The sequence below is a fragment of the Tautonia marina genome, from assembly GCF_009177065.1.
Classification (GTDB): Bacteria; Planctomycetota; Planctomycetia; order Isosphaerales; family Isosphaeraceae; genus Tautonia; species Tautonia marina.
Genome location: NZ_WEZF01000002.1, coordinates 345,395 through 403,065, shown reverse-complemented (window position 1 = coordinate 403,065; position 57,671 = coordinate 345,395). Strand labels below are relative to the sequence as shown.

At 63.0% G+C, this 57,671-nt stretch carries 44 protein-coding genes (2 of these 44 running past the window's edge); 19 read left to right on the top strand and 25 right to left on the bottom strand.

Going from position 1 to position 57,671, the window contains the following annotated elements; genetic code table 11:
• Together GA615_RS04165 and GA615_RS04160 are read left to right on the top strand one after the other, a co-directional pair.
• Positions 1–103: the 3' end of a mechanosensitive ion channel domain-containing protein gene (locus tag GA615_RS04165; protein ID WP_152049993.1), read on the top strand. 2,018 nt of this gene lie to the left of the window's left edge; the window shows 103 of its 2,121 coding nt (coding positions 2,019–2,121); the start codon falls outside the window, past its left edge; its stop codon occupies positions 101–103.
• 136 nt (positions 104–239) lie between these two features.
• Positions 240–800, top strand: coding sequence for a hypothetical protein (locus GA615_RS04160; protein ID WP_152049992.1), 561 nt, complete (start codon positions 240–242; stop codon positions 798–800).
• Between the two features lie 388 nt (positions 801–1,188).
• On the opposite strand, the gene GA615_RS04150 is transcribed toward GA615_RS04160, so the two are convergent.
• Both GA615_RS04150 and GA615_RS04145 read right to left on the bottom strand, forming a co-directional pair.
• Positions 1,189–3,267: a glycosyltransferase family 39 protein gene (locus GA615_RS04150; protein ID WP_161602162.1), complete on the bottom strand. Its 2,079-nt coding sequence runs from the start codon at positions 3,265–3,267 to the stop codon at positions 1,189–1,191.
• A 33-nt stretch (positions 3,268–3,300) separates the two neighbouring features.
• Positions 3,301–4,260: a Gfo/Idh/MocA family oxidoreductase gene (locus GA615_RS04145; RefSeq protein WP_161602161.1), complete on the bottom strand. Its 960-nt coding sequence runs from the start codon at positions 4,258–4,260 to the stop codon at positions 3,301–3,303.
• Between the two features lie 413 nt (positions 4,261–4,673).
• Between GA615_RS04145 and GA615_RS04140 the strand changes: the two genes are divergently transcribed.
• The 3 genes from GA615_RS04140 (at position 4,674) to GA615_RS04130 (ending at position 11,664) form a co-directional block, all read left to right on the top strand.
• Positions 4,674–7,109, top strand: a complete 2,436-nt coding sequence (locus GA615_RS04140) for a cytochrome c biogenesis protein ResB (RefSeq protein ID WP_161602160.1) — start codon at positions 4,674–4,676, stop codon at positions 7,107–7,109.
• A 143-nt stretch (positions 7,110–7,252) separates the two neighbouring features.
• Entirely contained in the window at positions 7,253–10,114 is a 2,862-nt protein-coding gene (locus GA615_RS28565; protein WP_161602159.1) for a cytochrome c biogenesis protein, read from the top strand.
• Between the two features lie 146 nt (positions 10,115–10,260).
• Positions 10,261–11,664 (top strand): alkaline phosphatase family protein, encoded by a 1,404-nt coding sequence (locus GA615_RS04130; protein ID WP_152049986.1) that lies wholly within the window; start codon positions 10,261–10,263, stop codon positions 11,662–11,664.
• A gap of 16 nt (positions 11,665–11,680) precedes the next feature.
• Here GA615_RS04130 and GA615_RS04125 read toward each other — a convergent pair whose 3' ends face one another.
• The 5 genes from GA615_RS04125 to gatC all read right to left on the bottom strand — a co-directional run bounded on the left by GA615_RS04125 (position 11,681) and on the right by gatC (position 17,075).
• A complete protein-coding gene (locus tag GA615_RS04125; RefSeq protein ID WP_152049985.1) occupies positions 11,681–12,709 on the bottom strand; it encodes a phosphotriesterase family protein in 1,029 nt (342 codons plus the stop codon).
• 22 nt (positions 12,710–12,731) lie between these two features.
• Positions 12,732–13,637: a sugar phosphate isomerase/epimerase family protein gene (locus GA615_RS04120; RefSeq protein WP_152049984.1), complete on the bottom strand. Its 906-nt coding sequence runs from the start codon at positions 13,635–13,637 to the stop codon at positions 12,732–12,734.
• A 63-nt stretch (positions 13,638–13,700) separates the two neighbouring features.
• On the bottom strand, positions 13,701–15,200 hold the full coding sequence (gatB, locus tag GA615_RS04115; RefSeq protein ID WP_235905068.1) for an Asp-tRNA(Asn)/Glu-tRNA(Gln) amidotransferase subunit GatB: 1,500 nt from the start codon (positions 15,198–15,200) through the stop codon (positions 13,701–13,703).
• Positions 15,201–15,206: 6 nt separating this feature from the next.
• Complete coding sequence (gene gatA, locus GA615_RS04110; protein WP_152049982.1) at positions 15,207–16,703, bottom strand: Asp-tRNA(Asn)/Glu-tRNA(Gln) amidotransferase subunit GatA; 1,497 nt, start codon at positions 16,701–16,703, stop codon at positions 15,207–15,209.
• A gap of 84 nt (positions 16,704–16,787) precedes the next feature.
• Complete coding sequence (gene gatC / locus GA615_RS04105) at positions 16,788–17,075, bottom strand: Asp-tRNA(Asn)/Glu-tRNA(Gln) amidotransferase subunit GatC (protein ID WP_152049981.1); 288 nt, start codon at positions 17,073–17,075, stop codon at positions 16,788–16,790.
• A gap of 268 nt (positions 17,076–17,343) precedes the next feature.
• Here gatC and GA615_RS04100 point away from each other — a divergent pair, with 268 nt between their 5' ends.
• Together GA615_RS04100 and GA615_RS04095 are read left to right on the top strand one after the other, a co-directional pair.
• A complete protein-coding gene (locus GA615_RS04100) occupies positions 17,344–18,648 on the top strand; it encodes a bifunctional UDP-N-acetylglucosamine diphosphorylase/glucosamine-1-phosphate N-acetyltransferase GlmU (protein ID WP_152049980.1) in 1,305 nt (434 codons plus the stop codon).
• A 107-nt stretch (positions 18,649–18,755) separates the two neighbouring features.
• Positions 18,756–19,259: a pyridoxamine 5'-phosphate oxidase family protein gene (locus GA615_RS04095; protein WP_152049979.1), complete on the top strand. Its 504-nt coding sequence runs from the start codon at positions 18,756–18,758 to the stop codon at positions 19,257–19,259.
• A 55-nt stretch (positions 19,260–19,314) separates the two neighbouring features.
• Here GA615_RS04095 and prmC read toward each other — a convergent pair whose 3' ends face one another.
• From prmC to GA615_RS04065, 6 genes are all read right to left on the bottom strand, one after another.
• A complete protein-coding gene (gene prmC / locus GA615_RS04090) occupies positions 19,315–20,193 on the bottom strand; it encodes a peptide chain release factor N(5)-glutamine methyltransferase (RefSeq protein ID WP_235905067.1) in 879 nt (292 codons plus the stop codon).
• A gap of 4 nt (positions 20,194–20,197) precedes the next feature.
• The gene (gene prfA / locus GA615_RS04085; protein ID WP_152049978.1) at positions 20,198–21,265 is read right to left on the bottom strand and encodes a peptide chain release factor 1; all 1,068 of its coding nucleotides are present in this window, start codon (positions 21,263–21,265) and stop codon (positions 20,198–20,200) included.
• 148 nt (positions 21,266–21,413) lie between these two features.
• A complete protein-coding gene (locus GA615_RS04080; RefSeq protein WP_152049977.1) occupies positions 21,414–21,713 on the bottom strand; it encodes a type B 50S ribosomal protein L31 in 300 nt (99 codons plus the stop codon).
• Between the two features lie 167 nt (positions 21,714–21,880).
• The gene (locus tag GA615_RS04075) at positions 21,881–22,663 is read right to left on the bottom strand and encodes a TlpA family protein disulfide reductase (RefSeq protein WP_152049976.1); all 783 of its coding nucleotides are present in this window, start codon (positions 22,661–22,663) and stop codon (positions 21,881–21,883) included.
• A gap of 211 nt (positions 22,664–22,874) precedes the next feature.
• Complete coding sequence (locus GA615_RS04070; protein WP_161602158.1) at positions 22,875–23,480, bottom strand: redoxin domain-containing protein; 606 nt, start codon at positions 23,478–23,480, stop codon at positions 22,875–22,877.
• Between the two features lie 424 nt (positions 23,481–23,904).
• Entirely contained in the window at positions 23,905–25,224 is a 1,320-nt protein-coding gene (locus tag GA615_RS04065; RefSeq protein ID WP_152049974.1) for a sensor histidine kinase, read from the bottom strand.
• 223 nt (positions 25,225–25,447) lie between these two features.
• On the opposite strand from GA615_RS04065, the gene GA615_RS04060 reads away from it, so the two are divergent.
• The 4 genes from GA615_RS04060 to GA615_RS04040 all read left to right on the top strand — a co-directional run bounded on the left by GA615_RS04060 (position 25,448) and on the right by GA615_RS04040 (position 30,370).
• Positions 25,448–25,972: a hypothetical protein gene (locus tag GA615_RS04060; RefSeq protein ID WP_152049973.1), complete on the top strand. Its 525-nt coding sequence runs from the start codon at positions 25,448–25,450 to the stop codon at positions 25,970–25,972.
• A 207-nt stretch (positions 25,973–26,179) separates the two neighbouring features.
• The gene (ribA, locus tag GA615_RS04055) at positions 26,180–27,427 is read left to right on the top strand and encodes a GTP cyclohydrolase II (RefSeq protein WP_152049972.1); all 1,248 of its coding nucleotides are present in this window, start codon (positions 26,180–26,182) and stop codon (positions 27,425–27,427) included.
• Between the two features lie 144 nt (positions 27,428–27,571).
• Positions 27,572–28,936, top strand: a complete 1,365-nt coding sequence (locus GA615_RS04050; RefSeq protein ID WP_161602157.1) for a redoxin domain-containing protein — start codon at positions 27,572–27,574, stop codon at positions 28,934–28,936.
• Positions 28,937–29,059: 123 nt separating this feature from the next.
• Positions 29,060–30,370 (top strand): TlpA family protein disulfide reductase, encoded by a 1,311-nt coding sequence (locus GA615_RS04040; protein ID WP_161602156.1) that lies wholly within the window; start codon positions 29,060–29,062, stop codon positions 30,368–30,370.
• Positions 30,371–30,400: 30 nt separating this feature from the next.
• Here GA615_RS04040 and GA615_RS04035 read toward each other — a convergent pair whose 3' ends face one another.
• The 6 genes from GA615_RS04035 to GA615_RS04010 form a co-directional block, all read right to left on the bottom strand.
• On the bottom strand, positions 30,401–33,283 hold the full coding sequence (locus GA615_RS04035; protein WP_152049968.1) for a RecQ family ATP-dependent DNA helicase: 2,883 nt from the start codon (positions 33,281–33,283) through the stop codon (positions 30,401–30,403).
• Entirely contained in the window at positions 33,280–33,831 is a 552-nt protein-coding gene (locus GA615_RS04030; RefSeq protein ID WP_152049967.1) for a hypothetical protein, read from the bottom strand. Before GA615_RS04030 ends, GA615_RS04035 begins: the two co-directional genes overlap by 4 nt.
• Before the next feature lie 243 nt (positions 33,832–34,074).
• Positions 34,075–36,039 (bottom strand): hypothetical protein, encoded by a 1,965-nt coding sequence (locus GA615_RS04025; protein WP_152049966.1) that lies wholly within the window; start codon positions 36,037–36,039, stop codon positions 34,075–34,077.
• Between the two features lie 379 nt (positions 36,040–36,418).
• Positions 36,419–37,438, bottom strand: coding sequence for a hypothetical protein (locus GA615_RS04020; protein WP_152049965.1), 1,020 nt, complete (start codon positions 37,436–37,438; stop codon positions 36,419–36,421).
• A gap of 12 nt (positions 37,439–37,450) precedes the next feature.
• Positions 37,451–38,914, bottom strand: coding sequence for an RtcB family protein (locus GA615_RS04015; protein ID WP_152049964.1), 1,464 nt, complete (start codon positions 38,912–38,914; stop codon positions 37,451–37,453).
• Positions 38,915–39,041: 127 nt separating this feature from the next.
• A complete protein-coding gene (locus GA615_RS04010; RefSeq protein WP_152049963.1) occupies positions 39,042–40,940 on the bottom strand; it encodes a polysaccharide deacetylase family protein in 1,899 nt (632 codons plus the stop codon).
• A gap of 215 nt (positions 40,941–41,155) precedes the next feature.
• Here GA615_RS04010 and GA615_RS04005 point away from each other — a divergent pair, with 215 nt between their 5' ends.
• Positions 41,156–41,773, top strand: coding sequence for a HEAT repeat domain-containing protein (locus tag GA615_RS04005; protein ID WP_152049962.1), 618 nt, complete (start codon positions 41,156–41,158; stop codon positions 41,771–41,773).
• On the top strand, positions 41,773–42,951 hold the full coding sequence (locus GA615_RS04000; RefSeq protein ID WP_152049961.1) for an ABC transporter ATP-binding protein: 1,179 nt from the start codon (positions 41,773–41,775) through the stop codon (positions 42,949–42,951). Before GA615_RS04005 ends, GA615_RS04000 begins: the two co-directional genes overlap by 1 nt.
• Positions 42,952–42,980: 29 nt before the next feature.
• Here GA615_RS04000 and GA615_RS03995 read toward each other — a convergent pair whose 3' ends face one another.
• A complete protein-coding gene (locus tag GA615_RS03995) occupies positions 42,981–43,523 on the bottom strand; it encodes a DUF3568 family protein (RefSeq protein WP_152049960.1) in 543 nt (180 codons plus the stop codon).
• Between the two features lie 403 nt (positions 43,524–43,926).
• Between GA615_RS03995 and GA615_RS03990 the strand changes: the two genes are divergently transcribed.
• The 3 genes from GA615_RS03990 to GA615_RS03980 all read left to right on the top strand — a co-directional run bounded on the left by GA615_RS03990 (position 43,927) and on the right by GA615_RS03980 (position 47,114).
• Entirely contained in the window at positions 43,927–44,187 is a 261-nt protein-coding gene (locus GA615_RS03990; RefSeq protein ID WP_235905066.1) for a hypothetical protein, read from the top strand.
• Between the two features lie 140 nt (positions 44,188–44,327).
• A complete protein-coding gene (gene ahcY, locus GA615_RS03985; RefSeq protein WP_235905065.1) occupies positions 44,328–45,671 on the top strand; it encodes an adenosylhomocysteinase in 1,344 nt (447 codons plus the stop codon).
• 147 nt (positions 45,672–45,818) lie between these two features.
• Positions 45,819–47,114: a DUF1015 domain-containing protein gene (locus tag GA615_RS03980; protein WP_152049957.1), complete on the top strand. Its 1,296-nt coding sequence runs from the start codon at positions 45,819–45,821 to the stop codon at positions 47,112–47,114.
• 141 nt (positions 47,115–47,255) lie between these two features.
• Here GA615_RS03980 and GA615_RS03975 read toward each other — a convergent pair whose 3' ends face one another.
• Positions 47,256–48,077, bottom strand: coding sequence for an SDR family NAD(P)-dependent oxidoreductase (locus tag GA615_RS03975; RefSeq protein ID WP_152049956.1), 822 nt, complete (start codon positions 48,075–48,077; stop codon positions 47,256–47,258).
• A gap of 12 nt (positions 48,078–48,089) precedes the next feature.
• Positions 48,090–48,704 carry a Uma2 family endonuclease gene (locus GA615_RS03970; protein ID WP_235905064.1) on the bottom strand — a complete coding sequence of 205 codons (615 nt, stop codon included), beginning with the start codon at positions 48,702–48,704 and terminating at the stop codon, positions 48,090–48,092.
• Between the two features lie 331 nt (positions 48,705–49,035).
• On the opposite strand from GA615_RS03970, the gene ilvB reads away from it, so the two are divergent.
• Entirely contained in the window at positions 49,036–50,760 is a 1,725-nt protein-coding gene (gene ilvB, locus GA615_RS03965; RefSeq protein ID WP_390622215.1) for a biosynthetic-type acetolactate synthase large subunit, read from the top strand.
• A 261-nt stretch (positions 50,761–51,021) separates the two neighbouring features.
• On the opposite strand, the gene GA615_RS03960 is transcribed toward ilvB, so the two are convergent.
• Both GA615_RS03960 and GA615_RS03955 read right to left on the bottom strand, forming a co-directional pair.
• Positions 51,022–52,524, bottom strand: coding sequence for a sigma-54-dependent transcriptional regulator (locus tag GA615_RS03960; protein ID WP_152049953.1), 1,503 nt, complete (start codon positions 52,522–52,524; stop codon positions 51,022–51,024).
• A gap of 245 nt (positions 52,525–52,769) precedes the next feature.
• The gene (locus GA615_RS03955) at positions 52,770–53,660 is read right to left on the bottom strand and encodes a tyrosine recombinase XerC (RefSeq protein ID WP_235905063.1); all 891 of its coding nucleotides are present in this window, start codon (positions 53,658–53,660) and stop codon (positions 52,770–52,772) included.
• Positions 53,661–54,230: 570 nt separating this feature from the next.
• Between GA615_RS03955 and GA615_RS03950 the strand changes: the two genes are divergently transcribed.
• Positions 54,231–54,713: an acyl-CoA hydrolase gene (locus tag GA615_RS03950; protein ID WP_235905061.1), complete on the top strand. Its 483-nt coding sequence runs from the start codon at positions 54,231–54,233 to the stop codon at positions 54,711–54,713.
• 42 nt (positions 54,714–54,755) lie between these two features.
• Here GA615_RS03950 and GA615_RS03945 read toward each other — a convergent pair whose 3' ends face one another.
• Positions 54,756–56,465, bottom strand: a complete 1,710-nt coding sequence (locus tag GA615_RS03945) for an ATP-binding protein (protein WP_152049952.1) — start codon at positions 56,463–56,465, stop codon at positions 54,756–54,758.
• Positions 56,466–56,809: 344 nt separating this feature from the next.
• On the opposite strand from GA615_RS03945, the gene GA615_RS03940 reads away from it, so the two are divergent.
• Positions 56,810–57,671 carry the beginning of a glycoside hydrolase family 15 protein gene (locus GA615_RS03940; protein WP_201750100.1) on the top strand. 1,040 nt of this gene lie beyond the right edge of the window, so only the first 862 of its 1,902 coding nucleotides appear in the window; the start codon lies at positions 56,810–56,812; its stop codon lies beyond the right edge, outside the window.

Sequence of the window (57,671 nt, the reverse complement as noted above, 5' to 3'; positions counted from 1 at the left end):
CGATGAGGGCCACTCCCACCTGGCTCACGAGCCTCATCTGAGTGGAGGCGACGAGATCATCGTCGCCGGGCGAGCCATGCCGGACGCAGCGGGAGGGCGCTAGCAAGTGGGGGCCCCCGGTGGAGTCCGGGGCGGTCGTTTGCGTACAATACGGCTCGGGAGCCGGGTCGGTCGCTCAAGACCGACCCGCATCCATGTCTCTCGTGTTCCGCACCGATCGCTCTCAGGGAGTCCGCACCGTGAATCGCTTGATCCTAGGGACCATCGCCTCGATGGGACTGACGCTCGCCTTCGTTCCGGCCTTGCAGGCCCAGGACGCCAACACAGACGAAACGCAGACGGTCAAGGCCGGTGGTCTCTCGTTCGAGGTTCCTGCCTCCTGGAAGGTCAATCAGCCCCGGAGCCAGATGCGCCTGCTGGAGATCGCCGTACCGCCGGTGGACGGAGACGAGAAGCCGGGTGAACTCGTCCTCTTTGCCTTTCCCGGTGGTGCCGGCACGGTGCAGATGAACGTCCAGCGCTGGCAGCAGCAGTTCTCCACCGAAGACGGCTCTCCCCCCGACATCAAGACCGAGACCATCAAGGTTGGCGATGCCGAGATTACCCTGGTCGAGGCTGCCGGACGCTACCGGACCCAGATCCCGACGCCGGTCGATGAACCGAACTTCCGCCTGATCGGCGGGATCTACCCCACGGCCCGCACCGGATATTTCTTCAAGCTCGTCGGCCCCGACAAGACGATTCAGGAGGCCGGCCCTGCGTTTCGGGCAATGCTGAAATCCATGAAGATGTCTCGTTGATATCATTCAATTTGGTGATTCGGCGTTGCGTCGGAGCCTGGTCACGGTCTGATCGGGGTGGCCCGATCGGACCGTGTTCCTGCGCCGACCGGGACGCCGAGGGGTGGCGATCGCCGACCTGAGGGGGCTATCCTGAAAGGTGTCGGTCCCGCGCCCTTGGCCTGGCAAGGGGCGCAACCTTTCGGAGCGCCCTCCCATGTCGTTCACCACGATTTATTGCGCCCGGTGTACCTCCGAGAATCACGCCTCGGCTCGGTTCTGCGAGAGTTGCGGTCTGCCGCTGGGCACGGTCGAGCCCGACGCCGAAGCGGCGCAGGAAGCGCTCGGCCCGTACGAGGTGCCTGATCCGGCCGATCCGGATACCTCTCGGGTGATCCAGGACTTCGCCTCACGGAGTGGGTATGAGGTCCACCCGGCTGGGCACGGCTATCGCCTGGTCGTGCCGATGGCTTCGGATCGTCGGCAGGCGGTCTACGTCGGCTATGTCGGGTCGGATCGCGACGGGAGGCCGATCATCGCTTTGGTTTCGGTCTGCGGCCCGGCCAACCATCGAGACAGCCCGACCTTGCTGAAGCTCAACGCCGTGACGGTTGAAGGGCACTTTGCGATCAAGGTGCTTCGAGGAGAAGAATACTACGTCGTCATCCGAAACCTCACCCCCGAGATGGCGTACGAGACCGATGCCGCGAGTGTCGTCAGGCACATCGCTGAACTCGCCGATGGGTTGGAGGATCGTCTGACCCGTGGTCGCGACCTGTTCTGAGCGGGATTGGCCCGGTTCGGTGGAGATCGCATCGAGGCGATAGATGGCAATTGTCCCGTCGTCGGTTAAGCGATCGGGGGTGATTCCGTCGAGGACCCGAAAGTAATGGTCCGGTCCCCACGGACCGTGTTGCAGCGACGCGGAGACGGCGACGAACCGGGTGGTTGGCGCGAACTGATCGGGCAAGTCGGGCTGAATCGCTCCGGCGTCGATGACGTGTCGCGTGCCGATGACGCCGTAGTGTGCCGGGTCGGTATCCCCGAAGTAGTACGTCGTGAGGTCTTCATACGCAGGGTCATCGCGCTGAATCCGAGCCAGCAATCGGGCCCCTTGTCCCCAGTCAAGGTTCGAGTCGGCCAGGATGTGCCGGCCGCCGATCGGCCCCCCAGCCAGGACGTTGAAATACGACAACTCGTAGGGGTGAATGCTCGCGACCGCGATCAGCTGGCCGATCAGGCCGATGGCCGCGAGCCTGCGCCACGGCCAGGCGCCTTCGGCGAGTTTTGAGACCCAGACGATCGCCAGCGGAGCCAGCGGAAACAGATACCTCAAGCCGTAATTGCGCTTCGATCCAAGGGCTGTGAGGATGAGCATGGTCACGAGGGTCACGCCGATGACCACCTCGTCGCTCGTCGGCTTTCGCCAGCCGAGGCGAAGCTGTTTGAGCCCGTCCGCCGCCCGACCGCCGGCCAGGAGCCAGAAGCCGAGCGGAACCTTTACGCTCATGGCAATCAGGTAATAATACCACCATCCTTGCATGCGTCGTTCCCCGAGCAGGTAGCTGACCCCTCCCGAGCGTTGGTGGACCATCTGGATAGCCAGGGCGACGTAATCCTGGGGCCATTTTCGCTCGACGAGCCAGACCAGCCAGGCATCGACCCCTGGACCGAAACGGCCGTCGAGTGCCGGGTGCGAGGACCCGACGCGGGCCGAGGGGCTCATGGTGGCGAAGCCGGTGATGGTCAGGTCGGTGGCAATCAGGACGAGACCGAAGACGAGCATCCCTCCCGCGACCCGCGTCAGCAGGCGAACCGGCCGCCGATCTCCTGAGAGGATGCGATCGGTCACCCAGGCCAGGGCCAGGATCGGCGGCAGAAGGATGGTCGTGAACTTGCACGAGAAGGCGATTCCGGCGGCCAGCGCCGAGCCTAGGAACATGCGTCGATCTCCTGTTTCCAGAAACCGAGCGAACAGGACGCTGGCCACGACCCAGAACAGGAGCAAAGGGAATTCCATGGTGATCAAGGCGCCGTGGGCGAGCAGGTTCGGGCTCATCGCGAACAGCAGGGCGGCCATTGCGGCGGCCCTCGGGCCGTAAACACGGCGGGCCCAGAAGCTGGTCAGCAGCAAGGCGGCGAGCCAGATCCAGAGGGCACCGAGCCGGACCACTGGCAGCATGGCCGCTTGGTGGGTAATCGGGTCGTCGATCCAGTGCCCTCGGCCGATCTGGTCGAGGAGCCAGAGCGTCGGGGCTTGCTGGAGCTTGAGAAAGGTCATCGGCGATCCCATCCGGCCGATCGTTTCCAGATCGCCGGTGCGCCACCACTGCGCGGCCAACTCCAGGTAAGCGACCTCGTCGTAGGTGGCCGAGGAGCGTCCGAGGGAGTGGATCAGGAGTCCCAGGCCCAGGGCCGCCGCCAGCAAGGTGACGGCGATCCAGGCTTGGTCCTGAACGATTGAACGGAATCGCTGAGGTGTTATCACGTTGGGCATCCTGCCTGCGCCGCGGCCGAATCCTCACCACTCGAAGACGCGGCTTGATCGTTCCAGATCGCGTAACTCGTCAAGGTCTGGGGCCAGCGACTGCTCTCCTCGGACCCGACGCAAGACGTGGTCGATCATCAAGGAGGTGGCCGAACCGCCGGAGATCGGCTCGCGGATCAGGTCCGCTCCAAGAGACCAGGCCAACCGTCCCGATCGGTCGATCCGAGCCCGACCGCGCTCGGTTTCGACGAGCATCTTGACCCCTTCACCGGCCTCTTCTGGCTCGGGAGTGGTTGAGCCACAGACGAGGCTGAGCCGCGCGGTTGCCCCCTGGGAGAAGTCGATCGAGACGACCCGGACCTGGCGGCCCGGCCGGTCGGATTTCCGGACGAGCCTCGCGTTGAGGGGATTGGCCTGGACCAGGGCCCGGCAGCGGTCGATGAGGCCGATGGCGGCATCGGCAGGGGAGGAGCGGTCGGGCTCGAGCGTCGCTGGGCTTGATCCGGCCGCCGCGAGCCCCTTGACCAGAACCCGGCGGGCCGGACCGAGCTCGGTGGCCAGCAACTCGCGCAGGCGGAGCATCTCCGGCGCGAATCGGCTGGTCAACTCGGTCATGACGAGCGGGGGAGGGTCGGAGGGGACCTGGTTCAGCCGACTCAGTTCGTCGAGCGTGGCGCGATGGCCGGCCGAGGTGAAGACCGGTTTTCGCCGTTCGATCGCGACTCGAAGCGGCCAGAGCCCGAACCAGAGGGGATCGAGCAGGAAGACAATCTCGACATCGGGTCGTTCGATCAGGTGGGTCAGGCCCTCGACCGTGTCGCAGCCGATGCGGTCGGCCTCGGCCTCGGCCCGGTGGGCGACCGCATCGCAGACAGCCACGACCCGCGCCCGGCCTCCGGGCCGGATCAGGGCGGCTCGGTAGCGCTCGGTCCACTGACGGCCAAGGCCGATGACTCCGATCCGGACTTCGTTCGACGCGCCCAACTGACTCAACGCTCCTGCTCCTTGTCGCCCAGACCTCCTGGATCGGCCGATTATTGCCGGGAATGGCGGATTCGCCTAGTCGGACTCGGAACGAGGGCATTCAATCGTTGTTGGAAGAATTCGGATCGACTCGTGGGATCGTATTTGCTGGCCGTGGAAGAATTCCGTAAGATTGGGAAGTGATCCGACAATCCTTGTTGCCTGGCGAACGTTCAGTCCGTTCGATTCGTACTCGAGAAATTGGGTGCGGGTCTGGAATGCTCGACGATCCCGTGTGGCGAGGATACACTCACGAGACGATACTCCCCCTCGCTTCGTGCCCGCCCGCCCCGCGTTCCCCCCTTAATTGGTTTGCTCGTTCCGCCGACCATCGAGCGCCCCCCGCCAGGCACCGAGAGCCAGGTGACGAGATTATGGCAACCGTGTCCAAGAAGCCGTCCTCCCCATCGCCGAAGCCCCGAGGCCAGAAGACGGACGGGTCGGATCGCAGCGGCGAAGGCCCGATCCTCCGCGCCTTCAATGCGATTTATCGCTTCCTCGCCTCGTTGAAACTGGCGATTTTCAGCCTCTCGACGCTGGTCGTCGTCTTGACGATTGGCATGTTTTACGAGCGAAGCTACGGCAACGCCGCCCTGCAGCAATACTTCTACCGGACCTGGTGGTTTGGTCTGCTGCTGGCCATGCTCGGGATCAACATTCTGTGCGCCGCCACCATTCGGTTCCCGTGGAAGAAGCGGCAGACCGGGTTCGTCGTGACCCATGCGGGGTTGCTGGTGGTCCTGGTGGGGTCCTGGTTCAGCTTCCAAACCGGCGATGAAGGCCAGGTGGCGATGTCGGAGGGAGATTCCTCGACCGCCCTGGTTCGAGTCAATGACTACGCCTTGCGGGTTCAAACGGTCGACGAGGCGTCACAACGCAGCGTCCAATCGTTGCTTCGGGACATTTTCACGGAAATCTCCCAGGATCACGAGCATAGCGAGGGAGCCGAGGACGAAGGGTTCCACGATCTCCAAGATCAGATCGCTCGCTTGAGCCGCGATCCGGCCCCGAATCCGGCGGCGTTGCGCGACTTGGCCCGGATGGCGGCCATGCCCGCCTCGTATCGGGAGGATCTGGAGACCCTGGCGTCTCGGATCGAGGGGAAGTCGTACGCGTTTCGGTTCTTCCCCGGCCCGAGGCAGTGGGAGGACGGGCGATCGGAAGTCATCACACGCCCGGGTGATCCGTTCCAGCTGGAGGTGACGTCGTTCCTTCCATCGGCCATTGGCAAGCGCATTGCCGAGCCTGCGGCTCGTGGCGTGCCGATGATCAAGGTTCGGATGGAAATGACGCCGCCGAACATGCTCAGCCCGATGGACCCCTTCGCCGATCAGTTCGTCATCGACGAAAATCGCTGGATCGCCGCCAACGACCTGTTCAAGCGAACGGTCCAGTCGCTTCCCCCGGCGGCCCGCCTGGTCTTCCAGCACGTCAAAGGGGGAATCGAGGGGCGCGAGGCGGTGAACGACTTCCTCGAACTGCCGGAAAACGGCACGGTCGAGGCAGCCCGATTGCACTACGAGGACAATACGGGCCGCACCCAGACCGCCACGTTCTTCCCGGCGACAGAAATCTGGGCCTTGCCCGATGGCACCGAGGCCAAGGGCCGCACCGTGACCCTGCCCAACAGCGAATTGAGGGTCACGTACAATCTTTCCGGGTCGCTCAATGATGAGAGCATACGGCCACGCCTCCTCTCGGCCCGCTTCGACGTCAGGCCGAGCGGCCGGGATGCGCCGTCCCGGCCGATCTCCCTCGGCAGCTTCCTGCTGGCGATCGTCGAGTACACGAAGGATGATCAGATGCCCCTGGCCGAGTTTGCCGTGTCGAAGGGAGAGGGGCCGGAGATCATCCACTGGGCCGTGCCGATTCCTTCGTCCGCCCTGCCGCCGATGAGCTTCGAGGCGTCCGATCAGCCGAACCTCTATCAGCCGGCGTCTCCGCTGGTCCGGATCGGCTACTACAAGCCGTTGCAGTTCGCGGAAGGGATGCAGGGGCTGAAGGGGTCGATCGAGGTCCTCGCTGTCGGCGAGAATGGCCTCTTCTTCCGCGCGCTCAATGCGGAAGGGATTCAGAACAAAGGAGAGCTCACTCCCGGCGAGATGACCGATACCTTTGGCGGTGAGAATCGGGCGATGCAAGCCTCGTTCGCGGTCGATGAGTTCCACGACTCGGCGATGCCCCGTTTCACGTACGTCTATCGGGAACTACCGGTTTCTCAGGCGGGCCAGGGGGTTCCGGCCGCCCGGGTGAAGCTGACCCATCGGGGTGAAAGTGACGATCGCTGGGTCTTGCTCTCAAGCACGCCGTCGTTGAAGCCAAACCCCGGGGCGGTCGAGACATTCAACTTCGATCAGGCGACCTATAACGTCTCCTTCGATATGGACCGCGGCGAGTTGCCATTTACCCTGCGCCTGGTCGACTTCCGTCGTCGGTTCGATCCCGGGACGCGGCAGCCGAGCCACTACGAAAGCGATGTGTTGCTCTACGACCAGGAGCAAGGGATCGACGGCGAATTGGTCACCATCTCGATGAACGAGCCCCTGTCGCACCGAGGGTATACGTTCTATCAGTCGAGTTTCAACCCGCCGACCAATTCGAGCGGCGAATTCGTTTCGATTTTCCAGGTGCGTTACGACCCGACCTGGCAGATTATTTACATTGGCTGCTTGATGGTGGTGCTGGGAACGTTCTTGCAGTTCTACATGCGTGCCGGAATCTTCACGGATGGCGGCAAGCGAGAACGGGAACGAGCCATCAAGCGCGGGCAAGATCCGGGGGAAGCTCCCCCCAAGCCCCGCGACGACGACCTTTTGTAAGACGTGCGACCTGAGAGGCCCCGGCCGCGCCCGACCCTCCCCCCGATCCGGGATTGCCGCTCCGACGCGGCTCCCGGCCTGCCTTCGAGGCGACGGACCCGCTCTCCCCACTTCTCCCAAGAAAGGCGACCGGACCCATGAGCATGCTCCGTAGTCCTGCCAGGACCTGGATCGGCCTGGCGATGGCCCTCGCAACGCTGGCCGCCCCGAGCGTCTCGAGGGCACAGTCTGAGGGCTCCTCCTCCCAGACCTCACCCGACGAATCGGCCTACCGGGCGCTCGGTCGCCTGGTCTTGATGCACGAAGGCCGGCGCAAGCCGCTCGACACCGTCGCCCGGCAAGAAGTCAAGGCCGTCACCGGCCGGCAATCGTTCGAGCCGATCGGCCCGGACGGGACGATCGGCCCTGAGTGGGGGCCCGTCGCCACTCTGTTCAGTTGGTCTAACGCGCCGGACTACTGGGACGATCAGCGGTTCATCCTGGCCGAGTACCTCCCCCTCCGCCGGATGCTTCTTTCCAGCTCGATTGGGTCGCTGCTGCAAGCGGTTGCCGATGACCCTGAAACGTCCGAGAGTTTGAAAGAACGAGTGCAGAGCATCCTGGATCGACAGGACGAGGTTGAAGGGCCCGACGGAATTGCCACGGTCGAGGAACTGAAGTCGATAGCCCGCGATGCCGGCCTGCCTGACTCGCTTCAGGACCCAATCGAAGCCCTGGCCCATCGGATCGATGGGCACGAGAAATTCCTCTCCCCTCGGGAGCTGGAAGAGGCGACCGTGCCGATCCAGGGGCGACAGGTTCGCTTCGATCAGTGGTATATTGATATTGCCATGCGGTCGCGGCCCGATCCGAAGACCAACATTCCGCCGACCCTCAGCCCCCTGGAAAAAAAGGTGGGCGAGGTCTTCAATCGTCTCACCCGTTACCAGGCGATTCGGGGTGATCACGGCTCCGGAATGCTTGGCGCGGAGGTCGATGTGGATCGCCTGATCCCTCGCCCGGCCAACGCCCGCTACATTGAGTTTCTCGGCAGCGTTCGAGCCAAGTACGACGCCTTCGTCGAGGCGAACAAGGAGACGCTGAATCTGCCGATGATCGACCGCGTCAAGCGCGATATGCGCGACGTGAAGGTCATCACGCTGGAAGCCCCTGGTGGCCAGGAATTCCGGCTCGATCAGTTCCTTGCCGTGCTGGTGGACGTTCCGGGAGCGGACTTTAATCCGGTCGAACGTGATGCCCTGTCGACACTGGCCGAGTATTACGGCGACCTTCCCGCCGAGGACCGCAAGGTTCCCGGCACCGACGACGACGCCGATGAGCAACTGCTGGCCTGGCTCAAGGCCGACGCCGACTGGGCACCGGTGGCCTTGATCCTTGACAGCGACCTCGACGAACTGGCCGAGGCTGGTTACGACCGCGACGAGGTGAGCCGCTTCCGCGAAGCGATTCTCGCCGCCAAGGATGCCGAGGCCGACGAACCGGGATCACTCACCGCCGATCAGGCCGAAGCCGTGGTGGCCTCGACCCGAGCCCTTGCCGCCGACCTGAGTACCTATCCGACGGTTGTTGAGGTTGACCGCGAGGTCCACTACAACACGTTTGCACCCTTTTACAAGGCTCCGACCTATTACGGCCTTGGCTTCGCCTTGCTCGGGCTCTGCCTGATGATCGGCACGATCAGCGGTGGAGCGGCCGGTGCCATTCGAAAGTCACTCTACGTACTGGGGCTGCTCGGCCTGGTCGGTGGGATCGGACTGGAGATTTACGGCTTCGCGCTCCGCATCCTGATCTCGGGATGGGCTCCGGTCACGAACCTTTACGAGACCGTGATCTGGGTGGCGCTGATCGCCGCGGTGATTGGCCTGGTTCTTGAGGCCATTTATCGTCGTGTGTATCCGGCCGCCGCCGCGGCTGGAGTGGCGATGCTTTGCACGATCATCGCCGCCAATGCGCAGAGCGTCCTCAATCCGAATATCGAGGCTCTAAACCCGATCCTGCGGAGCAACTACTGGCTGACGATCCACGTCATCACGATCGTTTCCAGTTATGCCGCCTTTGCCCTGGCTCTGGGCCTGGGTCTGATCGGGACCTGGTTCTACCTGACCGCTCCCTATCGCCGAGATGTGGGAATGGGAGAGTTGGCCCGCCCCCTGATGGCGGTGCCGGTCCTGGCAGGGCTGGGAACGGTCGGGATTTATGGCTCGTACAATGGGTGGGCCTCGACTTCAACGTCGATGATCTCGCTCTGGGGCCTGAACATCTCGGGAGCTGATATCCTCTTCTTCGGTGGCTGGGCTCTGGCTGCCGCCGGCATTGCTGTGATGGTGATGGTCCTCAGCGGTCTCTTTGGCGAGTTGATTGCCCGGCTCACCTTGAGGAATCAGAGGGCCTCGGCGAATCAAGGGGCCACGGCAGCGGTTGATTCGAAGGTCGAGGCTGTCTCCAGCAGCGAAACTGGTGGTGGGACCGCCACCCTGACCCGACCGAGCATCGCCGAAATCAAGGCCCGCAACGCCGAGATGTACGGCCACGGCGGAGATGACCCTCGTGAACGGGCCATGCGAGAGCGGGCCGAACAGGTCAAGCCGATCTCCAGCTTCGTGTATCGGGCCTTGCAGGTGGGTGTCTTACTCGTCGCCGCGGGCACGATCCTCGGCGGTGTCTGGGCCGACTACTCGTGGGGCCGTTTCTGGGGTTGGGACCCGAAGGAAGTCTCTGCGCTCATCACGCTGCTGGTCTACCTGATCCCGCTGCATGGTCGGTTCGCCGGTTGGATCGGCAGTTTCGGCATGACGATGGCCTCAGTCCTCTGCTTCAACTCGGTCTTGATGGCCTGGTACGGCGTGAACTTCCTGCTTGGTGTCGGCCTGCACAGCTATGGCTTTGCGGAAGGGGGCAACCAGGGGGCAGTATTGCTCTCGGCCTTGCTGGTGAGTTCCCTGGCCTTCGGAGCCATCTGGCGCCGATCACTCGCCAAGCGAGAGATTACGCCGACGGTCGCATGACCGGTCGGTCCTCGCCATGAGCATCGCAATCACGGCCCACCGGTCCCTCGGCTTCGAGCGGATCGGTGGGTCGTCTTGCTTCGCGTGGAAGGAGCTTCATTCCTTCTGGTGATGACTCCTCAATCTTTCTTCGGAGACAGTCTCTCGTGTCCGAGTCTGCGACCGCTCCGCTCGTCCTCATCAGCGCGGTGGGCCTGACCCCGAAGCTCCTGCCGCATGCCCCCCGTCTCGCGGCGCTCGCCCGAAGCGGGTGGAGCCGACCTGTCCTTGACAGCGTTCCCGCGGTGACATGCACGGCTCAGGCGACTCTACTCACGGGCCGAACGCCCCAGGATCATGGCATCGTCGGCAACGGCTGGTTGTTCCGAGACACGCGAGAGGTTCGATTCTGGCAGCAGTCGCGGGCCCTGATTCAATCCGATTTGCTCGAGGAGGTCGCTCGATCCCGAGCCCGGCAGCGTGGTCGGTCGTTCCGGGTTGCCAAGCTGTTCTGGTGGTTCAATCAGGGCGCGGAGGTCGATGTCAGCATCACTCCGAAGCCGCTATATGGGGCCGATGGAAGCAAGGTGTTCGGGATCTGGGGATCGCCTCCCGACGTGCCACCTCGCCTGGAGGCAACACTCGGCCCGTTCCCGTTCCCATCCTTCTGGGGGCCGATGGCCGGGTTGCCCGCGACCGCATGGATCGCTCGGTGCGCGGCCGAGGTCATGGCCGCCGAACACCCGGATCTCACCCTCGTCTACCTTCCCCACCTCGACTACGATCCCCAGCGGTTTGGTCCTTCGGGCTGCGATATGCCCCGCCTCGTGAGGGAACTGGACGAGGCCGCCGCCCCCTTGCTCGATGCTGCGAACGCGGCCGGTGCCCAGGTCTGGGTCTTCGGCGAATACGGACACTGTGACGTGTCACGGGCGATCCTTCCCAATCGCGTACTCCGCGAAGCAGGACTCCTTTCGGTTCGCTCGGGGGTTTTCGGCGATCAGCTCGAACCGTTTCAGAGTCGTGTCTTCGCCGTTTGTGACCATCAATTGGCTCATATTTATGTGCGTGAAGCCAACGATCTCCCTCGCGTTCGGGACCTGATCGCGGCGCTTCCCGGGGTTGATCGAGTCTTCGTCGGAGACGAACGGGCCGAGATCGCTCTTGATCATCCTCGGTCGGGCGAGTTGGTGGTGCTTTCTGCACCGGATGCCTGGTTCGCGTATCCCTTCTGGCTCAACGACGAGCAGGCACCGGATTACGCCCGCACGGTCGATATTCATCGCAAGCCTGGATACGACCCGTGCGAGCTGTTCTTTGACCCGAAGCTCCCCAACCCAAAGTTCCGAGCCATGCGGCGATTGCTCCAGAAGAAGCTCGGCTTCCGGACCCTGATGGACCTGATCTCCCTCGATCCTTCCCTCGTCCGAGGTAGCCACGGCCGACCGTCCGAGCAGGACGACACCCGCCCGATCCTCATCGGGCACGGTCCCGAACCGATCGATCCGACTGCCTTGCCGATGACCTCGGTGCGCGATCTGTTGCTCGACGCGCTCGGTGTTGCCGAGTGACCTTGCTCGCTGGGAGTCAGGTCGATGCCTTCCGCACCTTCACCGTGAAGGCGTCGGCCGGATGCTCGACGATCAACCGCCGAAGATCGTTATTCGCAAACCCCTCGCGTTCGAGTGCCGGGAGGAACTGGGTGAACAGGGTGTCGAAGGGACGGAACGTTCCCCCGCCCGGTTTGCCGACGTGATACCAGCCGGCGTCATGCGAGAGGAGGACGCGATCGAGGTGCCCCGCCTCGGCCATGGATCGAACAAGGCCAATATGCTGGTTGATGCTTTGCGGTCCGATGCCGTCGAACTCGACCCACGCGCCTCGTTCGGCAGCCTTGAGGTGGAATTCGGTGGCCGGCTCGCTCTGGGCATGAACCCAGATGAACGCCGAGGGGCTGACCCCTTCCGCCTCAATCAGGTCGAGTTCTTCCATCGCCGCTCGCCCGTCTCCGGTGTGGGCGGCGATGGTCAAGCCGGTGCGCAGGTGAGTGATCGCGGCGGCCCGGACGAGCGTCCGGCTGAGCTTTGGTAATGGCCCCCGATCGACGCCGATCTTGAGAAAACCGGGCCGGATTCCGGTGTCCTCGATGCCGTTCTCCCATTCAGAGGTCCAGCGGTTGGCCAGTTCCTCGGCCGAGTCGTGCCGGGCGTGTTCAGGAAGGTGTTTCCCGCCGTTGGCGTTGTAATAGCCTGAGTTGGTCAGGAGGTGCATCCCGGTCGCTCGGGACAACCTCGCCAGGAGCAGCGGATCTCTCGCGAGGTAGGCCGGGGTGCATTCGCAAAGGGTGCGGCACCCAAGGTCGCGAACCTGTTCCAGAAAGGGCAGGACGGTGTCGAAGACCTCATCGGCGTCGTATCGCTCGGGCGAGGCAATCTCTGCTCCAGCGAAATCGACGAGCAAGTGCTCATGAGGGAGGGTGACCCCCATCTCAGCCGCGTCGATCGGGCCGAGCACGGTCATCATGATCGCTCGATCACCAGATGATTCACTGGCCTCTCCGCCCGGAGAGGCCAGCGCTAGCGCAGTGATCGACCGGAGCAGGTCGCGTCGGTTCATCGTCCGCTCCGTGATCAAGGAATCAGGCCATGCCGAAGCAGCGATCCATTCGAGCCGCGACGTCTTTCAGGTACTCGGCGTCGCCGCCGCGCAACTCGGCAGTGGCCCATCCTCGGTAGCCAATCGCGTCAAGTGCCTCGGTGACGGCGGGCCAGTCGACCGAGCCTTCGCCGAGCGGAACATTGAAGCCCTTGCCGAGCCCTTCATTCATCATGATGTCTCGGCTGTATTCCTTGACGTCGAGTTTGACGATCCGATCGCCGAGCACCCGGACCCACTGCTCCGCCCAGCCGTAGCGGATAACGTTTCCGATGTCAAAATAGGCGCCAACGTGGTCGCTTTCGAATTCGTCGATGTATCGAGCGAATTCGAGCGGGCTGAGCAGGAAATTATTCCAAACATTTTCAAAAGCGATGGTGATTCCGGATTCTTCCGCCTTCGGCAGCAAGGTGCGGATCTCGGCCTGAGAGCGTTCGTACGCTTCGTCGTAGCTAATTGACTCGTTGACGACCGCCGGGACGAGCAGGACGGTGGTGCCGCCGTAGGCTTTGCAATCGTCGATCGCGGTCGTCATCCCGGCGACGGTCTTGGCCCGGACCTCGGGATCGGGGTGAGACAGGGGGCTGGCCCAGTGGGTTGAACAGACACAGCCGTGGATGATCAGGCCCGATTCTTCCTTGGCACGCAGGACCTCGTCGAGTGGCAGATCGTTCGGGCTATCCATGTCAACGCCATCGAATCCGCACGCCTTGATGAGCTTGAACCGCTCGACAAGCGGCAGGTTCCGAGGCGACATGCCGATCTTGATCGCCTTGCGGAAGGGGGGCTTGGCGTCATCCTGAGCGGCGCCGGAGGGACGAATTCCGGCGGTCATCGCTGCGGCAAGGCCAAGGCCGGAGGTGCGGAGAAATGAGCGTCGGTGGGTCATGGGCGTCGAGCTCCGAGGGGTCGGGATGATTGATCGGAAATGCCACGAACGAGCCTTCAAGACTTAATGCCCGAGTTCTGTAAGTCGAGCTTCGAGCAGTTCAACGACCAGTTCCGGGTCGGCCTTGCCCTGCGTTTTCTTCATGACCTGGCCACGCAGCCATCCCTTGACGGCTTCGGGCTTCTTCTTGCCACCGGCAAGGTCTTCGAGCGCCTTCGGATTCGCGTCGATCGTCTCGGCGACGACAGCGGCCAGAGCGTCTCGATCCCCGATCAGGCCGTATCCCCCTTCGGCAATGATCGTTTCGGCAGCTTGGCCGGTGTCGATCATCTTGGAGAGTACTTCCCGGCCTTGATTGGTGTTTAGTTCTTTGCGCTTGACACGCTTGATCAGGTCAGAGAGCGAGGCGGGGTCGACATGCAGGTCGCTCAGGCCGATCTTCTTCTCTTTGATGGAGCGGAGGATGTCTTGCTGGATCCAGTTGCTGGCCAGCTTGGCTTCACCGGTTTCCCGGGCGACCGCGTCGAAATAGTCGGCGACGTCTTGCCCCTGCTCGACGAGGACGTTGGCATCGTACGCGGAGAGCCCATATTCGGACTCAAAGCGAGATCGTCGAGCCATCGGTAGTTCGCCGATCTCTTCGCGGAGCCGAGCGATCCAGGCGTCGTCCACCTCGACGGGCACGAGATCGGGTTCGGGGAAGTAGCGGTAGTCTGCGGCGGTTTCTTTCTGGCGCTGGGGCTTGGTGATGCCGTCGGGGTCGCTCCAGCCGCGGGTTTCCTTGTGTGCGTCGTGAATGGTGAGCCCGTCGTCCTTCCACTTTTCGAACTGACGTTCGACCTCATAGTGGAGAGCTTTTTCAACAGCACTAAAGCTGTTCATGTTCTTGATTTCGACGATCGGCGTGGCGATTTTGGTGCCGTCGTCAGTGCGAATGTGAAGATTCACGTTTGCGTCGCAGCGAAGGCTGCCTTCCTGCATTTCGCAATCGGAAACGCCAAGGTAGCGAAGGGTGAGCCTCAGTTCTTCGAGACATCCGCGAGCGTCTGCCGGATCGCGGAGATCGGGTTCGGTGACGATTTCCAGCAAGGGGACACCGGCGCGGTTGAGGTCCACTTCCGACATGCCGCCGGCGGCGTGGATCATCTTTCCCGTGTCTTCTTCCAGGTGAATGCGGGTCAGGCGAACGCTGCCACCACCACCACCGTCCTTGCGTTCGGGGATCGGCAAGGAACCGCCGGTACTGAAAGGGAGATCATACTGGCTGATCTGATAATTCTTCGGCAGATCAGGATAATAGTAATTCTTGCGGTCCCACTTCGTGAATCGGGCGATCTCCGCTCCGAAAGCGAGGGCTGTTTTCAGCGCAAGATTGAACGCCTTACCGTTCATTACCGGCAAGGTCCCCGGCAAGCCGAGCGAGACCGGGTCGGTCTGCGTATTGGGCGGAAGGCCGAATTCGGTGCCGCAACCGGAGAACATCTTGCTCTCGGTCTGCAACTGCACGTGAATTTCCAGGCCGATGATAATGTCGTATTCCATGATTGTTTCTGTTGCACCCATCAGTACTCAATCCAACTTCGGCCGTTTGGTGTGCCAGTCGGTAGCGCGCTCGAAGGTCCGGGCGGCGCGGAGGAGGGTTTCCTCGGCGAAGGCGGGGGCCTGAAGCTGGATGCCGATGGGCAGGCCCGATTTCGAGAGCCCGCCAGGCAGGCTGATACCGGGAATCCCAGCCAGGTTGGCCGAGCCGGTGTACACGTCGAGCAGGTACATGGCCAGCGGGTCGCTCACCTTCTCACCGACCTTGAAGGCGGGGACGGGGCTCGTCGGGCCGAGGATGACGTCAACGTCCTGGAAGGCCCGATCGAAGTCGTCGCGGATCAGGCGGCGGACCTTCAGGGCCTGGACGTAGTACTTGTCGGCATAACCGGCCGAGAGAACGAAGGTGCCGAGCATGATTCGCCGCGTAACCTCGGGACCAAATCCCTCGGCGCGGGAAGCCATCATCATGCGGATCAGGGCGGGCAGCTCGCGTTCAGCGTCGGTTTTCGGCTCGAAGTCCTCGGCGCGGTGACCGAAGATGGTGCCGTCGTAGCGGGCGAGGTTGCTGGAGGCCTCGGCCGGGGCGACGATGTAGTAGGCCGGAATCGCCTGGCTCGTGTTCGGCAAGGAGATGTCGGAGACGGTCGCCCCTTCGGCTTCGAAAACGCGGGCGGCCTCTCGAACCACGGCCTCGACCTCCGGGTCGAGCCCTTCGGCGAAGAATTCCCGCGCAATCCCGACACGCAACGGGCGATCGGCCTTCGCCTCGATCGCCGAGAGATAATCTGGCACGGGCAGGTCGACGCTGGTCGCGTCCATCGGGTCTCGGCCGGCGATGACCGAAAGCAGGCGGGCCACATCGGCCACTTCGTGTCCGAACGGGCCGATCTGGTCGAGCGAGCTGGCGAATGCGACCAGGCCGTATCGGCTGACCCGGCCGTAGGTCGGTTTCAGACCAACCACACCGCAGAGGCTCGCCGGTTGCCGGATCGAGCCGCCGGTGTCGCTGCCCAGCGCCGAAGGGGCGAACGAAGCGGCCACGGCCGAGGCGGCTCCGCCCGATGATCCGCCGGGGGAACGATCCGGGTCCCAGGGATTGCGTGCCGGACCGTAGGCGCTTGTCTCGTTGGACGAGCCCATCGCAAACTCATCCATGTTGAGCCGGCCGAGCAGAATGGCATCGGCGGCTCGCAAGCGCTGGATCACGGTGGCATCGAACGGAGGGCGGTACGAGGCGAGCATCTGGCTGCAACAGGTGGTCAACTCGCCTCGGCGGCAGATGTTGTCCTTGATTGCAATCGGAACACCGGCCAAAGGGCCGAGCGGCTCGCCGCGCTTACGGCGGTCGTCGATCGATCGGGCCTGTTCCAGTGCGGGGGCCGGATCGAAGTCGATCAAGGCGTTGAGCCGGCCGTTGTGGGCTTCGATTCGACGGATGAAGGCCCCGACCGCCTCCTCGCTCGAGAAGGTGCCCGAGTGATAGCCGTTCAGCAAGCCGGAGAGAGTGGCGCCCAGCGGGTCCATGAACGGAGTGATCCTGTCTCAAAAAAAGTAGAAGCGATCGCGGGAGGATCGAGGCGGTCAAAAAACGCCCGAGTGGTCGGTCTGTTACTGCAGAACGGCGGGAACGAGGAACGCCTCGTGATTCCGCTTGGGGGCGTTGCTGAGGGCTTCGTCCCGAGGGAGCGACTCGGTGCGCCGGTCGTCTCGAAACACGTTGCGGACCTCAACTCCATGAGCCAGCGGTTCGACGCCCGAGACGTCCACCTGTTGAAGTTGTTCGACGTAGTGGACGATCTCGTTGATCTGTTCCGTATAGGTTGCCAGTTCGTCTGGTTCGAGGCGAAGGCGGGCCAGCAGGGCGACCTTGGCGACATCCTCGGGACTGAGGTTCATGGGAGAGGCTCCCGTGCGGGCAATGGCGTGAGGGACCGTATCGTGTGGGGTCGTGTTCCGACGGATGGAATGCGGCCACTATACGGGACGATCACGGACCACTCAAGGTTCACGACCGATTGCCACGCAGGGTGAGTTGGTTTGACCCGCTGATCAGACCCCGCTAGCATCATTTCACAAGACTCCGAAGTCACCATTGAGAGATAACACGCCGAGCGTCCGGCTGGTCGATCGGTGTCTGGTTTCGCTGACCCTTTTGAGGCGAACAATGCAAGGTCCGGTCGCGATCATCCTGGCAGCCGGTCAGGGCAAGCGGATGAGATCCGAGCGTGCCAAGGTGCTGCACGAGGTCTGCGGACAGCCGATGATCCGCTATGTCGTCGAGGCCGCTCGGGGAGCCGGGGCGCGGTCGGTCATCGTGGTCGTGGGCTTCGGGGCCGATCAGGTGCGGGACGCCCTGGCCGACGAGCCCGACGTCTTCTTCGCCGTTCAGGAGCGACAGCTCGGGACCGGAGACGCGGTTCGTGCCTGCCGATCCTTGCTGGAGGACTATTCCGGGCCGGCCCTGGTGCTCGTCGGTGATGAACCGTTGCTGAGAGCCGAACCGCTGGGAAACCTGCTCGAACGCCAGCGCTCCGAGCAACTCGTTTGCCTGATGGGAACCGCCGTCTTGCCCGATCCGACCGGATTCGGCCGGATTCTCCGCGACTCGGCCGGCCGATTCCTTCGAATCGTCGAGCAACGCGACTGCACCCCCGAGGAAGCGGCGATTCAGGAGATCAACCCGAGCTGTTACGTCTTCGAACTGCCCGCGCTCTGGGATGCACTCGATCAGCTCGACACGACCAACGCCCAGGGGGAATACTATCTCACGGACGCTCCGGAACTGTTGATCCAGATGGGGCGATCCGTGGCCGCCTTGCCGGTGCTCGATGCCGAGGATGTGCTGGGGGTAAACACCCGCGAGCATCTGGCCGAGGCACACGTCGTAATGCAGCGACGGATCCAGTCGCGGTTGATGGATGAAGGAGTGAGTATCGTCGACCCTCGAAACACCTCGATCGACGGCCGGGCGGTGATCGGCCCCGACACGACGATCTTCCCCTTCACGGTCATCTCGGGGACCGTTCGGATCGGCCGCGATTGCCGGATCGGCCCATTTGCCCATCTCCGCGACGGCACCGTGCTGGAGGACGGCGCGGAGGTCGGGGCCTTCGTCGAGGTCAACCGCTCGACGTTCGAAGCCGGGGCTCGGGCTCGTCATCTGGCCTACCTCGGCGATGCCATCGTCGGGGCCGGAGTGAATGTCGGCGCGGGGGCGATCACGGCGAACTTTGACGGGAAGACAAAGTCGCAGACGGAGATCCGAGAAGGGGCCTTCATCGGCTCAGGAGCGATCTTGGTCGCTCCCGTCACGATTGGGCCAGAGGCTACGGTCGGAGCCGGAGCGGTGGTCACGAAAGGCAAGGATGTGGCCGCGGGGCAGACGGTCGTTGGGGTTCCGGCCCGACCGCTGGGTGCGTCCGGCTCTTCGGAATCCGACTGGGGCGATCACCGAGACACTCGGCGTTGATTTGGGCCGGAGCCGGTGACGCCAGGACAAGCTGAACTTCCGTCTGGCACACCGGTTGCTCTCTCGATTCGCGTGTTCGCCCAAACTCCGAACCGGGAGAGTCCATCATGGCAGCTGAGTCCACGCAACGAGAAGACCTTCAGAAGCTGGAAGACCTGATCACAGAGCTTGGGGTCGCGATGCTTGCGACCGTCGAACCGGATGGCTCACTCCGGAGTCGGCCCATGCACACCCATCTGGACGGGCCGTTCGATGGGACGCTCTGGTTTTTTACCAGAGACCATGCGCCGAAGGTTTTCGAGATTGATCGTGATCGTCACGTAAATCTGAGTTATTCTTGCACAAAGTCACAAAAATATGTGTCTTTGTCGGGTCTGGCCCGGTTGATCCACGATCGTGACCGGGCGGAGCGAATGTGGTCGCCGGCCTACAAAGCCTGGTTTCCGCAGGGGCTGGACGACCCCGAGCTGGCCTTGATTCGCGTCGAGGTCGAGAAGGGGGAATACTGGGACACCGCTCCTGGAGCGGTCGTCCATGCCGTTGGTTACCTCAAGGCCGCGATGACCGGCAAACCACACACCCCGGCCGGGCATGAGAAGGTTCAGATCTGACACTTAATCGATTGGAGCCGCGAGCGAAGCGGACAGAAACGCTCGCGGCTTCAAATCACTCCGATCGGCGTTGGGCCCGGAGCACCCTGGGGTGCCCGGCCCCGTCTCGGACGGTCGGAGCAACCTGAAGTTCGGCTCGGGATTCGAGCAAGGCCCGCACCGGTGCTTCTTGATCCGAGCCGATTTCGAGCAGCAGATGGCCGCCCGGCTTGAGCAGGGGAACCGCCTGCTCGATCAATCGGGTGACGATCCGCAAGCCGTCGGGGCCACCGTCGAGCGCCTGGTGAGGCTCGAAATCGCGGACGCCGGGCTCAAGGGTCGGGATCACGTCGGTCGCGATGTACGGCGGGTTCGAGACGATGGCGTCGAACGGTCCTTGATTGGCGGCCGAGTCGAGTAAATCGCCCTGAACGAACGTGATCCGATCGGCCAGGCCGATGCGATCGGCGTTTCCCTGTGCGATGGCGAGAGCCTCGGGGCTGAGGTCGATGGCAATGACCTGCGTGTCGATTCGCTGATGGGCGATCGCCAGGGCAATCGCTCCGGAGCCGGTTCCGACATCGACGACCCGAGGGGTGGTCTTGCCCTTCAAGGCGTCAAGGGTCTCCACCACCAGGAATTCGGTGTCGGGCCTCGGAATCAAGACGGCGGGCGTGACCGTCAGCGGCAACGAGAAGAACTCCTTGCGGCCGACGAGGTAGGCGACCGGGGCACCCTCGGCTCGTTTGCGGATCAGGTCGCGGTACGAGGCCCGATCGGCCGAACCGACTTCCTCGTCCCACTGGGTGTAGAGTTTGACCCGATCGGTCTGGAGGACGTGGGCCAGCAAGACTTCAGCATCCAGCCGGGGACTTTCCGACCCCTTGTCGCGCAGGAATCCCTGCGTCCAGGAGAGCAATCGGCCGATGGTCCAGGGCTCATCGCGTTCGGCCACGGGTTCAAAGCTCCCCGAGTTGCTCGTGTCGGTCGTGATCGATCAGGGCGTTGGTCAAGGGGTCGAGGTCGCCGAGGATGATGCGGTCGAGGCTGTAGAGCGTCAGGTTGATCCGGTGATCGGTGACGCGGTTTTGCGGGAAGTTGTAGGTTCGGATGCGTTGCGAGCGGTCACCGGAACCGATCAGGGACCTCCGTTGCTCGGCTCGCTCGGCGTTGGCACTTTCCTGCATCTGATCGAACAGGCGAGAGCGGAGCAATCGGAGTGCCTTCGCTCGGTTTTTGTGCTGGCTACGCTCGTCTCGGCAAACGACGACGATCCCGCTCGGAGTATGAGTGAGCCGGACGGCGCTCTCGGTCTTGTTCTGGTGCTGGCCACCGGGACCTCCGGCTCGCATGACATCGATTTCGAGGTCTTCGGGCCGGATCTCGATCTCGACTTCCTCGGGTTCGGTCAGCACGGCGACGGTCGCGGCCGAAGTGTGGATGCGCCCCTGCGTCTCGGTCGCGGGGACGCGCTGGACGCGGTGGCCGCCGCTCTCGAACTGAAGGTGGCGGTAGGCCCCCTCTCCGTTAATGGCGAAGCTGACTTCCTTGGCTCCACCCAGCTCGGTCGGGTTCAGTTCCAGGAGTTCGAACGACCAGCCCTTCGACTCACAATAGCGGCGGTACATTTCCAGGAGGTCGCGGGCGAACAGGGCGGCCTCATCGCCGCCGGTCCCGGCCCTTATCTCCATGATGAGGCCCGAGCGGTCGGAACCGGCCACGCGGTCGTAAATCAGGTCGCGAAGGGTCTCGGCGATTTCGTCGCGCTGGGCGCGGAGCGATTCCAGCTCGGCCTCGGCATAGGCACGCATCTCGTGATCCGATTCGTCGAGGGCCATGGCCTCGGCCTCGGCGATCAGCTGGCCGAGTTCCAGGTAGCGGCCGTAAGGCACGGCGGCTTTGGCCAGGGTGCCACGTTCCTTGGCCAGGGCTGAAACCCGAGCCGGGTCGGACGCGACGTCTGGATCAAGCAGCGCCTGGTCAACTTCTCGAAAGCGACGATAATCGGCCTGGAGTTTCTCAAACACAGCGACAGACGCCGATCGGAAGGACTGAGAAGGAAGCACGCCCGTCGAGAAACGATCAACGGCCCGCCGTCGCGGCTATCGCACCGGCAACACGGTGCCGGGTCGAGAAGCCGATCGGGGCAGGCCGCTGATGAGGAACGATACGGGACTAGCTTTCCGAAGCTTCGGTGCCGGCCTCGGCCTCGGCGCCCTTGCGGCCCTTGCCGTAGCGTCCCTGGAACTTACGGTTGAACTTGTCGACCCGACCGGCGGCATCGACGAACTTCGTCTTGCCGGTGTAGAACGGGTGCGAGGCGCTGGAGACGTCGACGACGACCAGGGGGTACTCGACCCCGTCGATGGTCTTCTTCTGGTTGGTCTTGATCGTCGACCGGGTGATGATTTCGAAATCGCTCGACGCGTCGTGGAAGACGACGGGGCGATAGTTGGGATGGATGCCTTCTTTCATCGGGCGTGGGTCCGGCCGGGAGACAGGCGAACGACGGCCCCCCGCACACCGGGCACGGGGGGCCGATTCGTGGTCAATAGAACGCTATCGTATCGACAGGAGGCAGGATTGGGGAAGGGGTATTGTCCCTCGAACCCCGAAGTGAGGCGCTTCCGAGTGACTCGGGCTCACTGGGCTTCGAGCAACTCGGCAACCTTGGCCTCGACTTCGTCGTAGGTGAACTGGTTGTCCGGGTCGTCGTAGGTAAAGCGGGCAACCTCGTTCCCTTCGCCGTCGTAAAGGAAGACGGCCGGGATGGTCGTGACGTTGAAGGCTTCGAACGACTCGAACAGGAGCTGCCCGTGCCGAAGGTTCTCGATCTTCGAGACATCCATCGCCGAGAGGAATCGCTTGGCTTCCTTGATCTGGGCCTCGTCGATGTCGTCCACCTCGGTGCCGGCGTCGAACGACAGGGCGATGACCTTCAACCCCTTGTCCTCGAAGGAGCTTGCCATCTCCAGCACGTGCGGGAAATTCTCCTTGCACGGGTCGCACCAGCTCGCCCAGCAATCGACGAGCGTTAAGGGGGCATCGCTCTCGGCAATGTGGGCCTTCAGCTCCTCGTAGGTGACAGGCTTGAGTTCGAGATCGGCGGTGTCCGAGGGCTCGGGTTCCGCAGGCTCCGCCGCCGGTTCGGGCTCGGGGGCCGGTTCGGGCTCGACCGGAGCGGGTTCGGGGGTGGGAGCCGGAGCGGGTTCGGGCTCGGCCGGCGGCTCGACGACGGTGGTTTCTGCCTCGATCTCGAGGGTTTCGGCGGGTTCGCTGTCACCCGGAATCTCAGGGCTGACGACCTCATCGGGGGTTGGCTCGATGGCATCGCCGGCCGGTTCGGAGCAGCCGAGCAGGCAGACAGCGGCGGAGAAGGTCGCCAGGGTCAGCCAGGTGGTGAGCGGTCGGGCGGGTTGGATCATGAATCGGTCCTCCGGGGGGTGGGCGCTGGGTCGGAGTGGCTGAGGGTGGTTCGGCTGGAAGTCTGTGGACCATTGGCCCCAGACCGAGCCTGGCTGGAAACGAAGACCGCCCGCCGCCGGGGGATGGTCCGACGACGGGCGGAGGGTTCGATCAATTCACGTTGCTGTTGCGGAAGACCGGATCACCAGGGGTCATCCGATCACAACCGGCTCACTTGCGCTTGTAGACGACACCGCAGCCGATGGCAGGGGTTTCCTTGACCTCGACCTCTTCGCCGGCGAGCAGGGCATCGACGGCGTTGGCGACGAAGTTGGTTTCGCCCGGCTCAACCTTCAGCGGGTTGCGGTACATGGCGCCCATGTAGCGGATGGTGCGGTCCTTGTCGAGGACGAAGAACTCAGGGGTCTTGGTCGAGCCGTACTTGCGGCCGATTTCCTGGCTCTCGTCATAGCCGTAGGCGTAGAGCGAGTTCTTTTCCTTGACCCACTCCTTGATCTGCGGCAGCTTGTCTTGCGGGTGGTCGTTGACGCTGACGCCGATCAGCTTGACGCTCTTACCCTGGTAGTTGTCCACGAAGTCGTTCAGGTGGTCTTCGATCGCGACCACGTAGGGGCAGTGGTTGCCGAGGAAGACGAGGACAACGACCTCTTCCTCAACATCGCTCAGGGAGATGGAGGTGTCCTGGCCCTTGTAGGTGGCCGGGATGCCGGAGAAATCGGGGGCCTTCTGCCCGATGTCGACGGTCTTGTTGTACTCACCGGCCACGGCGGGAACGGCCAGAGCCAGGGCAACGAGTCCGGAGACAAACATGCGCATCGGTGCAAGCTCCTCTGTGTTTCGGAAAAAAAAGAAGGATCGAGTCGAGTGCTGGTCGGGGGTTAAGTTGACACGACCTGATCCTGTCGAAGTGTTGAGGTACGACACCTGATCATCCAAGCGGGGCCAGTCCATCCCTCGGGGCCCCGTTGGTTCCGCTCCATCAGTCACGGCCAGATAAAAGCCGCCGGGAGATTCGCTCAGTGAAAGTGAGGCGTCGGTTCGGGTCGAACCGGCCTCGATTTTTCGGTTCGGTTCGCGTGTTCGATGAAGTTCCCGCGAGACATCGGTCAGCCTAGCTCTGTGAGCTCGTCGCGTCAATCGACTGCCTTCCGGGCTTCTCGATCACGAGGCTTGCTACGATCCAAGGCCATCGAAGGTTCGGTGATCGGCAAAAATTTTTTTGAAGGGGCGATTCCCGGCATCACGACCCTGGGGGACGTGGCAGTCTCACCGTGAAGGTGCTGCCGGTGCCGACGATGCTCTCGACACTGATCTCTCCATCGAGCGATTGGATGAGATGTTTCACGATCGCCAGGCCCAGGCCCGTGCCTCCCTGCGATCGGCTTCTTGCCTTGTCGACCCGATAGAACCGTTCGAAAATCCGAGGGATGTCGTCCCTCGGAATTCCGGAGCCGCTGTCGGTCACGGAAATTGTGACCCGTTGGTCGTTTGCCCAGGTTGAGACGCGGATCGATCCCCCCTCGGGGGTGTACTTGATGGCATTGTCGATCAGGTTGTCGAGAATCTGTCGAACCGCTTCCTCTGCCGCCCGCACGCGGACCGAGTCGTCCAGATCATCCACCTCGGCGACGAGCGTCTGGTTGCGTGCTCTTGCCCTCGCTTCGTGCGATTCGATGCTCTCGCGGACGACCGGCCCAAGCGCCATCAGCTCAAATTGAAACGGCTCTTGCCCCGATTCGAGACGGGCCAACCGAAGCATGTCCTGGACGAGGTTGTCGAGGCGATCGACCTGCTCGTTGATCTGGTTCAGCAGGGTGACGTTGACTGAATCGTCGTGCAAGCCCCAGTCGAGCAGGGTTTCCGTATTGACCTTGATCGCCGCCAAGGGGGTTTTCAGCTCGTGCGAGGCATTGGCAACAAAATCCTGCCGCATCCGCTCCAGGCGTCTCAGGTCGGTCACGTCGTGTAAAACGAAGACCGCCCCCGAGGGAGGAGAGCCGGGCAGGGGGGTTCCATGAACCGCGATGATCCGCTCCTGATCGCTGGCCAGCGGATTTCGACCGGCAAGCGTCAGCTCGGCCCGATAGGCACTCCGGCCGGCAAGGGTGGTCTCGACCGCCATTTGGATCAGAGGGCTCCGCACCAGCTCGGCCACGAGTCGGCCGTCCGAATTTCCGGCGATCTGAAACATCCGCTGAGCGGTCGGGTTTGCAAACAGGAGCCGTTGCCGCGCATCGACCGCCAGCACCCCCTCGTTCATCGCACTCAGAACTGCGTCGAGCTTGCGGCGATCATCCTTCAGCTGGGCAATCCGGCTGGAAAGATCGACCCCGGCCCGGTTGATCCGATCGGCCAACTGTTCCGAGGCTCCCGCCATCTGCGCCTGGACGCGGCGCATCGGCTGCCCTTCGCCCAGGGCTTCGATCGCCAGGGTCATCTGCTCCAGCGCCTTGCGGTTCCGCATCCAGATCAGAAGGACAAGCGCGAGCAATCCCACCAGAACGATCAGCCCCATCACCGCGCTTTGGACCGACCAGGACTCGGGTATCACGTGAGACATTCCCCGGGGTGACAACTCGTTCGATCCGTGGAACTTTGCTTTTTGGCCTGAACTTTGCACGACAGAGTACCATCGCGGGATCGTTCCGTCGACGCAACCGATACCGACGGTGGGCCGAACGATTCCCAGTCAGACACCTCGAATTACCTGGTTCGCCCTGGAGCACACCGGCCAGGTTCAAAGCGACTGCCTCCGAGATTTCCAACGAACGAGGAACCTCCTCATGACGATTCATCATGGTCCGATCGCCTGGAATAGACTGTGGCTTCCGAGTGTTCTCGGCATGATCTGCATGGTGTCGATGGCTTCGAACGCAACGGCGCAACAGCCGGACCCCCTGGCCGACGAGATTCGATCGGCGGAGCGTGACCGCGAGGCCGCATTGCGCGAGCTGGAAGCGCGTCGGGCGGAATATCTGGAGGCACTCAGACGGGCAGAGGAGCTTGATCGTCGCGAGTCGATGCGGCCTCCTTACGTCAATCCTTATACCCAGTATGGGGCTCAGCCGTTTGTCCTTTCCGAGGCGTACCGGGCCCAGGCCTACCGAGACGCCGCTCGATCGTATCTTCCGCAACCCGCGGCGCCGATGGTGAGAGGTGTGCCGGTCGCTCCCGGAGCCGTTCCTCCCTACGGCCCGGTTCCGTTCAATCCCGTCGCACCTTACGGGTATGGGTACTCCCCTCGACCTCTCGGAGGGATCGATATTCCCTTCGGATTCGGTCTGGGAGGACTTTCGATTCGATGGTGACGTTACGACGATGGGGGGATCGTCCCTGAATCGCTCCCGAATCCTCGGCTAACCACGCTTTGCGTGGAGGTGCCGATCGACCGGTTGTTCAAGGGGCGATTCACAACCCCTCCTGGCCCTGAGTGGGGGGCTGCGCCTATCATAAAAGGAACGATGGGCGGAGCTTGTCCGCCCGACTGGGTTGAGACACGGGAGCCAGGCGCTTCGATGGGCGACGCATTCTCGAACGTGGAAGACGCGATCCAGGCCATTGCCGAGGGCCGGGCCGTCATCGTGGTTGATGCCGAAGACCGGGAAAATGAAGGAGACTTCGTCGCCGCGGCCGAAACCATCACGCCGGAACTCGTGGAGTTCATGATCACCGAAGGGCGCGGTTTGCTCTGTGCCTCGATCATGCCCGACCTGGCCGAGCGACTGAATCTTCATGCCGTCGTCGAGCTGAACACGGCCCCGCACAAGACACCGTTCTTGATCCAGGTCGATCACAAGAGTTGCCACACCGGCATCACCGCTGCGGAGCGAGCCCTGACGATCCGGGCAATGGTCGATCCGAACTCGAAAGCGTCGGATTTCACCCGTCCCGGCCACGTCTTGCCGTTGCTCGCCAAGGAAGGTGGTGTGTTGCGACGCGCCGGTCACACGGAGGCAACGGTCGATCTGGCTCGGCTGGCCGGACTCGCGCCGGCGGGAGTTCTGATTGAGATTCTCGACGGCACCGGGCGTGCCAGCCGGGAGAAGTTGCACGAGATCGCCCGGCGATTCAACCTGCCGATCGTTTCGATCGAGGAGTTGATTCGCTACCGCCGCCGTCAGGAAAAGCTGGTGCACCGAGAAACCGAGGCCGCCTTGCCGACGAAATACGGCGAGGCTCGGGTCATCGGCTACTCGGTCGATCACGAGCCGGGCAACACTCCGATTGCCATCGCCTTCGGCGACCTCAAGAACGCGTCGGCCCCGCTGGTTCGGCTGCATTCGTCTTGCTTTACCGGCGACCTGCTCGCCTCGCTGCGCTGCGACTGCGGCGATCAACTGCACATGGCCTTGCAGCAAATTTCCGCCGAAGGGGCCGGAGCGCTCATCTATTTGCCCCAGGAAGGTCGGGGAATCGGCCTGATTCAAAAGATCAAGGCATACGCTCTGCAGGATCAAGGGCTCGACACCGTCGATGCCAACCTTGCCCTCGGCTTCCAGGCCGACATGAGAGACTATGGCATCGGGCTCCAGATTCTCCAGGACCTCGGTCTGACCAAGGTTCGGCTACTGACCAATAATCCGAAGAAAGTCGATGCCTTCGTGATTAGCGGCTATGACCTTCAGGTCGTCGATCAGGTGCCGATCATCGCGCCTGATGAAGAAGCGCGGCGGCGTTATCTCGACGCCAAGCGCGACCGGATGGGGCATCTCCTTCCCCAGCTCGCCGACGGCCCGTCACATTCGGGCCCTCGCGCTGATTGATCGATCAAGCCGACCGGCCTTGATTCCCGACCGATGCGCCCTGGCAGGGGGGGCCCTGCGCTGGTTACGATCATCTCGATGACGAGGGTCCGGCTCACGGAGCCCGAGCCGATCCGATCGATACCATGCGGAAAGGAGTCTCCCGTGCTTCGATCTCCCGTGAGTCTTGCCGTGGTCGTGCTGCTGGTCACGGTTTCGAGGTTCTCCCCGGCCGAGGCCATCACCCAGGAGCCGAACTTCGACCCGGGCCACTCGCTCCTCCGTCGCGTGGCCGAAGCCTATGCCGGTCTGCCGGGATACGCGGACGAAGGGACAATGACCCTTGCCTTCGCGCTCGGAGGCGAGGAAACCTCGCAAATCCTTGAGAAACCGTTCGCCTTTGCTCGACCCAATCGACTCGCGGTCGCTCAGGAACCGGCGGCGTTTTTCCTCGACGGGAACCAGCAGGTTTCGGCCCTGGCCGGGCTTTATCTTATCGCCGAAGCCCCCGACGCCCTGAACACGACTGTCCTCGCCCGCGATCCGGCCGCCGCCTACATCTTCGGCGGCATCACGGGAATTCCGACGATGACGTTGTTCCGCCTGCTCGCTTCCGAAGATCCCTACGAAGCCATTCTTCAGGGGGTCGAACGTCTGGAGCGGGAGCCGGAACGAGCGGTCGATGGGGTCGAGTGCCGATCGTTGAAGATCGTTCCCCAGGCCGGGCCGGTCGTCCGGTTGCTGATCGACCCGCAGAGCTATCTGCTGCGTCGGATCGAGGTGGTTCCCGCCCCCGAGGAACTGCCCGAGAACATGGTGGTCAAGGAAATCTCCTGGTCCCCGGGAACGATCACAACCGAGGTTCCTCCCGACGATCGGTTCGTCTATTCCCCTCCTGACGATGCCCGCCGCGTAGACAGTATCGCCGCGTTAATGGCCGGCCCGGACGGTACCGAGCCCGGCGCCGGTCTGAAGGGAAAACCCGCTCCAGAGTTTACGCTCACGCTCCTCGCGGCCAATGGGAAGCTTGAGCCCGTCTCCCGCGAGGAGCTGGTGGGCAAGGTCGTGGTGATCGACGTCTGGACTACCTGGTTCGACCCGTGCATCCCGGAACTTCAGGCGCTCTCAACCTTGATCGACCGCTTCGAGGATCACCCGGAAGCCAACCGCCTGCGCGTGTTCTCCCTCAGCGTGGATACGGTGGTCGCTGACGAGGAGGACAACCCCGAGAACGCCGAAGACCCCGCCGCCGACGATCCCATCGCCGAGATTCGGACTCTGGTTGAGCGTTATCTGGACGCCAAGGACTTCCGACTCGATCGTCCTCCGATGGCCCGCGTCGCCGTTGACCCGAACGGGGAAACTGCCAAGGCGCTCGGCATCGAGGCCATTCCCATGTTGCTCGTGATCGATTCCAAGGGAGTCGTCCGAGAGGTCCGTGTGGCCTCGCCTCCCCAGAAAATGCTCGAACTCGCTCCGACGATCGAGGCCCTGCTGGAAGCCGATGCTTCTCAGGCTTCCGGCGATTGATCGTTCATGCCTCGATCCATTGACCCTGGCCAGCCCACGACTTGATCCAGCTCGCAACACCGATCGATCCGCTCGCCCGCTCGAGGATCCCTCTCGTGTTGCCCTGGCTCCGGAGACTCCGACGTGATCGCGACCCTCACCGCCGTCTGGCTCTGCGTCGTTCCGGCCGTCACGCCTCGAGACGACGATGCCCTGGCTCTCCTGCAGCGCGTCGCCGAGGCGTATCAAGGCCTCGATCATTATGTCGATCGTGGCGATCGGGTCGTGACCGTGTCGATCGACGGCGAGCGGATCGAGCGGTTCGACCCGTTCCGCCTGGCATATTCCCGGCCCGATCGGTTCGCGGTTCAGGTTCCGGGCTCCCGGATCGTCAGTGACGGTGAGCAGATGCTTACGGTCGTCACCCCTGCCGGTCACTACGAGCTCTCCGCCGCCCCCGAGCGTGCCAGTATCGAACTGCTTGCCGTTTCGGCCGTGGGTTCGGCCGTGCTGGGGGATCCGATCGGACCTCCACTGCCCGTGGTGCTCGGACTCCTGACCGGCGAGGAACCTGGCCGAGCCATCCCAACCGATCCCGATCAACTCGCGATCGAGGAAGATCGCGAGTGGCAGGGCACCACGGTTCGAGTCCTCCGCGTGCCGATGCTCGGTCGAACCGACTGGCGATTGTTCATCAATCCCGAGACCTTCTTGATCGTCGGCGGCGAAGCCATCATGGACCCCGAATCGGTCACCGAGTTGACCCCTCCAGGGTTGACGTTCGACGAGGTTTCGGTTTCCTGGTCCGCCGGAGAGATTACCACCACCGCTCCGGCCGACGACGACACGAACCCCTTCATCACCGAGCCCCCTCCCGGCATGGCAATGCTCGGCCCTTTGCTCGATCCCGAGGCCCGAGCCCGTGAGGAAGCCGCTCGACTCGCCGCCGATCCTCGCGTCGGAACCCCCGCCCCACAGTTCACCGTCCCCTTGCTCAATGACGAGGGGATGGGAGAGGAGATTCGCGCAGTCGATCTGGAAGGGAAGGTGGTGCTCATCGACTTCTGGGCGACCTGGTGCGGTCCCTGTTTGAAGGAACTGCCCGAGGTCGCCGCCTTGATCGACGCCTATGCCGAGGCCGATCGCGCCGATGACCTCCGCGTCCTCTGCGTCAGCATCGACGAGGGGGGAGACGATGCTCAAGGTCTCGCCAAGGAACTGCTGACCTTCCTTGATCGCAACGATCTAAAGCTGCGCCGTCCTCCACTGGCCGAGGTCGCCCTCGATTCCGAAGGCAAGATGGCGCGTGCCTTTGGAGTTCAGGCCATCCCTTCCGCCTTGCTGATCGGCTCCGACGGAACCATTCGCGCGGTCATCACCGGCTTCGATCCGGAATTCCGCCGCAAGATGTCCAGTCAGATTGATCAACTGATCCAGGAAATCAACGCCCCATAACTGGGACGACGACGATCGCCTTGGAGCGGATCAATGATCGACCGGATCCGATCCCTTCGGGAGCGTCGAGCCAACCTGCCGTACCGCAAGAAAAATGCTCCAGAGTTCAGGGCGTTCCCTTGCGTCGTCGGGAGGAAGTGAGGGGCCGCGATCGCGCACCCACGCCTCCCATTGCTGAATCGTTTGGGCATCAAGGAAGCCTTCGATCGGTACGATCCGACCTTGGAGGGATTGCTCAACCACGTGTCGAGTAATCTCCTCCAGGTCGATTCCCCGAATGGCCGCTGCCTCGGTTGCAGAGAAGCCCCGGTCGAGCAGGCGACAGGTCCACTCCTCGGTCGAAACCCGATCCGGTTCGACGGTCAAAGCCGGGGAAGCGACCGGTTCCGGAAGCTCCTGGAACTCGTGCAACGCGGAACCGGAAATCGCCGACGATGATCGTTCCGAGTCCACTGAGGACCTCGAAGCCCCGGCGATCGCTTCCAGCAGGGCAGAACCATAACGCTCCAGCTTCGCCTTGCCGATCCCCTTGATCGTTCCCAGTTCATGAGGAGAGCTGGGCCGATGGCGAACGAGCAGTTCCAGCGTTTCGTTCGAAAAAACATAGCCCGGCGAGAGCCCCGCCTCTCTCGCCCAGGCCGATCGGATCGACCGCAAGCGTTGCATCAACCATTCGTCCGCCGCCGATCGAACGCCCGGTGCGACTTCGGAAGGATCGTCTGGCAGGTCCTGCGCAGCCGGCTCGTCGGTGCGATTCGATTCCATCACCGACGGCTCGATCCGATGGCGTCGCTTTCCGCGCAGTTTGAGCACGAGTTCCTCAGGGAGCCCGTCGAGTCCCAGATCCTCCGACCCGCTTCCCCGGTCTTTTAAAAACGACCACCCCCGGTCACTGAGCGTGATGATCGGCTTGAACCGATCGACTTCTTCTGATTCAATCAGCCCCGCAATCGTCAGCGCGTCGATGATCTGAATGACCTCCGGCTGGCGGTATCCCTCCAGAATGCCGAATGTACTCAGGTGAGTCAGGCCGAAGCGGCTCATCTTCTCAGAGCCTGATCCTGTGAGCATTTGTGCGACCACGGTCTTGCCGAACCGCCCTTTCGTTCGGGCGACTCCGGAGAGGATCTTGAGAATCACCTCCCGACTCTGGGGCGTATCAATCGGGCACGACGCAATTAAAGGCGCGATCCGCACACCGGCGCAGACGTCGCAACGACCGCAATTCGAAGGATGCGGATCGCCAAAGTAGCCGAGAATCACCGCCCGACGGCACTGACGCGACTCGGCGTATCGGATCATCCGGTCAAGTTTTTCGTACTCGGCTTCCTTGCGCGCTTCGAGGGTCGAGAAGTCGATCGGAAGACTTCGGGCTGGTCGAGAACGGTCGAGAATCCGGATCGCATTGCCTCGAAAGGGCGGAACGTAGGTGAGGGGTAATTCCGCTGCCAGATGTTTCAACGCCCGATTCAGCGCCGATCGTTCGATTCCAATCGCCGTGGCGAACTCATCGGGCTGGAAATAGACCGGCTCTCCCCATCGGCGGTCGCAAAGCCCCTCCAATCCCAGCATGACCAGCCGTTGCACATGAGCCTGCGCACTGACCCGATCGGAGAGAGGCGGCTCGTCCGGTTCCCGATCAATCCGGACGATCGCCATGTTCTCTCTCGGGTTGAACCGTTCCAGCCCCTCGGCCCCTTCCAGAATCTTCAGCGAGGCTCCCACGGCCGACTCGTTCAACTCGGTTCCGATGGCCTCCTTGATCTCGGCCTGAGTCAGCTCGATCGGGTCGGCGTCGAGCCGTCGCAGGTACTCGTAAACTTGATACACGACCTCGCGGGGAGGATATTCGTTTTCGATAAACAGTTGCTGGAGCTTGCGATCTCCCGGCGCATAGAGCAAGAGACATTCGGCCGATTGCCCATCTCGACCGGCTCGGCCTGCTTCCTGGTAATAGGCTTCGAGCGTTCCGGGAATGTTGAAATGAGCGACCGCCCGGATGTCTGGCTTGTCGACCCCCATTCCAAACGCGTTGGTCGCGACGATCACATCGACGTCGCCGCTCATGAACGACTCCTGCGCCGCGTGACGTTGCTCGCGGTCGAGCCCGGCATGATAGGCCACGACCGGCCTCCGCAGGTCGAAGCGCACGAACTCGGCGATCATCTCGCAACGCTTGCGGCTGGAGGCATAAACAACGATCGAGCCTGGCGTCCGGCGGAGCAGGGCACTCAGTTCGTCGAACTTGTCGGCATCGCGGCGGGCCTCGACCACGCCATACGCCAGGTTCGGCCGATCGAAGCCGGTGACGAACTGGGCGGGCTCTCGGAGGTCGAGCTGCTCGGCAATGTCGCGCCGCACTAGGTCGGTCGCCGTGGCCGTCAGGGCGATGCAGGGGGGCATGCCGAGCTTCCGGCGGGCGAGTCCGAGCTTTGCGTAATCGGGGCGGAAGTCGTGGCCCCACTCGCTGATACAGTGGGCCTCGTCAATTGCCAGCAATCGCGGACGCATGCGCGCCATGATCTCGACAAAGCGCGAGCTTCGGAACCGTTCCGGAGCGACGTAGAGCAGGTCGTACCGCCCCGCCTCGGCCTCCATCAGCCGAGCGTGCTGTTCGCCGGGATCAAGCGTGCTGTTGATCAAGGTTGCGCGCAAGCCTCGGGCGTGTAGGCCATCGACCTGATCTTTCATCAACGCAATCAACGGGCTGACGACCAGCGTCAAACCATCGAGCAGGAGCGCTGGAAGCTGGTAGCACAGGCTCTTGCCCCCGCCGGTCGGCATCACGCAAAGCACGTCCCGACCGTCAAGGACTGCATCGATCACTTCGCGCTGCCCCGGCCGGAACCGCTCCAGGCCGAATCGTTCGTGCAAGATCCGTTGCGGGTCGGCCGTGCGCTCCGCAGCACTCATGGGTGTCGTTCTCCTCCCCGCGGCCCTGTAGCGAGTTGCCATGAAACGCATAGTTCCCCAAAACCAATCGCCGCAACGATCAGCATTTCAGAGACGAGGTAGATCCAGCCGGGACGAAGAATGGAGCCGGAGTGATCGATGATCAGAAAGAAGCAAATGAAAACATAGCAAAGATTGGCGAATCCAATGATGCGCAGGAACAGGCCGGGTGATCGGGGGTGGAACATGACACAGCAGAGATCATAAACGACAAACAGGACAGGGAACGCGGCCAGGATGAGCAACATTCGAGGTGGGATCCCGAAATAGGATTCCAACCGGATCAGGACCACGCCAAGCATCAAGGCAGAAAGGAAGGCTCCGGCCCCATCCACTAGGAAGAGTTGCCGGGGATGCCGACACCCGAAACGGATCACCGAGTTGAGCAGGTGTGTCAGAGATTGGAAAAGTTTCATCAAAGAAGAATTGTTTGGATAAAGCGGGAATCCATCTCTGTTTATTCCGCTGAGCAACGCGAGTATCTCGTGCCAGAAGATGGTCCCACTCAAGCACCCTGGTCGACATGCTGCTGGCTGATGGTGAACAATAGACCGCCATTATACGGTTTCCATCGGTCTGGACGCGACAGGAAGGGCGTTTTGAGGTGCAGTCTCGATGGACTATTCTAGAAAGAAAAATAGCCCGCGACCCACACCGAACGGTGCAGGGCACGGGCTTTGGGGGTTCTTTATGCGGAGGCACGACGAGTCAGAGTTCAAGGGCCTGAGGTTTTCTCGGACGTCGAGTTGAGATTACTGCCCCTGGTTCTGCTGCTGTTCCAGTTGTCGCTCGATCACCGGGACGATCCCCTTTTCGATGACCGGGCCGACCTCGCTGGGCATGAAGCTCTTGAAGCGAAGGCCATCCGGTTCGGCCACGACTGCCATGCCGATCATCGTCGTTTGCTCGGGAGTCTGCTCAGGGGCGCGAAGGTCGTCTTCCTCGGTCGCCTGGCGCAGCTCGCCCAGAATCTGGCGGAAGCCGGTCTGTACGTCCACCATGGTCAGAGCACGGACCCGATCCGGAAGCTCGGCCCGGACCTTTTGGTACGACTCCGTCTCGCCGATCCCCTGATCGTTGGCCAGGTAAGAATCGATCTGAGACTGGGCGTCATCCCAGTTCTCGGCCAGAACGCTCAGGGTTTTCGAACCATCGGTCCCAACCCAGATGGTGGTCGACTCGCCGACGATCCGTCGGAGCGCCGCCACGGCTTCCTCGCGATCGATCGGCCGATCGGCCAGAGCTTCATCGATGTTCTGATTGATGTTCTCGTCGTCGATCTTCTGTTGGACCTGATTCTTGACCTCTTCGGTCTGCTCTTCGACCTCCTTCGTGAAGGCGTCGAAGTCATAAGTGGCCGCGATCTTGTCGAAGGTGTAGCCCTCGTGCTGCTGGGCCTCCGTCTCGATCGTGAGGTCCTTGATCAACGAGAAGTCGCGTCCCTTGATCGCCTCGACGGACGATCGGACGGCGTCGATCAGGGCCGGGGCGTCCTCGGCTTCGATCACGCAGATCCCTTGACGGCTCTCGCCGAGCCCGAGCGAGGCAGAGCTGCGCATCAGACCGGCCTTGCGGAACTGTTCATTGGCCTGGTCGAATTCCGGAGACTCCAGCACCTTGGCGATTTCGGGGAAGTCTTCCTCGATCTGATCGCCCGAAGGAATCATGTTCCACTCGATCGTTTCAGGGTCGAGCATGTTGAAGGCGTAGTAGGCCGATCCTCTCGGCAGTTTGGCCAGCTCGTCGGCGGGGTCGTCACCCTGATCGGCCATCTGGCGGATCGGCTCGTAATCGTCGTTCATGAGCAGCTTGCCCGACACGCTCAGGCCCTGTTCGGCGAACGAGGCGTTTGCCGCCATGCAACGAGCGTTTTCCGCAGCCTTGAACACTTGCTGGTATGCAGTTCGGATCTGCTGAGCGGTTTCGGGGTTCTCCTCCCGAAGCTCATCGACTTGCTGTCGGAGGAATCCACGAACCTGCTCACCCTGATCGGCGTAGGCGTCGTTGATGCTCGCCAGATCGACATAAACGCCGAGGTCGCCATCAAGAAAGTGAGACTTCATCTCGTCGGTCATGACATGACCGAGATTCTGCTCAGGCGCCGAGGTAACCTTCTTGATCAGGTCCTCATGCTGGGTGACCGCGGCGAATCCTTGCTTCTGAACGGCGAAGATCTGCTCGCCATTGCCGACGGTCACGACGTCATAGCCGTCGCGTTGCTCGGGCTGAAGGTTCTGCTGACCGGCGATCGACGCCAGGGCTCCGCGATAATCCTGGGTCTGGAAGACGGCGATCGCTCGCGGTTTGACCTGCAGTTGAGCGCCTTCCAGTTCGACCTGCTCGCCGAATTCGTCTGGGGTGACCACATCGATCAAGACCAGGGCTGCCGCTTCACCCTGACCCGCGCCCAGGCTCCGGGTGAACTCGGAAACAGTTGCTTGAATCTGAGAGCCGAGCTGCTCAGCCAGGTTGGGGCTCATGGCTCGCATCATGGTGACCAGATTGTTGGTCGCCTGCTGCATGCCACCCACGCGAACCACAATGGGCAGGTCCGCCGGCAGGGTATCAAGCCACTGCGCCTCGGCCGACTGACCCCCTCGGATGCTCTGGCTGGCCCGTTGCGACTGGACGACTTGCTGGCCAGTAGCGGCCGGGGTCGCCAAGGCCGTGGCGACGATCATCGACATCGTCAGTGGTAACAATGTGGTTCGGATCATGCGATGCATCTCCCTCATCAATAAGGTTCCGGGCGGGCATGCCGAGATCAGGCGTCCCCCCTGTCCGTTTCCGATCAACGGTCAAGGGGAAGTGGCCCGCCGCTGGCCTTGTTGCCATCGCAGAACCGATGCCATCTCCATGGTTATTCGGGCAATTTCGGGCCTGACGCGCCTGTTGACCCGGCTCGCCGTTGACGTAATTCGTGTCCAAAACCAAGAAAACGAAAAACCGCGAAGCGCCAAAAAACTTGGGAAACTCTCAGCAGCTTCAACAATACCCTCGTTCGTGTGTCTGAGTCGTTGCGACGTAATCGGGAGCCGATCCTCCAGGCTGGTCAACTCGGTGTCACAGATCGCATCCTCGGTCGCTCGATCCAGGTCAACGTGTGCGTGCGTGTGAGTTCGTTGGTGCTCTGGAGCGAGCCGATCGTGTCATCATTCGTCGGGCAATCGTCAAGCCTAGCCAGACGAACATGAACAGTGCCGCCCCGCGTTGCATCATCGCCGCAGGGATGGTTGTCATGAACCCGCTCAGGAGGACCAGGATGATCATCGTCAACGCAGAAGCCGATTCCACTTGCTTCAGCCGTGTCAACGCCGAGGAATCGTTATGGAGAGATTGCGAGGCTTCGGCGTTCATCTGGCGAAGCAAGCGATTCAGCTCTTGCTCGGTCATGGGCACCAGGATTCCGCGATCGATCATCATCTGAAGAAACTCGCGTTCCCGAGTGGCCTGTTCGTCGAGCAACTGAGCCCGGTCGATCGGAGTCGCCTCGACGTTGCGTTCCGAGAGCCAGCGCTGATGTTGGGCCAGCAGCTCCTCCGGCGACCAGTTTGGATCGTGCCGACGTTCGGTGTTCGGAGGTGGGTCAAGCGACCACCACGCGGTGTTCGAGGAAATGAGCCACCCCCCATTCCCGAGTCGACTGGAGGCGACGATCGTGCCGACCACCGTCATCGGACTCGTGTGCCGCTGCCACTGGGCATGAAGGTTGACCGTGATCCGGCCATCCGAAGCGCTGAAGATCAGACCGAAGTCGCCAGGCCCCGGCGCGATGATCGGTGATCGATAGCAACACCGTCGCATCAGGCCGGCTGCTTGACAGGCCGTTTCCATGGCTCGGAGGGCATTCCGGCTCGCTTCGGGAATCGATTCGTAGGCAACCTCATCCAGATGGTCGAACAACGGAATGCCGGCAAGTGTCGTCAGTTCGAACCTGAGCGTCCGCACCATCCAGAGCAGCGCGAAGCTCACCCAGTTCGGCGAGAGGGCCCGAAGGTCCTGGGTGGTCAGGCCCCGAAGTGACAGTCTGTAAACCTCCGTCAAGGCGTCTCGCCCTCCTGGCACAGAGGGAGACGCATACGGATTCTCAGGAGCCGGACGCTCAGATCGCGTCATGAGAGTGAAACTCTATCCCTTGATCACTCCAACTGGCCGCAACCGAGCGACCTTTTTCGAGATCCCGGCGTGGTCGACCACCTCGACCACCTGATCCACGTCCTTGTAGGCCGCTGGTTGTTCCTCTGCCAGACCTTTATGCCCTCGGGCTCGGGCGATGATGCCCAGTTCGTCCAGCTCCTTGTCGATTCGACGGCCGGCCGCGAGCTTGATGGCCGCGGTTCGACTCATCATCCGGCCGGCGCCATGGCAACTTGAGCCGAACGACAGTTCCATGCTTCCCGGTTGGCCCACCAGGACCCAGCTTGCCGTTCCCATGCTGCCGGGAATGATCACCGGCTGGCCGATCCCGCGATAGGTTTCCGGAATTTCCGGGTGGCCTGGCGGGAAGGCTCGGGTTGCCCCCTTGCGGTGAACGCAGACCGTCTTGCGTTGATGATTGCCGATTTCATGATTCTCGAACTTGGCGATGTTATGCGCCACGTCATAGATCAAGTCCAGCCCCAGATCCTCCCACGGTTTGCCGAAGATCCTTCCAAACACCAGGCGGGCCTGATGCGTCAGAAGTTGTCGATTACACCAGGCGTAATTGGCGGCGGCGCGCATCGCTCCCAGGTAGGCCTGGCCCTCGGGGCTCTCAACGGGGGCGCAGGCGAGCTGCCTGTCGGGCAGGGTGAAGCCGTATTTCTGCGGCGCGTTGCGGAACATCGCGAGGTGGTCGTCGCAGACCTGATAGCCGAGCCCCCGCGAACCGGAGTGAATCAAGACGGTGATCATACCCTCGTGCAGGCCCATCACCTCGGCGGCCTTCGGATCAAGAATTCGGTCGACGACCTGCACTTCGAGGAAGTGGTTGCCCGAGCCGAGCGTGCCGCACTGGTCGGCCCCTCGGGCAAACGCCCGAGGGCTGACGCGGTCGGGGTGGGCGTCGTCAAGTCGTCCATGTGCCTCGGTGAATTCCAGGTCGCGCTCGGTGCCCCATCCACGGCCGACAACGTAGGCCGACCCCATTTCCATCAGTTCCGCCAGCTCGTCGGGACGGAATTTGTACGGCCCCGACTGACCGACACCGGTCGGGATGTCTCGAAAAAGCTGATCGACAAGTTTCCGAATGTGTGGTTTCGCGTCGTCCCATGTCAGGTTCGAGCGGAGCAGACGGACGCCGCAGTTGATGTCATAGCCGACCCCGCCGGGAGAGATCACTCCCCCTTCATTCGGGTCGGTCGCGGCCACGCCGCCGATGGCGAAGCCGTATCCCCAATGGATATCCGGCATCGCCAGACTCGCGCGCTGGATGCCGGGCAGGGTAGCCACGTTGGCGACCTGCTCCGGCCCCTGGTCCTTGCGGATTTGCTCAATCAGACGGTCATCGGCGAAGATCAGACCGTCGACCCGCATGTCGTCTCGGTAGCTTTTGGGAATTTTCCACTGGCAAGGCCCGACCTTTTCGAGCGGGCCGGTATAGGCGCCGGGCATCGGAGTTCGTCTCCCGTCGATGGTTTGCGCCGTCGAGACCGTGATGCGAATCGCTTCACACTCGTCGGTCGCTACCGCTCCTTGTGATCCGATCTCCTCCGACACCTTGTCGTCGATCGACGTTCGGTCAGGGCGAAGCGTTCGAAGCGTTGCCGCCAGCTTCGTCCGAGGACGACGGCCGGGCCAGCTCGGCGATCGGCAGGCGATCGACCTGATGATTGAGGTCGCCTGTGTCCTCATTTTGCCAGTACAGGACCTGGTCTTTGAGGAAAAATCCGTTGTTCTCGCCAAACTTTCGGACAATCGGCCGCAGGGCTCCCTCGTCTCCGGCCCGACCGGCGCGAAGCTTCCGAGACCAGCCGCGTTCGAGGTCGGTGAAAGCATACGCTCCGAATTGTTCGTCGTCGGCAAAGAGCAGGTCGTTCACAATGCCGTCTCCGTCGAGGTCAGCAAAGCGCAAGCCCGAATCGAGCCGTTGTAGGCCCGAGGTCCAGGCCCCCGAGGGCAGACCGAACGGCAGCTTCTCCCACATCCGGCCCGACTCCGACCAGCGATACACGCCATTGACGTCGGAGATCCCTCGGTCCCGGTTGGCGACAATCGCCTCGCAACGGCCGTCGCCATCAAGGTCACGGAGACGGAGGCCATCGAGATCCACCGGCAGGCCCCGCAACCGATCGTCGTTGAGAACCCAGCGACCTCGATCATAGATCCAGCAGTGCTTCACCGGCCCGTCACCTCCGATCATCGCCGGCGCTCCTTCCTCATCGAAAATGCCAAAACGCACCGCCGGAGGCCGTTCGGCCCCTTCGTGCAAGATCAGGCTCGTCGGTAAGGGGGCCAGCTCCCACCGACGACCGGCAGGGCGCCAGAGTTTCGTGAGCCTCGGCCCGCCGTCACCCAGCAAGAGATCGAGATAGCCGTCTCCATCCAGGTCGAGGAGCCGCACGCCGTTGTCTCGGCCGTATTGATCCCGAACCGGCTGACCGCCGAGCAGATGGGTGTCGAGCCGTTGCTGCGCTTCCTGAAAGTTGAGGAACCGAACTCGATTGCCGTAGGTCTTCGAGGCGTAGTCAAGAAACTCCACCACCTGCTCCGGCCCAATCCACCCGTGGGGGTGGAAGACCATGGTGAAGACCCCTTGCTTGATGACGGCCGCATCGAGCGCCCGAGACCAATCGTCGATCGTCTTCGGGTTGTTCTCGCCGTGAAGATTCTGTGCTTCCCAATCGCTGGGGACCATGCATGGGAACTGCCAGCAGAGCCCATCGACGAGATACGGATACGGGTAATTCTCAATCCAGTTGACGAACCCTTCCGACGGCAGGTACTTCCGGAATTTCGGTGATCCGTCCGGATCGACGACCAGGCCTCGAGGAAGTTCCGGGTCATCGTCGGTCAAGACCACGCAGACCGACGAGTCAATCGTCAGGAAATGCTGCTCGGCGCTCCGTTCCCGGAAAATCTCGCGGTAGAACCGCGGGCTGGGCGAGTTCATCGAGTCGCAGCAGGGCATTCGGAAGGCGACCGGCGTGTTCCCTTCGATCCGATTCAACAGGTCAACACACTCATGGTAGGTGCGGGCTGCCGCCTCGAAGTCCCCTTTCTGGAGTAACGGGCAGGGATGGTCGAGCGTGTGAGCCTCGATCGACACTCCCTCGGCGATCCAGTCGGCGACCTGAGGGCTTTCCGGGTCGACCCGATTGGTCATGATGCTCACCGGGGCTCGGCCTTCGATCTGCTTCAGGCGATCGAGAATCGGTCGCAAGTACCCCTCATATTTGGGAATCGTATCCCGAAGATCGTCGATCGCGAGGATCACCACTGCATCCACGCCAGCCTCTCCCACCCATTGCGGCGTGGTGAGTTTCGGGAAAGTCAGGCCGACGTCATAGGGGCTGCTCTGATCCAGGTACGTCAGGCGGTTTGCCTCGGCCGCGCGTTGGGCCGCTCCTTCAGCGCGACGAGGCGGGTCCTCCACCGGGGGAAGAAGCAGGACGGCGGTGGCCAGGGTCGCGGCAAGCATTGATCAGGTCCTCTGCGGGCGATCGTTTCGGGTCGGCCCGCCGGATCGGGTCGATCGGGCCATCTTCTTCATATCCTATCCCACTCGGCTCGCCCGACCCAGAATTCTCTGTGATCCAGCGCGGGCTTCCCTTCCTGGATTCGATGATCGAGATGGCCCATAATCGAACCGCTGGCGTGTCGAGGACGGGCCCTCTGCTTTCGGAGCGCGATCAGATGCTCGAAGGTCTCGATTCGATCGACTGGGCGACCCTGACCCATGCCTACGGCGAGGCGACCGACGTGCCGAACTTGCTCCGGGCACTCCTGTCGCCCGACTCCGGCGAGCGAGACGAGGCGCTTGACACCCTCTTCGGCAACATCTGGCATCAGGGAACCGTCTATCCGGCGACCGCCGCCGCCGTCCCGTTCCTGTACGAATTGCTGCAGGATGCGGATCTTCCTGATCCGGATGGGGTCGCACTGCTCCTCTCCAGCATCGCCACCGGACGCGGGTATCTCGATGTCCATGCACGAGACGCGTTCGGTGAGCCCCTCTGGCAACGGATCTTGGCGAAGGAAGGGAAGTCGCTCGACGCCGAGATGGAAAGGGAAGCGAGGGAGATCCAGTCGGTTCGATCTGCGATCGCCCCCGGAATTCCCCTCTTGATCCCCTTCCTCCGTTCCGAACACGCCGAAATTCGTGAGTCGATCGCCGAGGCCCTCGCGGAGTACCCCGAGCACGCCCGAGTCTCTCACTCCCCCCTCGAAGACGCCGTGGAGGACGAGGCCGACCCCGAGGTTCGGGAACTCCTTCTGGAAATGCTCCAACGGCTTCGGGATCGGCAATCCTGATGGACGAACGAAAGCTCGTGTTGACCGATTCGGCGCCCGATCGACGGATCACGCCAACCCTGGAACTCGTCGGCCTGACCCGACGCTATCCGCAAGGAGGCGGCGTCGAGGAGATCGACCTGAGTGTTTCTCCGGGAGAACGGCTGGCGATTGTCGGGCCTTCCGGTTCTGGGAAGTCCACCTTGCTCCGCCTCATTGCCGGCCTGGAGCGCCCTGACTCTGGGGTCATCCGGATCGACGGCGCAGTGGCGACCGATTGGCCGCCTCACCGCCGAACGCTGGCCATGGTCTTTCAGGAGCAACCGCCTTACCCCCATCTCGACGTGGCCGGCAACCTTGCCTTCGGGCTCAAGGCACGGGGGAGACCCAGGGCCGAGATCCGGCTCCGCGTGGCCGAGGTGGCCGAGCTGCTTGGAATCGCCCCCTTCCTCTCCCGATCCCCCAGCCAGCTTTCCGGAGGAGAGCGCCGACGGGTCGTCCTTGGCCGAGCCCTGGCGACCCGCCCCAATCTCCTGCTCCTTGACGAACCCTTTTCCGCGCTCGATCCCCCCTTGAGCCGCGCGATTCGCTCCGACCTGATCGATCTGAACTCGCGACGGCAAACCGGGGCCATTCTCCTCGTCACCCACGATCAAGCCGAAGCAATGGCCTTCGGTCAACGCCTCGCCGTGATCCGGGACGGCCGTCTCCTGCAGATCGGCCCCCCTCGGGAGGTCTATGCCCGGCCGGCTCATCGCTTCGTGGCCGAGTTTCTGGGGGATCCGGGTGCGAACGTGCTCCGCTGCCGGCTTTGGGTCGATGCGAACGCCGTCCGGATCGAGGGGCTTGTCCCGGGCGCATCGTGGGCTGTGCCCCGGGGAATTCCCTGGGTCGAGGTTCTGGCCAATCAGGCCGACGGCGAGGTTGATCTCGCGCTCCGTCCAGAACAGATCGAGGTGATTGGATCAGACGACCCGGCCGATACTCCCGCGACGCCAACCATCATTGGCCGGGTCGATCGGGTTGAGCCTCAAAGCCGGATGATGCTTGTTTCGGCTCGCGTCGGACCACATCGCGTCCGGTTCCTCGTTTCGGGGAGGGATGCCCCGGGATCGGGAGATCGTGTCCCGCTTCGCTTCCCTCTGAGCCAGGCATCCTGGTTCGATGCGACCCTCGGGTACGCTCTGGATCTCCCTTGATCCGATGGCTCGCTATGGCAAGCAGAAGCTTATGGAAGCGTTCCCCCGAACTCGGTGCCCTCGGTGAATCCTCGGAGCATGACGGAGTCGGGCACTGCTTCTCGAGAGAAGTAGGGGTTCCCCTCCGGATCCGAAGGAACCGCCGAGGGAATGGCCTCGGGAGGAAGTGTCCCCAGACGAACGCCGACGCGATCGAGAACCGCCTTGGCCAGGGCCTCATCCCCAAACAGGCCGACTCGTACTCGGGCCTCGGTCGCAGGTCCCCGTTCGACGAGCGCGAGTTCGACGCGACGGCCGTCTCCGGTTCGTCCTTTGACGGTCGTTTGCTCGGCGTCGGCCTCGATTAGGCCCACGCGACGAATGCCCAGGTCGGTCATCGCCTCGCGGAGGGCTGCCTCGACCTCTTCTCTCGGACGGGCGAACCCCTGAGACGCGGTCCCCGAGGTATACGCATAGGTCGGCACGACCAACGAAGGCCCTGACGGGCTCATCGGTCCCATCGACCGACATCCGGCAAGCGCTGCCGTCGCGACCGCCACCCCGCCAAGCTGTCGGAATCGTCTCGCGGTCATCGATGCCCCTCCCTGGCCGATGGTCCCCCGTCGGGTCGTCCTGTTCCCGGTTCGATTGGGTATCTCGTTGCGACACCTCGGCGGCAGGCTAGCGAACCCGGCCCAAGTGGTCAATGCAAAGCTCTGCCCGAGGCGCCGAATCGCTCACGGAATCGTTCGCATCGTTCATTGCCGGATGCTTGAGCAGGTCGAGGGAACGCTCGGGTCGAGAACCGCATCCTCGGAGAAGTGCCGTTGACACACGCGTACGTACGTATTATCTTCTCCCCATCGCAGACGGCCCGGGTCGACCCCGAGTACCGGGCGCGGTGACATCGATGACCCGACCATCGGGGCTCCTCGGATGCAACGAGATCGCAGGGGACGTCTCCGTCGACCCGAGCAAACTCGGGGGCTCCAGCCGATGCATCCCGCCTTGCCCGAGCGCTGGGAAAGCCGGGCCTTACGGGTGGCCATGTCCGAAGAGGACTGGCAGCGGCTCGAATCCTTGATCCAGCGTATCGCCTGCGACGAGCCCACCCAGGCTCGTGCCCTTGGCGCGACCCTGGCGTATTTGATGAATCACGAATCGGCAACGCCTGCGGAGCCCGGTCCCCTCGACTGGCTCGACTGGGAGCGTCGGAAGACCTTGCAAACGCTCCGCCTCCTTCGTCCTGGCGCCTGAACCGTGCCGGGACGTTCCTCACTGACGGATCAACCCCTGCGGCAGTGTTCATCGGCTCGGAGCCGTTGCGCTGTCGTGACCGCCTGAACCGGGGCCGATCCCTTCTCGATTTGCCTTGCAACCTTCCCAGGAGAACCAACGTGGCGACCACTGCGCCTTCGCACGATGTCAAGGATCTGGCCCTCGCTCCGGCCGGCCACAAGCGGATCTTGTGGGCCGACCGCGACATGCCCGTCTTGGCGACCATCCGGGAACGCTTCACCCAGGAGCAGCCGCTCAAAGGCTTGCGGATGTCGGCCTGCTTGCACGTCACCGCCGAGACGGCCAACCTGGCCCGGACCCTCAAGGCCGGTGGGGCCGATCTGGTCCTGATCGCCTCCAATCCGCTCTCGACCCAGGATGATGTCGCCGCCAGCCTCGTGCAGGACTTCGGCATCAGCGTCTACGCCATCAAGGGCGAGGACGAAACGAGCTACTACAAGCACATCGCCGCGGCCCTGGCCCACAAGCCGAACGTCACCATGGACGACGGGGCCGACCTCGTCAGCGCGATGATCTTCATCGCCCTGAACCGGCTCGACGACGTCCACCCCGAGGTCCGATCCTGGGCCACCTCTCTCTCTCCTCAGGAGCGGGCCGGCGTGGCTTCCGAGGTTGTCGCCAGCATGGAGGAGACGACCACCGGTGTCATCCGCCTGCGGGCGATGGAGAAGGACGGCGTCCTGAAGTTGCCGGTCATCGCCGTCAACGACGCCCAGACCAAGCATTTCTTCGACAACCGCTACGGCACTGGTCAGAGCACCATCGACGGCGTCATCCGCGCCACCGACATGCTCATCGCCGGCAAGAAGGTGGTCGTTTGCGGCTACGGATGGTGCGGCAAGGGTGTTGCCCTGCGGGCCCGAGGCATGGGCGGTCAGGTCATCATCACCGAGATCGACCCGATCCGAGCCCTCGAAGCCGCGATGGACGGGTTCGAGGTCATGCCGATCGCCGACGCCGCCAAGATCGGCGACCTGTTCATCACCGTCACGGGGAATATCCACGTGATCCGGGATGAGCATTTCGCCGCCATGAAAGACGGCGCGATGATCTGCAACTCCGGCCACTTCAACGTCGAGCTGCAGCTCGACGGCCTGGCCAAGAAGGCCAAGGAAGTGACCAAGGGAATCCACCCGTTCGTCGACGAGTACACGATGCCCAGCGGCAATCGTCTGTACGTCCTCGGTGAAGGCCGCCTGATCAACCTTGCCGCCGCTCACGGCCACCCGGCGAGCGTCATGGACATGAGCTTCGCCGCCCAGGCGTTGGCCACCGAGTGGAGCCTCAAGAACAAGGGCAAGCTCGAACACCAGGTCTACAACGTCCCGGTCGCCGTCGACGAGTACGTTGCCAAGCTCAAGCTCCAGACGATGGGCATCGCCATCGATAACCTGACCGACGAGCAGACCAAGTACCTCAACAGCTGGGAACAGGGAACCTGATCTTTCCCTTCAAGTTCCGGTATCATCGCTGACTGTCGGACGACGTTGGACGACCCTTCGCGGTCGTCCCACGTTCGCCTTCCCGTTTCGTCATGTTGCGTGTCGCTCCCGGCCGAAACCGCCACCAAATTACGCTCTCCAACGACCATGCCCGAGATTCGACCTTTCCGCGGTGTTCGCTACGATCTGGCCCGTGTCGGCGACCTGTCGCAGGCCGTCGCCCCTCCGTACGACGTCATCGGCCCTGAGCTTCAGGAATCGCTCTACAACGCCAGTCCCTACAACATCATCCGCCTCGAACTCGGCCGCGATGAACCCGGCGATAACGACGCGACCAACCGCTACTCCCGAGCCGCGAAGCTGTTGAAGGACTGGCGGCGCGACGGCATTCTCGTCGATGAGTCTCATCCCTCGCTCTACGTCTACCACCAGACCTTCCAGGTCGAGGGGAAATCCTACACGCGCAAGGGGTTTCTCGCCCGAGTGCGTCTGGAACCGTTCGGCGAAGGGCGCATCTACCCCCACGAAGAAACGATGTCCGGCCCGAAGGCCGACCGCCTGAAGCTCTACGAGGCGACCGGCTTCAACCTCAGCCCCATCTTCGGTCTGTATCCCGACGCCGAGAATGCCGCCTTCTCCGCCCTTGAGCACGGCATCCGCGACCGGACCCCCTTGACCGTCACCGACCACCTCGGCGTTGAGAACCAGCTCTGGCCGGTCAGCGACGTCGAAACCCTGGCCACCGTCCAGGGCTTAATGGCCGACCGCTCCGTGTTCATCGCCGACGGCCACCACCGCTACGAGACGGCCCTCCGCTACCGGGCCGATCGCGCCGCCGCCGGAGAGTTAACCGGCCCCGACGACCCGGCCAACTTCTGCCTCATGATGCTCGTCTCGATGAGCGATCCCGGCTTGCAGATCCTGCCGACCCACCGGCTTGTCCAGGGATTGCCCTTCCTGACCTCGGGAAAGCTGGCCGAACTACTCTCCCCCGAGTTCGAGATCGAAGACTTCGGCGAAGGCCCCTCCGGCTGCCGCGCCGCCTGGCAGGAAATCGAGCTGCACGGCGACCAGAACCTGCTCGGCTTCGGCACCGCGATGGACAACCGCTGGTGCACCGCCCGGCTCCGCTCCGACGCGACGATGGATGCCCTCGTCCCCGATCACAGCCCCGACTGGCGATCGTTGGGCGTCAGCATCCTCCAGGAAATGGTGCTCAAGAAGACCTTCGGCGATCTCAGCCCATCGGTTCGGTATGTTCACCTGATCGACGAGGTCCTTGAGGCGTTCCAATCCGGCTCCTGCGACCTCGCCTGCCTTGTTCCTCCGGCCGGCATGGATCACGTCGAGGCCATCGCCTCGAACCTGGAAAAGATGCCACCCAAGAGCACCTATTTCTATCCGAAATTGCTCACAGGTCTGGTGCTGAATCCGATCCGCTGATTGGGGTGGTCGAGGCGCTGCGTTCGTTCCGTTGCGCCACTCGGTCCTCGGGCACCAGGGAATTGGCGCCCGAGGTCGAGATCGACGTCGGGCGAACGGACACGCTGAGGATCGTCGATCCGCGGCCTTCGCGATCGCACCTCACGATTCCTGCTTCCGTCCTCGATCCATTTCGGCCCGAAAATGACCGGGCGACCAGCGGTCCATGAACCAGTCGAAGGGCGTTGGAACAAGCCTCGACGCCCCGACGACCCACCGCGCCGATCGCCCCGGAAAGTGGAACGTCGATCGCCCGTCGATCGCCCGGACCATCGATCGCACCACCCGATCGACCGGCTCGGCATGCGGGGCGCGCCGGGCGGCTTCTCCGGGAGTTTCCCCTAACGCCACCTGATGAAATTCGCTCTCCGTCCGGTTCGGGCAGGTCGCCCAGACGCGCACGCCCGAACCCCTCAACTCGTACCGCAGGCTCCGGACTAGGCCGTTCACCGCGTGCTTGCTCGCCGCATAGGCCGCCGAGTACGGCAAGCCGACGAATCCAAGCACCGACGACACGAACATCACCTGTCCGCGCCCGTTGGCTTTCATGTGGCGAATCGCCTGCTGCGTCAGTTCCATCGGCGCAATCAGGTTCACCTCCATGATCTCCCGGAGCATCGCCGGATCTTCGTCTTCAAACGCTTCGTAATGGCCGATCCCGGCGTTGTTGACCAGCAGGTCGAGCCCCTGCGGAAACACCTTCATCGTCCGGTCCCAGAGCCGGTTGCGGAAGCATGCGTCGGCGAGGCTCCCCGCCTCGATCATCACGCGCCCCTCCGGCAACTCTGCGGCGAGCGACTCCAGACGATCCTGCCGGCGGGCCGTGGCCAGCACGGTCATTTCCTGGTCAATCACCAGTTGCCGCACCAGTTCCCGGCCGATTCCGGCCGAAGCCCCGGTGACAAGGGCGGTCGAGAGGGTCATCAGATCCCATCCTTAGGCCCCGGTGCGGGAGCCCGACTCGTCTCCTTCCTCATCGACCTGATCGACCTCGAACAGATCCGCCAGCGTGAGGCCAAAGTCTGGCAAGAGATCGCCGCCTTCGATCCGGTCGCCGACCCGAAGCACTCGGATCGTCGTCAACGAATCATAGTCATACACGCAACGACTCCCTGGATACACCACCCAGACCCGACGCACTCCCGTTTGAAAATATTCCTCAATTTTTTCGAGCAGATCGACCGCCGCATCCGTCGGGCTGACGACCTCAATCGCCAGTTCCGGTACCACCTCCCAGCCATGAGTGGCCGGCACCCGTCTCGTCCTCGGCCAGCGATCGAAGGACACGAAGGCCACATCCGGTCGCCGCTTCTGGTTCCGGTTCGGGTCGAGCTTGAAGAGCATCTCCGCCTCGACGCGGCCGAGTTGATGTGTCCAGATATGTTGTGTTAAAAATCCAACAAGGATCGACGCAAGATGGCTTTCTCGGGAACTCATCGGCGGCAGCTCCACCACTCGACCCTCGATCACCTCATACAGCAGGTCATCCGTCGTCAGGGTCTCCGGGAGATCGACCGCCTGGGGAGAATCGATCGTACTGCTCTGGCTCACCGTCATTGTCGCCTCGCATACCTGGGGCGTGCCCGACCTGACCTGAACAGAAGGATTCTACCATCGGTCCACCGGATCGTCAGCCCGACCGAACCTCTCCCAGCCGCCGGTGTCGGTCGCTCTGGCAGGATCGCGGCAACGCCCGTTGTTTCTCGGGAGGAGCATCGTGTACAATACCGCATTCATCCGACGAGGTTCTTGAGACGCCGGATGATCTCCTGCCAATCGCACTGAACTGTTCCGTATCGAACCGTCACTCAACGCTAGTGACCAGACGAGGCACGCCGTGGCCACGATCACCGAAACCGCGCCGCAGACCCGACAGAACCCGATGACCGGGGCCGAAGCCCTGGTCGAGTCGCTCTACCGGCACGGCGTCAAGGTCGTATTCGCCTACCCGGGCGGCGCCAGCATGCCGATGCACCAGGCCCTGACGCGCTATCGGGACACAATCCGAACGATCTTGCCCCGGCACGAACAGGGGGGCATCTTCGCCGCCGAAGGCTACGCCCGCGTCACCGGAGAACCCGGCGTCGTCATGGCCACCTCCGGCCCCGGTGCCCTGAACCTCGTGACCGGCCTGGCCGACGCGAAGATGGACAGCTTGCCCATCGTCGCCTTCACCGGCCAGGTTCCCACCGGCGTCATCGGCACCGACGCGTTCCAGGAAACTCCGATGGTCGAGGTCAGCCGCTCGGTCACGAAGCACCATTACCTCGTTCAGGCTGCCCGAGATATTCCCCGGATCGTCAAGGAAGCCTTCCACATCGCTCGAACCGGGCGCCCCGGCCCGGTCCTGATCGACGTGCCGAAGGACATTCAGAACACCATCCTCCGCGATCCCGACTTCGACCCGCCGATGAACCTGCCGGGCTATCACCTTCCCCCGGCCCCCAGCCCGGCCCGCTTGCACGAGGTTGTCGAGGCGCTCAAGGCCTGCTCCCGGCCGATCATCTACTGTGGCGGTGGGGTGATCGCCTCCGACGCCGCCGAGGAGATGCGCGAGTTCGCCTCGAAGACCGGAATCCCCGTCGCCATGACGCTTCAGGGACTCGGCTCCGTGCCGAACGACCATTACCTCTCCCTCGGCATGCTCGGCATGCACGGCACCGTCTACTCAAATTACGCGATTAATGAGGCCGACCTGCTCCTCGCCTGCGGCGTCCGCTTCGATGACCGCGTGACCGGCAAGCTCTCCGAGTTCGCCAAGCACGGACGGATCGTTCACATCGACATCGACGCCTCCGAGATCAATAAGAACAAGGTCGCCCACATCCCCGTCCATGCCGACGTCAAGGAGGCCCTCGCCACCCTGACGCCGATGGTCGAGAAAGGCGACTGGCGCGACTGGCACCGCCAGATCGACGCCTGGCGAGCCTCCGACCCGATGACCTATCCCGATCGCGATGACGCCATCCTCCCTCAGTACGTCATCGACCAGTTCTCGAAGCTCACCCAGGGCGAGTTCCTCATGTCCACCGGCGTCGGCCAGCACCAGATGTGGGCCGCGCAGTGGACCTGCTTCAAGCACCCGAGAAGCTGGGTCACCTCCGGCGGCCTCGGCTCGATGGGCTTCGGCCTCCCCGCCGCGATGGGCATGCAGGCGGCCTTCCCTGACAAGCTCGTGGTCGACATCGACGGTGACGGCTCGTTCGTCATGAACATCCAGGAACTGGCCACCGTCCACTGCGAGAAGCTGCCGGTCAAAATGATCGTCCTGAACAACCAGCACCTCGGCATGGTTGTTCAGTGGGAAGACCGCTTCTTCGCCGGCAACCGTGCCCATACCTACCTCGGACCGATCGACCATCCCGAGGCGACCGGCAAAGGGGGCGGGGAACTTCCCGAAGTCACCTACCCCGACCTCGTGACCGTCGCCCGAGGGTTCGGCGTCGCCGCTCGTCAGGTACGCAACAAGGCCGAGTTGATCGACGCCCTCAAGGAAATGATCGCCCATCCTGGACCTTACGTCCTTGATGTGCTCGTTCCTTACCAGGAGCACGTCTTGCCGATGATTCCCGCCGGCATGACGGTCAAGGACATCATCAAGACCTGACCCTCCGGTCGGTCTCTCTCGTGGGATCGATCTCCGCCGATTGCGCTCGATTTCACGGGGTCTGAGCCTGGCTCGGGCCCCGTGTTCCTTTGCGCGATCGACGAACCCGAACGAGTAACTGTGATCAGGATCTCCGAGGGCGAGTCCCGCCGTCCTCGGCCCTGCGCGCAAGACCGCGGCCGGTCGGTCGGAACCGTCAAACGATTCCCACCGACCGGCCGTCAGGTCAATCCTGGGCCAACTGAAACGGGGACCCGCCCCTCAGTTGGCCCAGGCGAGTTCGTCGACCAGCAACCCATACTTCTTCATCTTCTTGTACAGGGTTGTCCGGTTGATATCGAGCACCCTCGCCGTCTCCTGACGATTCCAACCGAGGGCTTTGAGCGCTTCGAGGATGATCTGCTTCTCCGGTTCCTCCAGCGCTTCCTTCAACGGCCGAATGTGGCTCAGGTCTCCCCGGAATTCGCCCGATCCCCGATTGCTCGAAGGGCTGGAGGAGAAGATCAAGTCGCTGGGCTCGATCAGTCGCCCTCGGCAGATCAAGACGGCACGTTCGACCACTGCCTCCAGTTCCTGAATATTGCAGGGCCAGTGGTAGCGCCGCATCATCGCCATCGCCTCGGAACTGAAGCCGCTGACCGTCCGACTGTTCCGCTGAGCGGCTCGGAACCGGAAGTGTTCGGCCAGCCGATCGAGGTCGGTCCCTCGGTGTCGCAACGGTGGAAGTTTCAGGGTCGCTACACTCATCCGATACCAGAGATCCTGGCGGAATCCCCCCCTGGCCACGCGCTCTTCCAGGTTTTCCCGAGTTCCGAGGATGACCCGGACATCGGCCCGTTCTGGACGACTCGCTCCGATCGGTTCGTACACCCCGTCGCGGAGCAGCCGCAGCAGCTTCGCCTGAAGCTCGGGGCCGAGCGACGCCACATCGTCGATGTAAAGCGTTCCTCCCTCGGCGCGTTCGATCTGACCCGGAACCGCGGGTCGGAGCATCGGACGTTCCCCGAACAGCAAGCGGTCGATCTCTCCGGCGGATTCCTCTGAGCAACGAACCTCCACAAACGGCGCTCCGTTGCGAGGGCTTCGCTGGTGAATGATCCGAGCCATCAGGCTCTTGCCGGTCCCTTCCTCCCCTTGAATCAGGACGGTCGCCCGAGTCGAGGCGATCGTCTCGGCCAGCTCAAGCGTCTGCCGAAGGCTTTCATCCTCGCCGATCAAAGCCAGGGGCTCTCTCAAATGTCCCGAATCCCCCATCGAAGAAGGATTCCCGGCGGAACCGTTGAGGAAGGTCCACCCGTGGGCCGATTCCACCGCGCCCGACCCCTTCGGAGCGGTGTTTGAAGTGCGCCCATCGGACGGGGACGTCATGGCTCCCACCACCGTTCGGGCCGACGGCTCAGCTTCCCCCAGAGCTTGCGAGACCGCGGCTCGCAGTTGTGTTGCCGGCAAGGGGAACCGCAGGACGGCGTCCGCCCCCCGCTGTCGGGCCTCCCGGGTCCGCTCCGCGTCACCGACCGAAAAGAGCAGGATGACCGGAAGCGCCGGGAATTTCCGCTTCATGTAGTGCAACAGTTCCAGGCAGTCCGGATCTTCCGGTTCCACGCCCGCGACGATGACGTCCACCCCTCCCCGTTCCAATCGTCGAACGGCGGCCGGGTCATTCGGTGCCTCCTCCAGCTGGACGGCCAGCGTTTGGAGCATCGAGGCAAGCAGCGTGCGAGCCGACGAATCAGGGTGAACAATAAGGATTCGGTTCTCGTTCATGGGTGCTTCTCGATGCCAGCCCACCGCCTTCGATGACGGGGCTGCCAGCGTCCTTCACAAGGGGCCGAAGCCATTCGGCCGGCTCGAGCAGGGTCTGACGCAACGGTCCGGTCGTTCAACGCTCTGGGGAGAGGAGGGATCTTGCCGACTCAAGACATCCTGAACGCATCGGCAAGATCGTCAAGCATCAACGGGAGGCCCCCCCTTGCGTGGGGATCAAGGGTGGCCGGGAACAGCATGGAACGTCACGCCCGAGGGTGGCTGCGACGGTACGCTTCGATGAGCCGCTCCCGAGAGACATGGGTGTAGACCTGGGTGGTCGTCAGTCGGCGATGACCAAGCAATTCCTGCACGCTCCTCAGGTCGGCACCCTGGTCCAGCAAATGGGTTGCGAAACTGTGCCGCAAGGCATGCGGGCTGGCCTTCGGGTCGAGCCCCTGGGCCCTCAAGTGATTTTGAAAGAGCCGATCCACGCTCCGAGTCGAGAGCCGACGGCCGTATCGGTTCAGGAAAATCGCCGGCTCGTCCAGGCGATCCGGTTGCCGGACCTCCAGCCATCGAGCCAGCCAGGTCATGGCCTCGGGACCAATCGGCGCCAGTCGCTCACGACGCCCTTTGCCTCGAACCCGAACCGTACCTCGTTCCGGGTCCAGGTCGTCGAGATCCAGGCCCACCAGTTCGGCGACCCGGAGACCCCCGCCATAGAGCGTCTCGAACATCGCCCGGTCCCGGATCGCCAGCGGGGTATCGGTCGGCATGCCATCGAGCAGATTCACCACGTCTTCGACCCGAAGGGCCCTCGGCAGACGCTTCGGCTGTTTCGGGTTCCGGAGCCCGGCCGTCGGGTCGATCGCCACCGATCCTTGCCGCCGGTGATAGCGGAAAAACGATCTCAGACTCGCCAGCCGACGCGCCATCGTGCCGGCCGAATACCCTCGCCCAGCCAGCCAGGCCGAGAAGTTGCGCAATCGCTTCGCATCGGCCTGAAGCGGGTCCAGTTCCTCCCCGCCTCCCGTCTCGGTTAAAAATTCGGCATAGACGGCCAGGTCGCCTGCGTAGCCTCTCAAGGTATGCGACGACGCCCTCCGCTCTCGGCGGAGATGGTCCAGAAATTCGGCGATTGACGGATGCGTCATGGCCCACCCTTGACTCGATCTCGGAGCAATCGTCATCTCGGAAGAGCCTCGAACCACCGCGATGACCTCTCCCATGCTCTGATCGGCTCGCTGGAGGCCTCCACGCGAGTTCACCTGCAGGGACCATCGGACGAGGTGACCCGTCGCGCGATCATCCGAGACCTTCATCGGGATCAGTCCCATTGGGTGACCATTTATTGCTTAAGTAAACCTGTTGCGAGTCAAGAAAACGCAGGAACAGGTTTGTCAATGGTGTCGGGGATCGACACGATGATGTCGTTGGTAATCAGGTTACGATTGCCATGTCTCTGTGTGACGTTCCCCCAACACGTTCAGGACGAAAAAAACGGGTTCGACACGATTCGAACACCCTCCGGTCCCCATCGCTCGTTTCGCGCACTGAGAGAACGTGTTCCCCCGAGCCAATCCACCCTGAGGCATCATCACCCCGGTTTTCCCCGATCCGCATTCCGGCGCGGAACGGATTGCGGCACCCGCCAGAGCGTGATAATCTCGGAAGGATAGGCGAAATCCTTCGAGCCATAACTTCTACGGGGAGTGTCGCGAGCCATGTTATCCGAAGGCGAGGGAGAAACGCTGACCCATCGCCTGATTCTCCCCCGAGATGCCAACCATCACGGCACCTTGTATGCTGGCGCCCTGCTCTCACTGGCGCTTGAGGCGGCCTATGCGACCGGTTACCGGACGCTGGGAGCCACCGCCAATCTCGTACTCAAGCGCGTGCTCGACCTGCGCTGCTTCGAGCCCGTCCCGGTGGGCCGGGTGGTCGAGTTGCGGGGGCGAGAGGTCTACCGAACCCGGGCTCAGGTCGTCGTCGCCTTGCGAGGGATGCCGCTCGTCGGACGTTCCCGAGACTGGATGGACGGCCTGATGCAGTTCGTCCAGGTCGATGCCGCCGGACGACCGGTCCCGATTGGCGACTCGGCCGACCTGGCGCCTGAGATCGCTCCGGTCGCCTGGCGTGAGTTGCAGCGTCGGGCGCTCCAGCTCCTGGCGGTTCGGGTCCGACCAGGGCGCGAGCAATCCGACTGATCCTCAGAATCGGGATCGCCGGCAATCCCTGGTCCCTTCCGATCAATCGCCCAGGGTGCCCAGGGCGTCCTCCTCCGAGGCATCTTCCGGTGGCCTCATGGGCAACTGGAACAGAAAGCGTGACCCGACGCCCTCCGTCGAGGTGACCACGATTCTCCCTCCATGTTCCCGAACAATCTTGTCCGAGACCGGCAAGCCGATTCCGGTGCCACGCGCTCCTTTGGTCGAGGAAAAGATCTCGAAAATGGTCGCCAGTTCCGACTCGGGAATGCCCACCCCGTTGTCCTCGACCGAAACCAGGGCCTGCTGCGTTTCGACATCCAGCCCGGTCGTGATGCTCACCAGGGCCTCGGGGCGCCCTTCCGCCGCGTCGAGGGCATTGGTCACGACGTTCAGAACGGCGCGATGGATCCCGTCAGGGTCCAGTTGCACGGTCGGCAAGTCCTCGGCCGGGTGCCAGGCGAGGGTCACGCCCAGCTCATTGGCCCGAGCTTGCATCAGCTCGACCACGTCTCCCACCACCTCGTTCAGGTCGGTCGGCTCCAGCGCCGGGTCCCGATCCTTCGAGAAGGAGAGCATGTCCATGACCAGGTTGTAAATCTTCGCCTGGTTCTTCTCGACGATGCCCCAGCCTCGGCGCGTAATTTCCTCGTCGTGCTGGTTCAGCCCCATGTCAACCAGGTAGCTCCCCCCTTTGATCCCCTGCATGATGTTCTTGATGTGGTGACTCAGGGTGGCGATCGTCTGGCCGACGGCCGCCAGGCGTTCGGCTTCGACCTTGTCCCGGTAGAAGTTCGTACTCTCGATCGCCAGGCCCGACTGATGGCCGATGGCGACCATCAACATCAGGTGCTCCTGCGTGAACTTCCCGCGCGGTCGGCCTCGTTCCGGCCCGTCGATCACCAGTTCCCGAGATCCCCTGACATCGGCATACAGCACGCCGAGTGTCGTGTGCCTTCCCTGAACGGGCACGCAGATCGCCTCTCGGATGCCGTAATCGACGATCGACTGCGACGGCCCAAACCGCCGATCGACCGGGGCATCGAAGGTGATCACCCCCTGACCCTCGGTCAAGACGTGGTCGACGATCGACCGCGAGATCCGCATCCGTTCGTCCGGGTCCTGGACCGGCCCTCGCCACCGAACGGCCTTCGGCGTCAATTCTCCCCGAGGGTCGAAGAGGAGAATCGCCCCGCGATCCGCCCCGATCGACTCAAACACCAGCTCCAGAATCTGCGGTAAGAGGGCCTCGGGGTCCAGCACATCGCTGATCGCCCGGGTCGCCTGATACATCACCGACAGGTTCGCCAGCCGGACCTTCAGCCACTCGCCGGCCGACTCGGGAGCCCCTAGCACCTGAGAGCCGTGCCCAACCGGCAAGCTCCGGACAATCTCCGAACGATCCTCGGCCCGAGCCAGGGCCAGCACATCGACCCGGTCGGTCAGGTCGTCCTTGGCTGATGGTCCGGCGTCAAAGAGCAGCACGGTCGAGCCGATCTGGACCCGATCGCCCGTCTTCAAGGGGGCTTCGTCAATCAACTCGCCGTTGAGGAACGTTCCATTGGCCGAACGGAGGTCCACAAGCCGCAATCCGCCCCCTCCCTCGGGTCGGATCTCGGCATGGCGTCGAGACACTTCACTGTCATGAAGCCGGATCGGACTGGAGCGTTCCCGGCCCAGTGTGGTCGGTTGCTCCGACAGCTCAAAACGCTTGCCCCGATCGGCCCCCTGGACCACCAGCAACGAGGCCACGGCGAAACTCTCCCCGAGAGTGGAAGGGATGTTCCTCCGGGACATTCCCAGGACAACCCCTTCCTCGTCAGGCTATCGACGCGGTTCCAGACTCGTCAACCCGCTCCCCGACCGATTGGAAGGTTCCCCGGCGGCCGGGTTCATCCAGGTTGCTCTGCCGATGCGACTCTGCGGAACTTCCGGTGGGTTCGACGGCCGCGGTATGAATCTTGCACGAAAAACCCCGGCGAAGATCGACTCTCGACGTCGATCGAATGGCGAGCCGCGACTTGCCTCGAACTTCTTTGCCAAGACCTTCGATGCCCGCCCTTCGACCCTTTGGCTGAACCCACCCTCCTGGAATCATGATGGACTGGACCGGGCAACTGCACTTCGGACCCTTAAAACCGCTGGAGCAAGTCGACGGAACCTTGCCGATCGAGGATCACGGCCTGATCGGTGACGGCATGACCGGCGCCCTGGTCGGCCGCGATGGTGCGATCGACTGGCTCTGCGTGCCTCGGTTCGACGCTCCTCCGGTGTTCTGTCGGCTCCTCGATCGTCACCGAGGAGGGGCGTTCACCGTGGCCCCCGAGCACCTGCTCGAATCACGCCAGAGCTACCTCGACGAAACCGGCATCCTGGCCACCGAGATGCGATCCCCGACCGGCCTCGTCCGGGTCCTCGACGCCTTGACGTTTCACCGGGGCTCGATCCTCTCCGACGATGCCCAGGCCGCCCGGGGAGAACTGGTGCGCGCCGTCGAAATCCGAGAAGGCTCCGTCCGCCTTCGGATCGCAATCGACCCCTGGCGGGCCTCCCCGATCCAACGCCAGGGAGAGGCGTGGCAGATCCGGTTTGCCGATCGTCCCGAGATCGTCCTGAACCTCCATGCCGATCGCCCCCTGGACGGTCCTCAAACGGTGATCGAACTCCACCAGGGAGATCGAATCAACCTCACCCTCCGCTGGAACGGGGTCGAGAAGGACGACCGCTCCACGCCTCCCTTGCAGGCCATCGACGACACGGTTGATGCCTGGAGACGCTGGCTCGGCTGCCTGTCGTACCACGGTCCTCAGAAGGCCCTTGTTCGGCGATCGGCCATCACCTTGAAGCTCATGGACAACGTCGAGAACGGCGCCATCGTGGCCGCCCCGACCTCCTCCCTCCCTGAGGAAATCGGAGGCGTCCGCAACTGGGATTACCGCTACTCCTGGATCCGCGATG

Excerpts from the sequence above, each read along its gene's own strand:
- GA615_RS28565 (WP_161602159.1), top strand. The coding sequence starts at position 7,253 with ATGCTCCGTAGTCCTGCCAGGACCTGGATCGGCCTGGCGATGGCCCTC.
- GA615_RS04125 (WP_152049985.1), bottom strand. The coding sequence starts at position 12,709 with ATGAACCGACGCGACCTGCTCCGGTCGATCACTGCGCTAGCGCTGGCC.
- GA615_RS04120 (WP_152049984.1), bottom strand. The coding sequence starts at position 13,637 with ATGACCCACCGACGCTCATTTCTCCGCACCTCCGGCCTTGGCCTTGCC.
- gatB (WP_235905068.1), bottom strand. The coding sequence starts at position 15,200 with ATGGGTGCAACAGAAACAATCATGGAATACGACATTATCATCGGCCTG.
- gatA (WP_152049982.1), bottom strand. The coding sequence starts at position 16,703 with ATGGACCCGCTGGGCGCCACTCTCTCCGGCTTGCTGAACGGCTATCAC.
- gatC (WP_152049981.1), bottom strand. The coding sequence starts at position 17,075 with ATGAACCTCAGTCCCGAGGATGTCGCCAAGGTCGCCCTGCTGGCCCGC.
- GA615_RS04100 (WP_152049980.1), top strand. The coding sequence starts at position 17,344 with ATGCAAGGTCCGGTCGCGATCATCCTGGCAGCCGGTCAGGGCAAGCGG.
- GA615_RS04095 (WP_152049979.1), top strand. The coding sequence starts at position 18,756 with ATGGCAGCTGAGTCCACGCAACGAGAAGACCTTCAGAAGCTGGAAGAC.
- GA615_RS04080 (WP_152049977.1), bottom strand. The coding sequence starts at position 21,713 with ATGAAAGAAGGCATCCATCCCAACTATCGCCCCGTCGTCTTCCACGAC.
- GA615_RS04075 (WP_152049976.1), bottom strand. The coding sequence starts at position 22,663 with ATGATCCAACCCGCCCGACCGCTCACCACCTGGCTGACCCTGGCGACC.
- GA615_RS04070 (WP_161602158.1), bottom strand. The coding sequence starts at position 23,480 with ATGCGCATGTTTGTCTCCGGACTCGTTGCCCTGGCTCTGGCCGTTCCC.
- GA615_RS04065 (WP_152049974.1), bottom strand. The coding sequence starts at position 25,224 with ATGTCTCACGTGATACCCGAGTCCTGGTCGGTCCAAAGCGCGGTGATG.
- GA615_RS04060 (WP_152049973.1), top strand. The coding sequence starts at position 25,448 with ATGACGATTCATCATGGTCCGATCGCCTGGAATAGACTGTGGCTTCCG.
- ribA (WP_152049972.1), top strand. The coding sequence starts at position 26,180 with ATGGGCGACGCATTCTCGAACGTGGAAGACGCGATCCAGGCCATTGCC.
- GA615_RS04035 (WP_152049968.1), bottom strand. The coding sequence starts at position 33,283 with ATGAGTGCTGCGGAGCGCACGGCCGACCCGCAACGGATCTTGCACGAA.
- GA615_RS04025 (WP_152049966.1), bottom strand. The coding sequence starts at position 36,039 with ATGATCCGAACCACATTGTTACCACTGACGATGTCGATGATCGTCGCC.
- GA615_RS04020 (WP_152049965.1), bottom strand. The coding sequence starts at position 37,438 with ATGACGCGATCTGAGCGTCCGGCTCCTGAGAATCCGTATGCGTCTCCC.
- GA615_RS04015 (WP_152049964.1), bottom strand. The coding sequence starts at position 38,914 with ATGCCCGGCGCCTATACCGGCCCGCTCGAAAAGGTCGGGCCTTGCCAG.
- GA615_RS04010 (WP_152049963.1), bottom strand. The coding sequence starts at position 40,940 with ATGCTTGCCGCGACCCTGGCCACCGCCGTCCTGCTTCTTCCCCCGGTG.
- GA615_RS04005 (WP_152049962.1), top strand. The coding sequence starts at position 41,156 with ATGCTCGAAGGTCTCGATTCGATCGACTGGGCGACCCTGACCCATGCC.
- GA615_RS04000 (WP_152049961.1), top strand. The coding sequence starts at position 41,773 with ATGGACGAACGAAAGCTCGTGTTGACCGATTCGGCGCCCGATCGACGG.
- GA615_RS03995 (WP_152049960.1), bottom strand. The coding sequence starts at position 43,523 with ATGACCGCGAGACGATTCCGACAGCTTGGCGGGGTGGCGGTCGCGACG.
- GA615_RS03990 (WP_235905066.1), top strand. The coding sequence starts at position 43,927 with ATGCATCCCGCCTTGCCCGAGCGCTGGGAAAGCCGGGCCTTACGGGTG.
- GA615_RS03980 (WP_152049957.1), top strand. The coding sequence starts at position 45,819 with ATGCCCGAGATTCGACCTTTCCGCGGTGTTCGCTACGATCTGGCCCGT.
- GA615_RS03975 (WP_152049956.1), bottom strand. The coding sequence starts at position 48,077 with ATGACCCTCTCGACCGCCCTTGTCACCGGGGCTTCGGCCGGAATCGGC.
- ilvB (WP_390622215.1), top strand. The coding sequence starts at position 49,036 with ATGACCGGGGCCGAAGCCCTGGTCGAGTCGCTCTACCGGCACGGCGTC.
- GA615_RS03960 (WP_152049953.1), bottom strand. The coding sequence starts at position 52,524 with ATGAACGAGAACCGAATCCTTATTGTTCACCCTGATTCGTCGGCTCGC.
- GA615_RS03955 (WP_235905063.1), bottom strand. The coding sequence starts at position 53,660 with ATGACGCATCCGTCAATCGCCGAATTTCTGGACCATCTCCGCCGAGAG.
- GA615_RS03950 (WP_235905061.1), top strand. The coding sequence starts at position 54,231 with ATGTTATCCGAAGGCGAGGGAGAAACGCTGACCCATCGCCTGATTCTC.